Here is a 57,671-nt window from a genome sequence, read left to right as displayed (position 1 = left end):
GTACAGGGCTGTAATAGGGAATGTAGAGCGAAGACTATACAATCTCTATCATGTTCATGGTTCTGTTATTGAAGACATGATACTTGGCATAAATGATGAAAATCAGTTAGAAAATCTAGATTTTCGAGATATCCCTGAAATTAGGTCTGATTTCATTAAGCCAGAAAGTAACCTTGCTCAAGGTCACGGGGTAGAAGAGGTATGCAAAGAGCAAATACGAAAGGCTTCAGTCATCTGCATCTTTGGTTCTTCATTAGGTAAAACAGATCAACTTTGGTGGGAACTAATTGCTGAACAATTGCGTGAAAGAGAGTGCAGGCTAGTAATCTTTGACTATAAACCGCATTTTTTACAGCTGAATTCATCTAGGAGTTTTAGATTCAAGCAAGAAATCATTAGGATAATCTTTGGCAACGATGTGCCTTCAGATGCAAACGACAAGGTTTATGTGAATTTTAACAGTGACCTATTTAATAGTGAACTGTTTAAAATAGAGTTCGCATAAATAATGCTTTATCTGTTTATAGATTTGAGATAGGAAGAAAGGATGGATACATCATCATGGAAGGACAAGTATGTAGATCAATTAAGTATTCTAGAGTTGGCATATGCCCATTTAGGAAACGCTGGCTCTTACACTGTAAAGGGTGGAATATTAAAATCAATATTACCCATTACATTGCAGGAAATTAACCACGCAAGGTATATGGAGTATTCAAAGAACTTTGTGCCTGTTGTTAGTGCATTTGGAGTTGTTGAGCAAATAGGCTTCACTTATAAGCGCACTGACATGATTGAATTCTCAAACCCAAAGGCTAGTAGCATAAATAAAGCTTTGTATTACTTTGCGGGATTTGAGGAAGGAAATGAAGATGTTAAAGCGTTATACGCACTAAGGAATTCCTTTTTACACAATGCAAGCTTATTGGCTAAGGCGCTTCACCAGAACAAGCCAAGTTACTATTTCCAGTTTGATCGACAAATTGACGCGCTAGTTAAATATCCTGATGTTGCGTGGAATGGAGATATTTCAACTTTCAAGCCCCAATATACAACTCTAATTAATCCTGAAAAAGTTATAGACTTAGCCAAAATTATTGTCGACTCAGCGCTTGGATGTTTGCAATCTGGTGTGCTTGAGGTTGATTTGGAGTTTGGAGAAAAAGAACTATTTTATCGTTTCCTAAAACTCTATACAGATTAGATGTTTCCCAGACAAAAGGCATATCCTACCCATTACTAGATTGTAGAGGCGCTTACAAAGCTAATTAAACTTTGTTTAATATTACGTTGAGATTTAGTGAAAGTTTGTATGTGAGGTTCGTTGTTTATTAGCTTACCGAGGATATAGTAATGTCACAATTTAGATGGAAAGAATTTCAAGGTAATTAAATGAGTCAAGCCAGTGGGAGCCATAGAGAAATCCGTAAGCTAATAAGGGCATTTGTAATAGCTACTGATAGTTTCAATAAAGAACTAGGCGATGATGCACCTCAAGCATCCGCTGTTTATCACTTCCCACCAGTTTTTGAACATCCAGATGGGTCTTGCATTCACATTGGTGATAAAGCTGAACAGATACTCACTCAAGCAGTTGAAGAATCTCTAACATTCCTACAATTGACCTCTACGGTAACCTATGGTGATTTCAATGCTTTATTTCGTACATACCTCAGTAAATACCTTAGCGAGTCTTCTAACTCTAAAATCGACATGAAAGTATTTTTGGACGAATTGGTTGAAGCGGTTAAAAGAGGTTCTTCAGATCTGAAAGTCCTCGTACCATTCATTGGGAGTCCTCTGCAAGAAACGGAGCAATCAATCGATATAGGTAGTGTAAGAGTTTTCAGTAAAGATATTCTAGAGCGAGAGTACACTGAACGTGTTCGTCTGGCTGAGAGAGACGGGGATGAACTTGCGATTAATGGAGAAGAAGCCTCCGCTCATTACGAGAATTTTAACTGGTTTATTGAAGTGCCTATATCAGGAGTTTATTCCGCGCGACTCACAGAAGAGCATGCCTTAAATATTGCGACGCTAGTAATGAATCTTTTTCATTTGTGCTATGGGGCGGACAATACTCGTGATTTAGAGGTTACATTTAATCTTCCCGTTTATAATGATACAAGAATGCTTGCAATGAGAGCTGATGGTAGTGTTGAGACAAGAAGCACGATGACATGGGGTTCGCTAACGGGTCTGCAAGGAGGTTTTCTAAAAGGCTTTGAGAAATTCTATGGAGAGCAGCTATCAGTCTACGCAGAGGTTGTGGCATTACAGCTAGAGCATCAAAAAATTTACCCATTCAATCAGCGTTTTGTTGATTCCCTCTACTGGTATGGTGATGCGATTAGAGAAGAAAGCCCTACAGTAGCAATAGTAAAGTTTATTACTTCATTAGAGCGCCTATTTACATTCGACGAAAATGAAGAAATAAGTAAATCGCTGAGGGAGAGAGCCATAGTGTTTCTGTACCACACAGGATTTATATCTGATTGCAACGTTGATACATTTACAAGAGCCATTAAAGACGCTTACGACGCAAGGTCTAAAGTGGTACATGGCGTGTTATCACCAACAGTGAGCCTAAAGAAGGCTTTGTTGATGAACATTTCTCTGATTTGTAAAAAGACGCTTCTCGCTTATGCATCTTATATGTCTAAACACTTAAATCACTCTGGAAAGGAAGACTTCCTAAAAGAGCACCTGAAAGACTTAGTGAGTCGATACAAGTTTGCTTAGCTAGGAATGAGTACAAAGCGCTATTAATTGAAGCTCTTAATTTGTTGATTTAAATTAATATGTTAATCTAGTGATAACCGTCGAGTATTCGAACAGCCTTTTTTGTTACATGAAATGGTCTGGGTGAATTTGAGAAACTTTCCACATACCATCTTCTTTAATAAGATCTAAACTGCGCAAGTCTTCAATTTTATCGTCATCGTACATACCACTTAAAAATACGGTAACCGTTGCCTTTTCTGAAAACTCAGAGCGCCCAACACTGTTGCCACTTTGTGGTGTAATAATCACAGTGTCGTATTTTAAATTTAATAGGTGACGCTGTACGTTTCTATTACTGTGGTAATTGGTCAGAATTCTAGCCAATCGATCGGACGACAGACTAATTGCCACATCAAGATTATCATCTTCATACACACTTTTTAGAAACGTAACTGCCGAATATTCTGGCGTACTGTCGGCTAGCATACCGTAGCGACCCATTCCTTCTTCTTTTTCTCCACATGCCGCTAAACAAAGCACGCTAAACATAACGGCATAAAAACGTAAACGAAAAGAACGCATTAATAAAAACCCTAAACAAGTCAAAGGAAAATGATCGCCAACATTATCGATACTCATCCGATGAGACGCAAGTCAATACGTCTAAACCTTTCGAATAATATTCACTTACCTGTTAAACGAAGCTTGAAAATAACTGCCTTTATTTAAAGATAGTTGAGATGAAAGGGTTTGAGCCTTTTTTTTAAAAACAAAAAACGAGGCCGAAGCCTCGTTTTGTTATTTACACTCGTTACCGTTTAACGGGTTGGTAAGCGTGATTATTGTGTTTCTTCTTGGTCGCCAAATGCGCCCGCAAATAATGGGCTGCTTAGGTAACGCTCAGTACCACTGGCTAGCAGTACAACAACAATTTTGTCTTTGTTCTCTGGGCGTTCAGCAAAACGTTTTGCTGCTACCACTGCTGCACCAGAAGAAATACCCGCAAGAATACCTTCTTCGGTCATCAAGCGGTGCGCCATTTCCATACATTCATCGTTGGTGACTTGCTCAACTTCGTCAATCAAGCTTAAGTCCAAGTTACCTGGAATGAAGCCTGCACCAATACCTTGAATTTTGTGTGGCCCTGGTGTGAGTTCTTCACCGTTCATCGCTTGAGTGATAACAGGCGAGTCAGTAGGCTCTACAGCAATAGAGGTAATAGCTTTACCTTGCGTGTTTTTAAGGTAACGGCTCACACCAGTAATGGTTCCGCCTGTACCTACGCCTGCTACGAATGCATCAACTTTGCCGTCAGTGTCATTCCAAATTTCAGGACCTGTGGTCTTTTCATGGATAGCAGGGTTAGCAGGGTTATCGAACTGCTGAAGTAAAACGTACTTTTCAGGATCAGAGGCCACAATCTCTTGTGCGGCGGCAACTGCGCCTTTCATGCCTTTTGGTGCTTCAGTTAATACTAAGCTAGCACCAAGGGCTTTTAATAGCTTTCTGCGCTCTAAGCTCATGCTGCTAGGCATGGTAAGCGTTAGTTTGTAACCACGTGATGCTGCAACAAACGCAAGGGCAATACCTGTGTTACCACTGGTAGGCTCTACAATTTCCTTACCTTGGGTAAGCACGCCACGTTTTTCTGCATCCCAAATCATATTGGCGCCAATACGACACTTAACGCTGAAGCTAGGGTTACGAGACTCAACCTTTGCGTAAACGTTACCAGAAGTAACGCGGTTTAATTTAACTAGAGGCGTGCGGCCAATAGAAAGAGAGTTGTCGTCAAATACTTGCATTATTAATCCTTACCTAGTTAGGAAATCCCAGCAGTCGTGTTCGGTACGACCTTTATAATAGTTAATAATTCATAGCCTGAATTTGGGGATTTCGTCATACCCCTATATCATTGGTCCCAAACGTGAAAATGCAAAGTGCTTTTTCGCTATATGTTATTGTTATTTTACATGACGAATCAGAACGAAAGAGGTAAAACCATAATGGCTTTTAGTGGAACGTCGAATTATATCGCTACAAAAGATTTGCAACTTGCCGTGAATGCCGCCATTACACTAGAGCGTCCACTGCTTATCAAAGGTGAGCCGGGCACAGGTAAAACCATGTTGGCTGAAGAGTTAGCCGCCAGTCTTGGAACCGATTTAATTCAGTGGCACATCAAATCTACTACAAAGGCACAACAAGGCTTGTACGAATACGATGCAGTATCTCGTCTTCGTGATTCACAGCTGGGTGACGATCGCGTTCACGATATTGGCAATTACATTGTTAAAGGAAAACTATGGCAGGCATTTGAAGCAGGCAACCGTCCTATTTTATTAATTGATGAAATAGACAAAGCGGATATTGAGTTTCCAAACGATTTATTGCTAGAGCTCGATAAGATGGAATTCTTTGTATATGAAACTCAAGAGCGTGTGGTGGCCAAAGTACGCCCCATAGTAATCATCACGTCAAATAACGAAAAAGAGCTGCCTGACGCCTTCCTACGTCGTTGTTTTTTCCATTATATTCAATTTCCTACGCCTGAAGAAATGCAGCAAATCGTTGATGTGCATTTCCCCGACTTAAAGAAAAAGCTGCTTGATGAAGCATTAAAAGCCTTCTTTGAGATTCGTGATGTTCCAGGGCTTAAGAAAAAACCGTCTACGTCAGAGCTTATCGATTGGTTGAAACTGCTGGTGGCCGAAGACATTCCACCTGAAGCGTTGCAGTCGAAAGACGGTAAAGCCGCCATTCCACCGCTATATGGTGCACTACTTAAAAACGAGCAAGATATTCACTTGTTCGAAAAATTGGTATTTATGGCGCGCCGCTAATGCTTATTCAATTCTTTTTCACGCTGCGAAAATATCAAGTAAAAGTGAGCTTGCGAGAGCTACTTGATTTACTCCACGCCTTGGAAAAGCATATTGTTTATGCAGATTTGGAAGGCTTCTATAGTTTGTCTCGAACCATCATGGTGAAGGATGAGTCTCAATACGATAAATTCGACAGAGCATTTGCCGATTATTTTGAGGGGGTAGAATCTATCGATTTATTCGGTAAAGACATCCCCGAAGAATGGTTACGTAAACAAATCGAGAAAACCCTGAGTGCAGAAGAGCGTGAAGCGCTACGGCAGTCTGGCGGCTTAGAAGCTTTAATGGATACCCTTAAAAAACGCCTTGAAGAGCAAGAAAAGCGACATCAAGGTGGTAACAAATGGGTGGGTACGGGTGGAACATCTCCCTTTGGCGCTTATGGCGACAACCCTGAAGGTATTCGTATTGGGCAGAAAGGCAATCGTCGTAATTCAGCGGTAAAAGTGTGGGATAAGCGCGAGTTTAAAAACTTATCTGCCGACGTTGAGCTAGGCACACGAAACATTAAAGTCGCCTTGCGTAAATTACGTAAGTTCGCCAGAACCGGTGCCAGTGAAGAGCTTGATGTAGCCACCACTATTGGTGAAACGGCCAAAAAAGGCGGTATGCTAGATATACACATGTCGCCAGAGCGTCACAACGCGGTTAAGGTGCTAATGTTTTTTGATGTGGGCGGCTCTATGGATCCTCACGTTAAAACCACGCAAGAACTTTTCTCTGCAGTGCAGAGTGAGTTTAAATACCTTGAGTACTTCTACTTTCACAACTGTGTATATGAAGAGGTTTGGAAAGATAACCTGCGACGGGAAAAAGAGCGGGTATCGGTTCACGATATTATTCACCGGTATGGTAAAGACTATAAAGTCATCTTTGTTGGCGATGCCACTATGGGGCCTTATGAAATTACCTATCCTGGAGGAAGCGTTGAACACTGGAACGAAGAACCGGGTAGTGCGTGGCTGGGCCGTATACTGAATCATTTTAATAAAGCGGTATGGTTAAACCCACAAGCTGAGAATTATTGGCCTTACTATTCGTCTATTTCTATTATAAAAGAAATTGTTGAAGATAGAATGTACGGGCTAACCCTTGAAGGCTTAACCCAAGCCATTAAAGAGCTCAGCCGTTCACGCTAGGCATTGTTTGTATGGCCATTTTTCATAAGCCGTTCTCTCAGTGTGTTAGAGAGTGAGTTAGACGCTGAGAGTTATATAAAATGAGTAAAGTCGCAAGCATACTGTTGGCGGGTGGGGAAAGTAAGCGTTATGGCAGTAACAAGCTACTTTCCCCGCATTACAATGGGTTGCCGTTAATCCAAAATTCTTTGCAGCAGTTACACGGGCTTAATCTTGCCGGTACTTATGTAGTTACTGGGCGTTGGCACAGCGATGTTGTTGATGTTGTCGGTATGATTAAGGCAAACGCAGCTCAAGGTAGCAATAGCACTAAGGTGTGTTACAACCCGTTGTGGCGTGAAGGCATTGCGTCGAGTATTCGTTGTGGTCTGCAGGCTCTTATGCTGGAAAAGAGTCTTATGCTGGAAAAGAGCCTTATGCTGGAAAAAAGCCTCAAGCAGGCTACCGACAATGAGTACACCCATTTGTTAGTACACTTAGCCGACTTAGCCAGTGTTACTACCGCTACACTGCAAGCATTGCTTAACGAAATTCCATCAAACCCCAATCACATCATTTACAGTCAGTGGCATAAACGCGATCTTGAAGAGAAAGTGAAAATAAAAGCGACAGTGCCTGCTATATTCCCCAAAGCGGCATTTGACAGCTTACTTGCGCTAAGGGGCGATAAAGGTGCTAAAAAAGTAATAGAAGACTGGAAAGACAAAGGGCAGGCGATTGGTGTCAATCACCCCGAATCTGCATTTGATATTGATGCGCCTAGTGATTGGAACGCCTATCGGAGCCAGAAGGTGTAACCGATAGGCAGGTCATCAATGAAATTACGTGGCGTAGCGGTAGCTAGGGCGTTGAATATAATAAAGTCTAGCGCCTAGCATAATGGCAGCCGCACTTAATCCTACAATAAATCCAATCCAAAAGCCGCCAGCAGACATCGGCTCTGCCGTTATCCAATTGGTACGGCCTAATATTACGCCGGTGGGCAAACCAATTAACCAGTAAGACACAAACGTAATGATAAACATGGCGGTAGTGTCTTTGTAGCCACGAAGCGCATTGGCTGATATTACTTGTATAGCGTCTGAAAGTTGAAAAATGGCCGCATAAATAAGTAGGGCATTCGCCATTTGGTAAACCGCCTCATCGCTGGTATAAAGCCCAATGATGAATGCTTTGGCACTTAGCGTGAACGTTGCAGTACAAGCCGCGGTAACAAAGCCGATTAAAATCGAGCACTTTGCGGCAATTTTAGCTTGCCGTCTATTATTTTGGCCAATGCGATAACCTATACGAATAGACGCCGCCATACCAATACTCATGGGTACCATAAACATGAGTGCCGAGAAATTAAGGGCTACTTGGTGGGCGGCAACTGTGGTGGATCCAAAAGGCGCAAGCAATAGTGCCACTACCGCAAATAAGGTTACTTCAAACAATAACGTCATGGCGATAGGAAGGCCAAGCTTGAAGGTACGCTTTATGGCAACCACAGACGGCTTGTAGTACGTATCGAAAAGCTGATATTTTTTTAGTGCCGGGCTAAAACGTACGTAAATGAAGGTAGCAATTAGCATGGTGTAAATAACAATAGCTGTTGCTACACCACAACCCGCGCCACCAAAAGCAGGAATAGGGCCAATACCGTAAATGAAAAGGTAGTTACCGAGTATATTGGCCATTAAACCAATCACGGTAATTAACATGGTAGGTTTGGTTTTACCTAGCCCTTCACAGTAGTTTCTTAGCCATTGATAAAGCGCGAATCCCGGCATGGCACACAGCACGTAAACCACATAATCCACGGTGATGGTATGAAGCTCATCTGCCATGGGGAATAGCGATACGATGTTACCAGCAAAGGGAATAAGCGCGGCCATCGCTACACCAACGAAACACACTAAGTAGCCTGCTTGTTGACTGGCATTGGCAATACCGGTGATGTCTTTTGTACCTTGAAGCCTTGAAATAATGGGCGGTAAAGCTAGCGCAATACCTTGTATAAAACACAACAAAGGTACGGTAATACTAAAACCAAGGGCCACCGCAGCCATATCAGTCGCACTATAACGGCCAGCCATAATGGTATCGCTCACGCCCATTAGCATTTGGGTAATTTGCGCAATTAATAGTGGCCAAGCCAGCTTTATAATATCTCTACCTTCAAGTAGATAACGTTTGTTCTTCAAGGCTACAGATCCGATTCAGGTGAAAGTAAATCAAAAGGAATAACAGGCAGGGTTGTGCCTTTTTCAACATGACTGATGTCTTCGTGAATTATCATTAAACAATTTGCTGCGGTAATAGACGTCATGACACCAGAACTTTGTGTGCGAAACGGCGTTACCAGAAGGTTGAAGTTTTCATCGTAGGTTATCGTGGCACGCTGAAAATCCCGACGGCCAGCACGACGTTTAATGTCGCATGTTACCGTGGCATTAACGGTTAGCGGCTTACGAACTTGCTGTTCACCCTGCATTTTTCTGATTAACGGGGTAACAAGAAGTTTAGCGGTTACAAAGGCAGAAACAGGGTTACCAGGCAAACCACAAAACAAGGTATTGCCAATATGGCCTAAGGCAAAAGGTTTACCCGGTTTAATTGCCACTTTCCAAAAGTCGATACTACCTAAAGCGTCTATTACGTCTTTCACATAATCGGCATCGCCAACCGACACGCCACCACTACTTACCATCACATCTACCCGTTCGCTTGCTTCTTTGAACAGGGCGGTAAGTGATTGTTCATCGTCTTTTACTATGCCGAAGTCGATAATCTCTACGCCCAACTCTGAAAGTAGGGCACTCACACCAATACGATTCGACTCATATATTTGGGTAGGTAAGCAGGGTTCGCCAGGTTGAGCTAGTTCAGAGCCTGTGGCGACAACACCCACCTTAACTTGTTTTACTACGTCTACCGTAGTGAGCCCCTGTGAAGACAACAACATAAGGTGCTGTGGCTGTAATCGAATACCTTGATTTACCAGTGACTGTCCAATTTTAATATCCGCTTCTTTCTTGCGAATGTTTTCGCCACTAGACGGCAACTTATTAATAGTTACGCTATTGCCTTTGGTATGGGTATTTTCGACCATCACTACGGCATCGGCGCCTGGAGGTACTGGTGCGCCCGTCATGATTTTTATCGCGTGACCGGGTTTTAAAGGTTCGTCTTCGGCCATGCCAGCGGTAATGGTACCCTGAATAGGCATAAGCGTGTCTTCTCGACTATCAGCCGCATTAATAGCAAAGCCATCCATTGCCGAGTTATCCCACGGCGGCACAGATAAAGAAGCATGAACTTCAGAGGCGGTAATTCTTCCTAAGGCGCGACTTAACTCAATGGTTTCAGATTCACCCAAGATGCTCGTTGCATCAATTGCTTTTTCTAATGCGTGTTCTAACGATAACCATTTTGAAGACATGAAAACCACTCCCTAATTTGAGGGTGGTGATTATCACCTAAATGCGCCAATAAACCAATGTATTAGGCAATGACGATAAGGAAATTATAACAAAAACGGCGCTATAAGCGCCGTTTAGAAAAGGGTAATGAAGAGCTCAAGAATGTGAGGTTACTCAAAGTCTTGGTTGCTTATCCAAAGTACCTGGTAGGGCTTCAATTGCAAAAAGGCATCCGACAAGGCAATTTGCTGGCGAGTCACAAGATCTATCCAGTTATCAGTACCAATCAAATTGATATCTGACAGTAGAATAGTTTGCTCTTCATCCGACACATTACTAATGCAGAAGATACTTTGCTTTCTGTCTAAGCTTTGTCGCCAATAACCGAAAATACTTTCGTTAAGCTGCAACGTGAATTGCGTAGCATTCGGGTGGAATGCTGGCTGAGCTTTACGAATTCGAATTAACTGAGACAATCGCGTCAATACTTTGTGATGCTGAGAATAGGGCGAATCAAGCAAGGCTTCTAGCTCTTTGAAATCCCAACGTCTACGGTTGATTGAACGGTTTTGACCTGTATTAGCCACTTTTTCATAGTCGTTAGACGTACCTAATAAACTATGAATATAAATGCCTGGAATACCTTCCATTCCCAGCATAATGGCGTGCGCACAGATAAAGCGGTCTATCTGCCATTTATCCGGGCCTTTTGTTGTTCCCTGTAACGCATCAAATAACGTAATGTTTATTTCATAAGGCTTTTGTTGCCCATGATCAGACGCGCGCCACGAAATTTTGCCACCAAAGTTTTGCATGGTATGCACAAGTTCTGAAATTTCTTCATCGTCTAGCAACCCTTCGGCAGGGCGAAGGCCAATACCATCGTGCGATGCAATGAAGTTAAAGTATGCCGTACCGTTTTGCGCAGGTGGCATGCTCATCATCCAACTCTTTAAGTACTTACAATTACCCGTTACCAAGGTGTTGACCAATAGTGGTGGCAATGAAAAGTTATAAATAGCATGGGCTTCATTGGCATTACCGAAATAGGTCAAATTTTCCCTGTTGGGGATATTGGTCTCAGTAATGATAATAATAGACGGGTCGACATGTTCAATCAGCGTGCGAATTAACCTAATAACCTCATGAGTTTGAGGAAGGTTAATGCAGTTAGTGCCAACAATTTTCCACAAAAACGCCACCGCGTCTAAGCGGAATATTTTTGCGCCCTTGTCGATATACAAACGAATGATATCAATGAACGTAAGAAGTACCTTAGGGTTCCTGAAATCAAAATCGACTTGGTCATGACTGAAAGTACACCAAACATGTTTAGTGCCATCTTTGGTTTCTGTTTCACGCAATAAAGGCGAAACCCTAGGGCGGGTAACGATAGACAAATCGTCCGCGGGATCCCCAGTAAAGAAGAAATCTGAACCTGGACCTTCACCTTTGATGAAGTTATCGAACCATACACTGCGTGCAGAACAGTGGTTAATCACAAGATCAGTCATTAACCCGTAGTCTTTTGCAATGGCTTCAATATCGTCCCAGCTGCCCAAGGCTTCATTCACACTTGAATAGTCGATAACCGAAAAGCCATCGTCTGAACTGTATGGAAAGAAAGGCAGAATGTGCACATTATTGATAGTGTTCTTACTATAGCGATTTAAAAAGCGATTGAGGGTAACGAGCGGTCGTTCGTCGCCATCAATAACACTATCGCCATAGGTGATCATGATGATGTCATCCTCGTCCCAATAATTAGAATGGGATTGAGGAAGTGAAACATCTTCATCAGGCTTAATACCCATTGTCTCCATCAACGACATGGTTAAGCTTTCTAATGAATGCTCAAGGGGCACGTCAGCATAGATATATTCTAGATGGTGCTTCACTTTGTCATGGAGTACTTGCCATGTCATTGTCTATTACTCCATAAATTCTGCGGTGTCAGCTTCAACGGCCTCCAGCAAGCGCTCGAGAATATCTGGCACAGCGCTGGTTACTCGGTTCCAACTTGGAATGAAAGGGGTTTCCATTGGGTTTTCTAAAAAGTTCTGTCCAGCTTTCATGATGTTACTGGCGAACATTTCAACTGCTTTTTCTTCACTGTGAATATCAAGCGTAAGACCGTTCATGACTGCGTCGTTGTGATAGGTCTCAATAAAGTCTAGCGCAATTCTGAAATACGTAGCCTTGATAGAGCGGAACATCTCGTTACTAAAGGTATAACCTTGGGTAGCCAACTTTCTAAAGATGGCCTTAGTAATGTCGATAGACATTTTAGATAAGCCACCATGTTCATCATTAAGCGACAAATCTTGGTGCTTGTGATCGTAAATGTCGCAAATGTCGGCTTGGCAAAGGCGATTGTGCGAATAATTGCGATGCATTTCAGATAGTACGCCAATTTCTAAGCCCCAATCACTTGGAATGCGAATATCGTTTAGCACATCGCGGCGGAACGAAAATTCTCCGGCTAATGGATAGCGGAAGCTGTCCATAAACTCAAGGTATTCGTTGTCACCCATAATACGCTTAAGTGCGCGTAATAACGGCGTCACTAATAATCGAGATACGCGGCCGTTAATTTTACCGTTCGCTACACGGGCATAGTAGCCCTTACAGAACTCGTAGTTAAAATTCGGGTTTGCGACAGGGTAAATAAGCTTAGCCAACAAGTCTTTGTTGTACGTCACAATATCGCAATCATGCAGAGCAACAGACTCAGCACGGTTTGATGCTAAAACATAACCCATGCAATACCAAACATTACGGCCTTTACCCAACTCTTTCGGTGCAAGACCTTTTGATTGTAGTTCTTCATCAAGGGCTTTCAAGCGAGGACCGTCGTTCCAAAGCACGCGATGATGCTGAGGCAGTTTGTCGAAAAACTTAAGCGCATGTTTATATTGCGCCATATCAGCGCGATCTAGCCCTATCACGATTTCCGATAAGTAAGGTACGCCCGTTAATTCATCAACAATATGAGGTAAGGCATCACCTTCTAGTTCTGAAAAAAGTGATGGCAAGATAAGTGCCATGGGGCGTTTCTGTGAAAAGCGGAGTAACTCGGCTTCTAGTTCCTCTGTTGGTCTACGAGAAAGATTATGTAAAGTTGTAACCACACCGTTTTGATAAAAATCAGCCATGTGTCCTCCTGATTATAGGGAAAGCAATTGAGTTAGCATTTCGTTCCAGCCTTCTGGGCCAGGTAACGTGCTGGTATAAACCTCGTCTTTTTTAACAGAAGGCGGAGGATTTACCGGAGATAAAATTCGTATAGCGATATGTGCTGCTTCAAGCATAGCAATATCGTTTTTTCCATCGCCAAGGGCAACGGTTTTAACATGACTTTCATGTTGTCTTTGGTATTCAGCCGCTAGCCATTTAAGGGCTTGGCCTTTGTCGCAATTGCCAGATACATGGATAAATCGCCCGCCTTCTAGAGGATAGGCGCCACGGTCTTTAACTGCCGCAATAAATTTTTGTTTGTTTTCATCAGAACCAGTCCAAAGTACAGGTTCTCCAAATTGACGTTTAGCTGCTAGGGCAGCAGACGCTTCGTCTAAGCCTGTGCTGCTTTGAATTTCTTCTAAACTCATTTGCGAAAACTGTTTAAACTCACCTTCAAAATCTGCTTTGATTTTATCGAGAAGTTTAATCCAGTAATTTTTATTGGATATAAACGATTTACACCAGTAACCATCTACCCATACGGTTCCGCTAGGCTTCTTTTTGAAAAAACCATGTGGAATGAATATGGCAGCGCCGTTTTCAATGATGAATGGCCCAGTAAGGCCAATTTGCTCTCGCAAAGGCTGTAGCTCAGCAAAGGTTTTACTGGTGGTTGGAATAACCGGTATATCTCGTGACTCCAACGCTGTTAAAGCAGGTTTCGCCGCCTCAAAGGAGTAGGTATGGTGGTCTAACAGCGTGCCGTCCATATCGGTGAAAACTAGCGTTCTTGTCATTACTTTACTTCCTCGCCGGTTATAGTTCTTGTTTCATCTAGCGAATACACAGTGTCACACTTTGTAGGCAATGTTTTAAGTGCATGTTCGGTTAGTCGTTGGTAATTCTGAATAAACTGTGCAACTTGTTCATCGGACATTACCCCTGTAGAAGCGCCTTTGGTTGCTACAGCAAGTTTATGCTCTTGCTCTAACCGCCAGCGGTAAACACATTCAAACGAGGGGGCTTTTAACATAACCCGATAATCGATTTGATCAAACAAGCTTTGATAGTCGTTTGATAATTCAGTATTAACAAACGAACGCCAAATACCAAGTGGATCTTGGTTTTCTTCTAAACTATTTATGGGTTGCTTTATATCGGCAGCGTTTTGCGGTGTTACCCCAACACACCATCCTTCTAAAATAATGATATCTGGTGGCGCCGTCACTACAGGCCACTGATTAACGGGGAAGGGGTCGTCTATCGCTTTATTGAAACGGGGAAGGGCCACTTGGCCGCTGCCTTTAAGCTGCTTAAACGTATCAAGGGCAAGAGGCATATTGTGTGTACCGGGTACACCTCTGGTTGCAAGCAGCGGATGGACTTTTATCGATAGCGCATTTCGTTGCGATTTATCTAAATAAAAGTCATCAATAGAAAGGCAAACCACTTTTTTAGCGTAAATGCTGGTTAAATACGCGCTAACAAAATCAGTAAGCGTAGATTTTCCTGAGCCTTGGCAGCCGTTAATTCCGACCACCAATGGGGCTTTGATTGAATTTGCCGCACCGTCTTGGTGCTTAACTAACCGTTCGCATAATGGGATGAACCATTTTTGTGCAGTGTCCGCATACGTACTTGGTAGCTGATGTGTCTTTAAAAACCCATGTATGTCCATGTTGCAACCCTATTAAATGCAGAATACGTACATCATGGGGAATATAGGTTACAACATTTATGCCAACATAACGATTGCATTACATAGGGGTGAACTTATTTACGATTCGCGACAATCACGGCTCGTTGTGGTGCAGGATACCCCTCAATGGTGCGAGTAATATCTTCAGGGTCGAGAAAATCTTTCAATGACTGGCCTTCAATCCACTCAGTGGCCCGTTGTTCATCCAGCGTTGTGAAGTTCTTATCAACCACGCGGATGTTTTCAAACCCAAGACGCGCTAGCCAAACCGTTAAGGCGTCTGTACTAGGTAGAAACCATACATTGCGCATTTGAGCATAACGTTCTCCGGCCATTAATACGGTTTGCGCATCGCCATCTACCACTAAGGTTTCCAATACCAGCTCTCCACCTTTTCGCAGTTGATGCTTAAGTTGGGTGAGAAACTGAATAGGATCTTTTCGGTGATACAGTACGCCCATTGAAAAAACGGTATCAAACGCGTTCAATGGCTGCATTTCTTCAATACCTAGCGGTAAGAAGTGAATGCGATTATCAGCAATAAAGTGTTTGATAGCTTGAAACTGAATGAGAAAAAGCTGGGTGGGGTCGATGCCTACTACGCGAGATGCATCACACCCAAGCATACGCCACATGTGATAACCGCTACCGCAACCTACATCTAGCACGGTTCTGTCTTTAAGTGGCGATATATGCGGGGCAACCCTGTCCCATTTCCAATCTGAACGCCATTCGGTATTAACGTGAATACCGTGCATATGGAAAGGCCCTTTGCGCCACGGCATAAATTGTTGCAGCAACCCTAATATCTTCTTCTGGGTATATTGGTCTATATCATCCGCTGAACCAATTCGAACCTCATCAACAAGGGTAGTGGACGAAGGTGTCGTGGTTGGAATTTTTGCAAGTAGACGACACCACTTATCGAATTCACCGTGTTTCTGACTCTTTTGCCATTCATTCATTTGCGCAGGTAGGGTTTGTAGCCAATGCGCTAAAGGCGTATCTAAAATAGATTTGTAGCAGTCGTTAAACCACGCTGATTCTGGTTTCGTCATATTCTTCTCGGTATTCTTAATTGTGAATCTTAGTGTTCAAAATGATTCACAGTATTATGATTCACAGTATTTTTAATGCTAAATCACAGGTTGCTGGCTAGAAGTGCATTGGGCGTAGCTGCTCACTTAACCGCATTGCATTCTTGACTGTGATGCTCCGCGATGCCAACTACTTTATTGCAACCAGCGACGTAAAGTTAAAGCACTTAAACCACATCACCACATCTTTAAAACCAACGGACTTTAATCGCGTTTCGTGTTCGCTGAAGGTATCGGTTAGCATAACTTTCTCGATGGCGGCGCGTTTTTGACTTACTTCTAATTCACTGTAGCCATTGTCACGCTTAAATTGGTGGTGCAAATCTATCAGTAGTTCGTTGCCAGCCACGGTCGGGTGTTTAATTTTCTCTGAAAGAATTAAAACACCACCTTCATTTAAACCATCGTAAATTTGTTTTAATAGCGCTTCTCTATCAGCAGGTGGAATGAATTGTAATGTGAAATTCATGACTACCATAGAGGCGTTTTCTATTTGGGTATCTTGAGCGTTTTGCTGAATGATGGAAATTGGGTTTGGCAAATTGAAGGCTTGAACCATGCGTCGACAACGGTCAACCATGGCATCGGAACTATCTATACCAATTATTTCACAGGGCACATCTTGTGTAGCGCGAGCAACAGAAAAACTTGCTGCCCCCAAGGAACAACCAAGGTCATACACCCTAGTATTGGGTTGTACTTTTGTTTTCGCTAATTCGCCAATGGTATGAACAATAGTTTCATAACCCGGCACCGAGCGTTGGATCATATCGGGAAAAACGTCAACTACTGACTCATCGAAGGAAAAATCTGCTACCTTTTTAAGAGGGTTGGCATAAAGCCTGTCGTGTTTTTGCACAAAATGTACTCAGCTAGCGGGAATTTGGTCGGCAATTTTACCCTCACAAATTTAAATGCCAATGGAAAACAGTAAAAAAATCAAATAAAGCGGTGATTTTTAACGAATAGGGCTTTTAGAATTAAATCGGAAGTATTAACCTAGAGATATAAGAACTAAAGGAAGTAACAACGCTAATGACAAGAATTCTTGTAGCAGATGATCACCCATTGTTTCGTGAAGCACTCAGCGGAGCGTTAGGACCTTATTTTGAAAACGCGCAGATTCTTGAAGCCGGAAGCCTTGATGCTGCGCTGGCCGTTTTAAATGAATACGACGGCATTGAGTTGGTCTTACTCGACTTAAACATGCCAGGCGGTGAATATTTTAATGGCATTATTACCTTGCGTGAACAATATCCTAATATTCCTATCGGCGTAGTGTCTGGTAGCGATGCGGTAGAAGTGGTAGCACAGGTAATGAGCTTAGGCGCTCAAGGCTTTATTCCTAAGGTGTCAGCAACACGTGAAATGGCGCAGGCTATTGTGGACATCATTGCGGGTAAAAAATGGCTTCCTGAAGGTATGGAAGACGAACTTGAGAAAGTAGACGACGAATTGAAGTTGTTGCTTCAACGTTTCAGAGAGCTAACGCCTAAACAAATTCAAGTATTATCATTCCTACGTGCAGGCTTGATGAACAAGCAAATTGCCCACGAAATGAATGTAACTGAAGCGACGATAAAGGCGCACACCAGCGCAATTCTACGTAAGCTTGAAATCAATACGCGTACGCAAGCAGTATTGTTGATGGACAAGCTTCAACTAAGCTAGTCGTACAAGCAAGCGTTACACATTAAAAAAGCCGGTGTTGTTATTAACACCGGCTTTTTTGTTTCTGCAGTCATTACCGCAATTTTTAAGGGTAATAGTTCGCTATTGCATTGGGGTAATTTCACCATTTTCGGTAACAATGCCTAGCCCCTTATCGGGTACTTCACTAAATGGTTTCTGTTGTGCATCGCCACTTAGTTTAGTGATATAAATTACCCAGTATTCTACATGTGGCGTTTTATAATCTTTAATGAAGGCGATCCCAATTTCATTTTGTTCAGCATAAAAAGGAATTTCACCCAGCAAATGCTGTTTGTGGGAGAACGAACTTTTTAGTGCGTGCCACACCTTTTTCGCGGTTTGATAGCCGCCAGCCAACGCCTCAACCTGATTACTCATGGCATCGCCGTAATAGGAAGGAAGGGTTAACCCTGCGTCTCGCAAACGGCTATTAGGGCTGCCACCTAAGAAATGCGACACTAAGCCTTCTTCTGCCATGTCTTTTGCCTTTTGCTCAGCAATGGCAACCAGGGTGGGGTTACAGTGCATTTGGGGGCGCGCTTGGTTTTTATCATTCACAATAAGCCGAGCAAGTTTTTGGGCTTGTTCTGAATTACCACATTGAAAGGTGTCAGAAGGTAATGTAACCATTGGGTACTGCGATTCAGCATGAGCATGAGCATGAGCAGGGGCAGCCAGTAACAAAGCTAACCATAAAATAGCAGTGGATTTGATGCATAAAAAAAGGCCGCCGAAGCGGCCCTTTTTAGGGAGGATTAAGCTAAGCAGCTTTGCCTCCTCGTTTTTTTATTTCGCTAGAAGAGTTCACTTTAGCCACTAATTCTTCGTGGTCGAAATCGTCCACGTTAATGGTTCTCAGTCTTCCTGCTTCTGTACGACGAAGTAGGTCAGCTTCTTCTTCATTAATGATGTCTTCACTAAGCGCTTCATCTGCTAACGCCGCTAAACGTGTGAAAGGCAGTTTCGCTTTCTTATGTTTGCAAATGCGTTCGAAGATTGGCTCGGCTGCTAACACGTCATCAAGGGTTTGTTCTAAGTCACCGAACAAGTTACCTTCTTCACGAGATAGGTACTGACCATAACCTAAACGGCTACGTGCGCTACAAGGGGTTTGTAGCATTTGTGCAATAGTATGCTCGGTTTTGTCAGAAGGCTTACCAACGCGACGTCCAAACGGAATAACAAGACCACGAAGTACAACACCAATGGCTTTGTTAGGGAAGTTCGCTAAGAAGTCGTCAATCGCTGTTTCAATGTCATGCAAGGTGTTTTGCATTGCCCAATGAAGTAGCGGTAAGTCTTCTTTTAAGCGACCATCTTCGTCAAAACGCTTCAAGGTAGTACTACCTAGGTACAAGCCGCTTAAAATGTCACCTAAGCGTGCAGATAAGCGCTCACGACGTTTTAAATCGCCGCCTAACACACCCATAGAAACATCAGTAAGCAACGCTAGGTTTGCACTGTAGCCTTGTAACAGCTTGTAGTAGTGAGCGGTTTCGTCAGTGAAAGGCGCACTGCTGAATACGCCACTGGTTAGTGAGAACCAAACACTGCGAACCGTATTTGAAATGGCAAAACCAATATGCCCAAATACCGCTTTATCAAATGCGCTAATGCTTTCTTTTTTGTCTTCAATTGACGCGGCTTGAATTTCTTTCAATACGAAAGGGTGACAGCGCATTGCGCCTTGGCCGAAAATCATCATGTTACGAGTAAGGATGTTCGCGCCTTCAACCGTGATTGAAACTGGAACACCTTGGTAACCACGGCCCAAATAGTTATTTGGCCCAAGCATTACGCCCTTACCGCCATGAACGTCCATTGAATCGTTAATCACTTGACGCATTTTTTCGGTAAGGTGGTATTTACAGATTGCCGATATAACAGACGGCTTCTCACCCAAATCTACACCAACTGTTGAAAAGCGTGTTACGCCATCCATCAAGTAAGCATTACCACCAATACGGGCTAGCATTTCTTCTACGCCTTCCATATGGCCAACAGGCATACGGAACTGACGGCGAATACGTGCATACGCACCTGTAGCCAATGATACAGATTTAGCGCCACCAGCAGCAGAAGACGGTAGGGTAATACAACGGCCTACTGACAAACATTCAACCAGCATACGCCAGCCTCTACCAGCCATTGCTGGGCCACCGATGATGTAATCGATTGGAACAAAAATGTCGTTACCGCGAATAGGGCCGTTTTGGAACGGGGTATTCAGCGGGAAGTGACGACGACCAATTTCTAGGCCTTTTGTATCGCGAGGAATAAGTGCACAAGTGATACCTGGCTCTTTATTCTCACTTAACAAACCGTCTGGATCTTGAAGTTTAAACGCTAGACCGATAACTGTCGCCACTGGCGCAAGGGTAATATAACGTTTGTCGAAGGTTAGGCGCATACCTAGCACTTCTTCACCGTTCCATTCGCCTTTACATACCACACCAACATCAGGAATAGCGCCAGCATCAGAACCCGCTTCAGGGCCCGTTAATGCAAAACAAGGCACTTCTTGACCTGCCGCTAGGCGAGGTAAGTAATGATCTTGTTGTTCTTTTGTTCCATAGTGCTGAAGTAGCTCACCGGGGCCTAACGAGTTAGGAACACCAACCGTACTTGAAAGTACTGCGCTAACGCCAGCAAGCTTTTGAAGAACACGAGACTGTGCGAACGCTGAGAACGCTAGGCCGCCGTATTCTTTTTTAATGATCATGGCAAAGAACTTATGTTCTTTAAGGAATGCCCAAATTTCAGGAGATAAATCGGCATCTTTATGGTTAATTTGCCATTCATCTACCATTGAGCACACTTCTTCAACCGGTCCGTCTAGGAACGCTTGTTCCTCAGCCGTTAAACGACCTTTAGGAATGCGGTGAAGTTTTTCCCAATCAGGCTTACCACTGAAAATATCACCGTCCCACCAAACTGTTCCTGCATCGATTGCTTCTTGCTCGGTGCTAGACATTTCTGGCATTACCTTTCGGTAAAACGATAATAATTTTTTAGTGATGTGTTGCTGACGAATATTAGAAAGGGTAAACGGCAGCGTAAATGCTAGGAATACAATCCAACCAAGTAAACCAATATCACCAAATAGAGTCCCTAAAATCATGACCCCACCAGCGATACACACTGCTGTTACTAAGCTGGTACGTTGATAGCTGGCAACTGCCAAAGCTAACACTACCAGTAAAAACCAAATAAAATCTGCCATACTTCGCTCCTGAAAAGGCGTTAGATGTAACGCTAATCGTTCCACTCATTTTGGCTCATTACGCATGATTGTGCGCAACTATCAAATTGAGGTCAGACCAGCATGGGTTAAACCTATTATTTAATGACCCAAAGATCAAGATTTTTACATGAATTTTGCATTAAAAGTAATGGTTATAGTGCAAGTTAGAACACGGTATATAGGGGGTGCCCAGCTAACTTGTTGTCAACCACGCGGCATGATGAAGATTTAAAGAAAAGAGATAACAGGTGGGGCTCATCCATCGATGATGTCCCCACCTACAAATAGTGTAAGCAACGTTTACTGAGTAACGTAAGACTTCAATTTAATATCGCCTTGTTCTTCACCATCTTTAAATTGCTGCAAACGCACCAAGGTATAGTTTAATGATGGAGCAAACCACGCAAAGGTTTCACGGGTTTTAGAGTCGCGAATAAGCTTTACTTTCACCGTCTCGAATTCGCCATAGGGTAATGACAGGCTTTCCTTAGCCACCACTTCTACACCGTAGGTACGTAACTCACCACGATAGTTAACAAAGTCGTAGGAAAGGTTAGTTTCGCCAGAGGCTAATTGGTTTGCCAAGTCTACGCGGTATATTTGGTTGTCGAACTGACCGTTCCAAACAAATTCTTCGCCATTTTCAACCGCAATTTTGCCGCCATTGTCGGTATTGAAATTAACGGTAAGCTTTTTATCTGGCCCTGTGCCCGTGCGAGTATAATGATACTCAATGGGTAACACAGTACTGTCTTCTACTTTAAAAATAGAATGCTCATAGCGTTTGTCAGATAAAAAGAACTTCGAGACTTTAGAAGAGTAGGTGAGGGAGTATTGTGTGTTGCTTAACGCTTCAAGCTTAATGCGAGCTTCGCCCACATCATCGCCCCACTTGTAAGCCGTATAAACTGCCTCGTAGGGTTGAAGTTTATTCTCTGTTGTATCGGCTGCGTGGGCGTTAGCGCCCACAAAAGCCAAAAGAAACGCTGCTACAAAGCTGCGTTTACTCGTTTGCATAACCCGATTCTGGGAGTTCTTGCTCATCTAGGATAGCCTTATTATTTACCATCTTAAGTCGCCCCGCACTGAACCAAGAAAGCACTAATGGGTAAATGCGACGCTCCTGTTCTTGAACACGATCTGCTAAGTCTACCGCAGTGTCATCTTCGAAAACCGGCACGCGGCTTTGAATAATGACTGGGCCGCCATCTAACTCAGGTGTAACAAAGTGCACGCTTACGCCGTGTTCTTCGTCGCCATTGACGATAGCTTGCTGATGCGTATTCAACCCTTTGTATTTAGGCAACAAAGATGGATGAATGTTCACTAATTTTCCAGAAAAAGTATTTACAAACTCAGGCGTTAAAATACGCATGAAGCCTGCAAGCACAATATAGTCTGGGTTTAATGATTCAATTTCAGCTTGCAATGCCTTGTCGTAGCTTTCCCGACTGTCATGCTGCATGTGGTCTAGGCTAATGGCGGTAATACCGGCTTCTTGCGCACGGGTTAAACCGTACGCATTAGGGCGGTTACTAATAACACCACATATTTCAGCATCAAGCTTTTCAGCGCTGATGTTATCAATAATGGCCTGTAAGTTACTGCCGTTACCTGAAATTAAAACGCAAAGTCTGGTTGATGGAGTGCTCACGCGTTTATCTCAACTTGCTGTTCACCGTCTTTGGCTTGAATGTCACCAATTAACCAGGCGTTTTCACCGTGCTCTTTCAAGGTTGCAATAGTGGTATCTACATCGGCTTCATCAACAACAATCACTAAGCCAACACCACAGTTGAACGTACGGTACATTTCGTGACGAGTAACGTTGCCGTTCTCTTGTAGCCAGCTAAACACTGAAGGCCACTGCCAGCTCTTTTCGTCAATGACTACTTTTGCATCATCAGGTAAAACGCGCGGGATGTTTTCCCAAAAGCCGCCGCCAGTAATGTGTGAAATGGCGCTAACTTCTACTTTCTCAAGCAATGCCAATACAGATTTCACATAAATACGGGTAGGTTCAAGTAAATGCTCGATAAGCGGCTTGCCGTCTAAATCTTGATTTACGTCGGCGTTGCTCACTTCCAAAATCTTACGAACCAGTGAGTAACCGTTAGAGTGAGGACCTGATGATCCCAATGCGATAAGTTTCTGGCCAGCCTTCACTTTAGTGCCGTCAATAACTTTTTCGGCTTCAACTACGCCTACGCAGAAACCTGCAATGTCGTAATCGCCGCCATGGTACATTCCCGGCATTTCTGCGGTTTCACCACCAATTAGGGCACAACCCGCTTGCTCACAACCATTACCAATACCGGTTACTACCGATGCAGCAACATCAACATCTAGTTTTCCAGTAGCGTAATAATCTAAGAAAAACAGCGGTTCTGCGCCTTGTACAATAAGGTCGTTAACACACATGGCAACTAAGTCGATACCCACACCATCGTGACGGTTTGCATCCATAGCAACACGAAGCTTAGTGCCTACACCATCGGTTCCAGAAACCAGCAACGGGTTCTTATATTTTGTTGGAAGCGAACATAATGCGCCAAACCCACCAAGGTTTCCTTTTACTTCCGGACGGTGAGTCCTTTTAGTAACGGATTTAATACGGTCGACAAGTTGGTTTCCCGCATCAATATCGACACCAGCATCTTTATAACTAAGAGAGGTTTTATTTTCGCTCACGTTTGCGCCCTAGAACTAAGAGTAAGAGGTAGAAAAACGCGGATTCTACCAGTAAGTCACCACAAGTCCAATTGACTAGGGCGGATAAGGGTCAGATCATGTGAAAAAAGTGTAATTTGAGTATGAATTCCCTTTTTTGGTGGCTTCAAACTTCGTTTTTTATATTTATAGATGAAATAAACATAAATATGACAGAGAATAGCGGGCAACGATCTTTTGGCGTTGTAGTGGAGTAGTGAAGAAATTGATTTCTTATCGGAACAGGAAAATTAGGCGTATGTTTCAGCAACAATTAATTCGCGGTGTAGGGGTGGCAATAGCGGTGTGCACGATGAGTGCCCATGCTACGCAGCACGTGGTGGTTAATGAAGCACAGATACCTGTTAGTGATCAGAGTCAAAAAACACAAGCCAATGCAGTAAAAAAAGCCCTAACTGAGGTAATGGTGAAGGTATCGGGAAATACCGAGGTGTTGCAGAACCCTGGTGTAAGGGCTGCACTTAGAACGCCTGAGGCGTACCTTCGCTCGTACCGTTTTTCTTATTCGGGCAACGACACCTTTTATGTTGCTGAGTTTGATAAAACGAAACTGACCGATTTAATGAAACGTGAAGGCCTGCCTTTATGGGGCGAGCGTAGACCAGAAACTATTGTGTGGTTAGCCACAGAAACTGACGACAACGAACGCATCATTTTAGATGAAAGTACACCAACACCTGTTGGGGAAATGTTGGTTAACACCGCGAAAACCCGTGGTGTGCCGGTAAGTTTACCGTTAATGGATTTAACCGACTCAGCCAGTATTTCCATTTACGATGTGTGGGGTAGGTTTGTTCAGTCTTTAACAGCATCATCACAGCGTTATGGTGTTGATAATATTATTGGCGCTCGTTTGTATAAAAATACCGCGGGTGAAATGCCGTCTATTCCTGAAGGCTTACCTGCTTCATCCGGCGCTTTTCAAGATACTAATTCCCCATACAATACCTACACTGATAATCAAAGCCAAAACGCTATTGCAGGTACAGAGCAACCATTAAGTGGTCAACTCGATTTAAGTGACGTTGACAACATGGTTGATGGCGCGAACCTGCAGGTAAACGAAGAGCAACAAGCTAGCCTTGCAGGTGATGAAGTGACCGCCACGGCGGCTTTGGTGAATGAAGCGCAAGAAATGCCGCCTTTCACGATGGATGAATTTACTCAACACGCCCAAAAAGCGCAAGAAGGTGAATATGCGCTTGATTGGGTGTTTGTGGGTAATGGCAAGGTAAGCTACGGGTCTATTTTTGCCGACGAACCTACCTCACTTACTCAGCAGTTGGTTGATGCCTATGCCAACTACTTATCTTCACAATACGCGGTGATCCCAGGTGCGGTAGATGCAGAAAGAGTGCAAATATCTGTGTCGGTTGCCAATATAGACTCATTAAAAAAATACGCTAACGCTAATGCGTATTTGAAGAGCTTAAGCGTGATAGAAGAAGCGATGTTAACTGGGCAAACTGGTTCAGTAGCCACCTACAATTTAACCTTGCTTGGTACCCCGGAAGATTTACTTAATACCGTAAGGCTTGAATCTAAACTTCGGCCTGTAACGGATTCTTTCGGTCAAGTGGTAGAAGGATATACCTTTTACTGGAATGAATGACCCTTTTGCTATGCAGCTAACTCTCCCTGTAACGCTACCCACAGATGAAACCTTTGACAGTTTTGTTGATACGGGAAACCAAGAAGTGGTGGCGTTGCTGAAGGGTATTCCAAGTGCTATGCCTGCCTGGCAGGATGCGCCGTCTTTAGCGTCGCTTTCTGCGTTACACTTACCATTAGTGACATTGCTAGGTGGGCAAGGATTGGGTAAAAGCCATTTACTGTATGCATTGTGTCATCAACTGGCGCAGCAGAACGTAAACCACCTTTATTTAAATTTGAACCATCATGCCCAGTGGTCTTTCGATATTTTTGATGGGTTAGAAAACCTCTCGGTTATCTGCTTAGATAATATACATGCCATTGCGGGTCATGCACGATGGGAAGAAGCCTTATTCGACCTTTTCAATCGGGTGATAGAAAACCCTCACGCACTTATTGTGGGTAGCAGTCAGCATGGGCCTTCACACCCTGCATTTCAATTGCCAGATTTAAGTTCTAGGCTTGCGTGGGGCGTAATTTATCATTTAACGGCGCTGAATGATGAATCGCGTAAGGAAGTGGTTCGATTGCGGGCTAATCAACGGGGATTGCGGTTGTCAGAACAGGCATTGCAGTTTTTGTTGCACCACAGCGACCGAGATTTGCGAAGCTTATTAAACTTACTAGCCAGGCTTGATACCCGCTCATTGCAAGAACAAAAAAAGCTCTCTGTCGCTATGGTTAAGCGAGAACTCGGGCTTAATTAACGAAGCTTTATTCCTGCCGCTATTGCTCTGCCATAATATCTCTGCCTTAATATCAGTACCGCGTTTCTCGCCTAATGTTTCTCGCCTAATATTGACGTTTCTCAAGCTTCTTTTGTGCTTCTATAATCGCATTCTTTTCATCGCCAGTTAGCTCGACACTTTCTTCATTGTCTAAATTCACCGTATTAAACCACGTGCTGCCGTCAGGAAATAAAGTCGGTGATGGCATGGCAGCTTGAATAGCCGGAATGTCGAGCAAGGGTAATACGCGGCTAACCGCATAATCTACCCGTAATTGAAGGTTGTCGTCGTTAATACGATCGCGTTGCCCCCAAGTGACATTATAAGAACCATCGTCTACTGCATCACCCGAAAATATACCCACATCGGCACTGGCGCCCATTCGATAAAGCATCATGAAGCGCTCGACCAAATTAGCAAAGTCTTCTCTTTCGGTATAATAGGAATAAAAGGTCACTGCACCGTCGTTAGCTAACCAATTAGCTACTTGAGCCGCAGAATAAGCACGTTGTGTACTGTTAGCCGCATCGCCCCCGTAGCGTACCTGCGCCAGCGCATGCAGTTGCGATGAAGTCAGTGGCAAGGTGTTTTCAAGGCCTGTAGATAAAGGAGAGTTGTTGTTAACGTAATTTAAAGGGGTATTGCTGTTAGATAAGGACGACCAAGTTGTATAGTCGAAGAAATCATTCGCGTGGGCGAGTTCGTGGTACATCAACCATGTTAGTGCGGCATCGACACCTTGTTGAGTGCGGGTTGCCCTTGTTGACGCTGCTAAGCCAGTTTGTGGGTAGTAGTATTCACCCTCTTTTACATATCGCCAAAAGATAGAAAAATCTAAATCACTACCAAAGCCGCTTCGATAGTCGGGCTGAGTATTAATGGTGTCTCGTTCTTCAGGGCTGCGCCAAAAATTATTCGCGTCCAGATAAATAGCACCCGTTACGGCCCAATAAAATGAGGGGCGAATATCGTAAGAAATTACAACCGCACTGGTTGCTCTTAGCATTTGTAGCAAATCTTCGCTGCTGTCAGATGTTTGTAAGAATTGCTCGAAGGCTTCACCCATCCAAGGGTGTGACACATAGGTTCTATCTAAAATATCATCAATAGTAGGCGATTCTGTTTGCTGCCCAATAAGAGGAAGTTGGGCAAAGGTGCAGCTTGATGTTAGTTCATTATTGTATACACAAGCTTCTAACGCAGAGACATAGGGGCTATTCGGACGGTACGCTTGCATGTGTGAAGTAACGGTTTCTGGAATACTGCCTGAGTCGTCAACGAAATACGCATCCGAATTTATATCAATATTTTTTATCACTACCTGAACGGTATCGGTTGCAACAGAACCATCATCGAAAGCTAGCGTAGCTTGAATTTCTGCAATGCTGTCGGCGCTGACTTGTGGTGCTTGAAAATAAAGGTTGTAGGATAAATCGTCGTCATCAAAGGTAAATGCGGGTATGGATGCCCCCGATAGCTGTTCCCAGGTAATGTCCGTTACGGTTTTTAAACTGTTGTTATCTACGTGCAGTGAAACGCGGCCACCTTCGCTGGCTTCGTGACCTAAGCGTAAAATGGCTTCAGGAGGCTGACCTTCAATAACGGTAAGGCTAAGCTCTTGGGTCAAGGTTTCGTGGGTAGAGGTTTCTTGGGTAGAGGTTTCGCCGGCTGAAAACGATGCGGTAACCGAAACAAGGTATTCGCCGGCCGCCGTAACATCAAAGCCTATGGCTTGGGTGTGAGAGGCAAGAGGGACAATACTGCCTGCTTCAGTGCTTGCACCACTCACCGCATTAACGGTCCAATTTACGCTGGTGATTGATGTGCCCGATGGGGCAATAACGGCAAAATCAGCAGAGTCGCCAGCAATGAGTTCGCTGGCGCCCTGTATGGTTAAACTGGGTGGCGAAGATGGGGTGGGTGTTGTGACACTACTATCTCCTCCTGAACCGCCGCATCCATATAATGTCAGCAGTGAAATAGGTAGTAGCCTCTTCATCATTATTCCCCTTGTTCGAAATGCGCCTTTTCTTCTTGCATTACTTGTTTAAGTTTTTTCAATCCAAGGCCAAGTTCACGTCCACGTTTACGCGCAAACGCACTGCAACCAACGAACATTCCCACACATAGTAGAATTTCAATTGCTGCATACCAGCGCTCTTCAGGTACAGCGTAAGCCACCGTACAGCCGTGCATTAAATAAAACAGTACCACGAAATTTGCCCAAGCGTGAGTATACGGCTTACCTTGTATAACGCCTTTGTAAGGTAAAAGTAATGGCACTAAATAAACTAGCGTAATAAATATTGGTGAGTACGTTAGCGTTTTATTAAGAAAAAACTGCCACGCAATAATCCACACAATTAATAAGGTATGACAACCCAGTGCCAAATAACGATAAAAACGCGTGTTAGGCGCCATGTGTTGTCTCCTGGTTATTTGCATGCCACAAAGCACTGGCTAAGTTTGCCAGACGTTTACCTTGAGCAATACATAAAGATTTTTCATCTTCGGTAAGTGTGACCGCATTATCTAGGGCCACATGGCTCACACCGTAAGGGCTGCCACCACTTCGCGTGTGATGCAGTGCAGGCTCGCTGTAGGGCAGGCCGCACATCACCATACCGTGGTGAAATAGTGGAAGCATCATAGACAGCAGCGTTGATTCTTGGCCGCCATGCATAGAAGAACTTGATGTAAATACACACGCTGGCTTATTAATTAGCGAGCCTTTTAACCACTGGCTACTGGTGCTGTCTAAAAAGTGCTTCACTGGTGCAGCCATGTTACCAAATCGCGTAGGGCTTCCTAGGGCAAGCGCGCTGCACTGCTCGAGTTCTTGTAAGGTCACCGTGGGGGCTGCGTTAGGGTTTGCCTCTTTTAAACTGGCGTCTGCATTTTCTTCGCCTGAGCCTTGCTCACTTGAACTATTCGAGTTAATGTTTAGGCTTGCCACGCTGCGCACTACTACTTCAGGTCGCACAAATGATGCAGAAGCTGCTTTTGCTTCCATGCTTGATAGTTCAGCCATTGCACCTTGTGCTATAGCATCGGCTAACCTTTTGGTACTGCCATGGCGGCTGTAATAAAGAATTAAAATAGGGTCCATTATACGATTTCCAGTACGGCCTCTGGCGGTCTTCCAATACGGGCTGCATTGTTGTTAATCACCACAGGGCGCTCAATTAACTTAGGGTGTTCTACCATAGCGGCAAAAAGCTGTTCATCGGTAATATCTGCACCACCTAATGCATTCGCTTTATAGGCTTCTTCTTTGGTACGCATCATGTCTCGCACATTTTCTATGTTAAGTTGCCCAAACAAGGTTTTAAGTTCAGCGATACTCAGCGGCGTTTTTAAATATTCTACTACGGTAGGCGAGATACCTTTTTCTTCAAGTAGTGCTAAGGTTTGGCGGCTTTTAGAGCAGCGCGGGTTATGTAAAATAGTAACCGAAGACATAATGTCGCCTCATCGTTAAATCATTGCCAAATTTTGGCGCTGACTATTGCTTGTTTGAAGTTATTTTTCAAGGTGCTAAGGCCTTATTAGTGACAAAAGCGCAATAATATTGGTGTGTAGGCCCCATAAATGAAAGGTGATGCTAAGCAATTAACCCTGCTTGTGCAAACTACGTGGTTAATCTGGCGTAAATACCAAGGTAATCTCATTCTCAAACACATGAAAATACTTGCTATTAAATACGCAGCAAGGCATGTTTGCACACCGTTGTTATCTATATTGTTGTTTATATTATTTATAAATAATAACGCTGCTCTTTTGGTAAAGAAGTATGGCAAAGAAGTACGGTAAAGAAGTACGGCAAAAAAGGTGCGCTAAAAATGACGAACGCTGTGAAGCAAGGGCTGTTGATTATATTGGTGATGTTACTTTCAGCAACCGCTGGAGTATGGTTTTACCATTACCATCAAACCGACTTTGAAACCCTTCAGGGCGACACATATAAATGGCGTGATTTAGAAGGTAATTGGGTGATCATTAATTACTTTGCACCCTGGTGTGCGCCGTGTTTAAGAGAAATGCCTGAGTTACATCATTTAAGCGAAAACCTACCGCCAAACACTTTGTTATTCGCCATTAATTACGACGTGCTACCGGAAGATGATTTACAGGCCATGGCAAACAAGTTTGATATTACGCTAAATTTGATTGTGGCTAATGAAGAAACCCAGCTTCCCATTACTAAGCCGCCGTATTTACCGGCGACTTATATTGTGGGTCCGAAAGGGCAGGTTCAAGCCAAAATTTTAGGTGAGGTAACCGCCGACATCTTAAAAGACAAAATTGCAGCGTTGCAGGCTCGGGCACTATAAACGCTGTAACCGCTCTTCTTGATCTCTAAATTGCTTTATTCTTGCCCTAATGCGCTGCTTTTGAAGATGATCGTCATCTTTCGCAAAGTTATAAGCGTACTGTAATTCATCTACGGCGCGGGTATAAGCGCCATACAGGGCGTACACTTCTGCCTTACTTTGATGCATTTGCGAAAAGCGCTTCGCTTTTTGATACGCTTCTGACATCAACTGGTGCGCAATTTGGTATTCGTCGTTCACTAATAAAAAGTCTTTCAATAAGCTAATGGCATCATCGTAACGACTGGCACTTATCATGGCATTCGCTTGGTTAAGCGCCAGTACTTGATTGCGTGGGCTGTTCTCTACAAAAGGTGACAGCATTTCCACTGCCTTCAAAGGCTCGCCTTTAGCAATGTAAATATCTGTCGCGGCGTCTAGGTAAAACAGGTTGCCGCTATCTTTGGTTAACAATTCACCCATAATGATTTCTTGGGCTTTGTCGTACTCTTCCGTTCGCATATACGCCAATGCTAAGGCGTAAAGCGAAGCTTCTCTTACGCGATAAGCCTTTTTATCTACCTGTGCGGTGAAATACTCTACCGCGTAATCAGGTTCAAATGAGTACCTGGCCATGATTCTTGCTTTAGCAAGTTCAAACTGTTTGCTTACCGGAACAAAGCGAGAAGGATAGTCGTCTGCACGCGAACGGGCATCGGCAATACGAGATTCAGTTAATGGGTGAGTTAACAAACGCGCCGGCGGGCGAGAAACGTTTCGATACTCTTCAGCCATAATTGAAAAGAAGTCGGCAGCGCCATTGGCGTCAAAACCTGCTCGAGACAGCATGGCAATACCGATGCGGTCGGCTTCTTGTTCATTAGAGCGGGTGTAGTCAATTTGCATTTGCACAGAAGCCGCTTGGCCAGCTTGCATTGCCGCCATACCCGCCTGAGGGTTTGCCATGGCAATTAATACGCCACCAATAAGTGAAGCAATCGCTAAGGGCGACGAACGTTGTTGCGCTTGCATGCTTCGAGCGATATGCCGTTGTGTAACGTGAGAAATTTCGTGAGCCAGTACCGAGGCCAATTCACTTTCAGTATTTGCCCGTCGCATAAGGCCAGTATGAACGCCTATATGCCCACCAAAGAAAGCGAAAGCGTTAATCGCATCGTTATCTACCCAGAAAAAACGGAAGGGAAATTTAGCATTTTCGGCATGAATAACTAAGCGGTTACCTAAATCTTGTAAGTATTCGTCTAAAACTGGATCGGCTATTAGCGGGCTTTGCCCGCGCATTTGACGCATAACGGCATCGCCAACAATCATTTCTTTGTCTAAAGAAATAGCGTCAGACGCCACTACGCCAATTTCAGGCAGCGCATTTTTATTCGTGTAACTCACGCTTTGCGCAATACTCGACAAGCTTGCTGTAATAAGGAAAGACAGCACCAAGAGTTTTTGAGATAACCTTTTCTTCATGTACCTGTGATTTACTGAACAATACTGGAATACGTATTAGAGCACCAAAGTACCGTTTCAGTTTCAATTATTTATTATGAATTTTATCATTCTGCCTAGATAAGTAGGTTTATGCCAGTTTTAGTGCAATTTACCCTTATCAATTATTTAGGCATTTGACCTGAATATTGCTTGTTAAATCGTCTTACCAGATTGATTTAAATAGAAAGTGTATTGCCCGATGCTAAGTCTTTACACTATGATGCGTATCCTATTCTTCAAATTTCTCAGGAAGCTTTTATGATCAGTGTGTTTGGTCGCTGGTACCGACGCAAATTTTCCGATCCTGATGCAGCTATGCTGCTTATACTCATACTTATTACAACCGCCGCGCTGCTTTTGTGGGGCGAGCTTATCATGCCTGTTTTAGTAGCAGCCATTGTGGCTTATTTACTTGATTGGCCGGTTACCCACCTTGTTAGATTCGGCGTAAGCCGTGCTATAGCTTGCGGCATCGTATTGATGGGGTTCATTACCCTCGTCATTTTCATGTTGATTGGTTTAGTGCCCATTGTCACTCGGCAAAGCATTAATCTTATTCAAGAAACCCCTTTAATATGGCAAAAGGCCCAAGATTGGATCTTAACCTTGCCGGAAAAATACCCAGACTACGTGCAGGTTTACCAGATTCATCAAATGATGGAGGGGCTAAACGACAAACTTGTTGGTGTAGGCGAGACATTAATATCAGCTTCTTTTAGCAACATTGCCAATGTGGCTGCGCTATTAGTTTATGCGGTGCTTGTGCCTTTAATGGTGTTTTTCATGCTGAAAGACAAAATGTATTTCTTAGAAAGCATTTCTAACTTGTTGCCTAAAGAGCGCCGGTTGATTACGCAAGTTGGCCATGAAATGAATTCACAAATTGCCAATTACATTCGCGGCAAAGTAATAGAAATTGTGATTGTTAGCTTAGTGTCGTGCGTGACCTTTGCCTTCATGGATTTACGTTATGCTATTTTGCTTGGCGTATTGGTAGGTATTTCTGTACTAATTCCTTACATAGGCGCAGCGGTAGTTACCATTCCTGTTGCTATAGTTGCATTGTTTCAATGGGGCTTAACGCCTGATTTCTGGTATTTGTTTATTGCCTATTCGATTATTCAGGCATTAGATGGAAACTTGTTGGTGCCTTTGCTTTTCTCTGAAGCAGTAAGCTTGCACCCACTGTATATCATTATTGCTGTGCTGGTATTTGGCGGCCTTTGGGGCTTCTGGGGCGTTTTCTTTGCCATACCGTTGGCAACACTGGTAAAAGCAGTAATAACAGCGTGGTCGAGTAACCCTGCTGGATTACCGGTGGCTGAAAGCAAATAGGGCCTTAATAACAAAGCCAATAGAAACGAAAAAGGCGGTAGTGTGAACTACCGCCTTTTTTGTCAGCTTTGCATCAATCTTTTTATCAATATTAACTCGATATCAAACCGCTAACGAAATACGTTTATAAAGAGTTACTTGTTATCGGCCAAGTAATCTAACACCACTGTGTGATGCTCTTTGGTTTTAAACTTATTAAAAACGTGTTCAATAACGCCGTTTTCGTCTACTAAAAAGCTCATGCGGTGAATGCCGTCATACTCTTTACCCATGAATTTTTTCAAGCCCCATACGCCAAAAGCGTCTGCTACGGCGTGGTCTTCGTCAGACAACAAAGTAAAGTTTAGGCTTTCCTTTTCAGCGAATTTTGGCAAGCGTTTAACCGCATCAGGGCTAATACCCATTACTTCCACATTCAATCCGTCTAACGCCTCTTTACTGTCGCGTAAGCCTTGTGCTTGCACGGTGCAACCTGGTGTCATCGCCTTAGGGTAAAAGTAAACCAGTACTTTTTTACCTAGGTAATCTGATAACGTAATGGTTTCATCATTTTGGTTTTGAAGTGAAAACTGTGGTGCTTTATCACCAGCTTGAAGCGTGTTCATTAGATTCCTTAATATGTTTGTCTACAACTTTACCGGTTACATTGAGTTCTTCAAACAATGCGGTTAGTTCTGATTCTAGAGCAGCAAAATCTTCCGAGGCGGGCATGTTCACAACAAACTTGCATCGCATACATTCGTTTTTACACTCGGCCGCTTTGTATGTGGCTTGTCTAAATGCACTGATTGATGCGTTACGTTTTGCGAAAAAGCCCGTCACTGCCTCAATAAGGCCAGCGGTATCTTCGCCGCTGAATTCAACGTGAAATAAGTGATCGAGATTTTGCTTTTCGTGGTGACTGGTACGTTTCATCATGGAAAGCAGATCGAGACGCTGACAAAGGGGAGGCACAGTACACTCAGCGCGAGTAATGGCTGACTGCGAGCCTTCTAAAATCATAGTGAGTGAAAATTCTTGGCCATAAATAGCTTGCCGACTATCTAAAATGTTGCACTGGGCTTCTGATACCGTGGATGCAATTTCACTTAATATACCCGTTTTATCTGAACCTAAAATGGTCACAATCAGTTGTTGCTGAGACATTAAAACCTACATCACAAGAAACGTATTGCGTGATGGTAGCATAGAGTTTTTTTTTAGTACCAGCGGCTTTTTGTAGTATTGATACAGATTATTGTCAAATTCTTGGCATTTAGGCGTGAGATAGCTTGTGTTTAGCTACCGACATATTTACCATGTGCGCTCATATTTTGCGGAGAGATTATGTTTACTGGTAGTTACGTAGCACTCGTCACGCCGATGTTTGAAAACGGCGACATCGATTACAAGTCACTTGAGAAGCTAGTGCGCTTTCATGTTGAACAAGGCACACATGGTATTGTGTCTGTTGGCACCACTGGCGAGTCGGCCACCTTACCGTTTGATGAACACGTAAACGTAGTTAAAGAGACCGTTGCTATGGTGTCTGGCGCTATTCCTGTTATTGCAGGTAGTGGCGCAAACTCAACTGCCGAAGCGATTTTTCTTACCCAACAATTGGGTGCGGCCGGTATCGACGGCTTCTTAAGTGTAGTTCCTTACTACAACAAGCCTCAACAAGCAGGCATGGTGGCACACTTCAACGCCATTGCTGATGCCAGCGATTTACCGGTGTTGTTATACAATGTACCGGGTAGAACCGTTGCTGACATGCTGCCTGAAACCGTTGCCGAACTTTCATCTCACAAAAACATTGTTGGATTAAAAGACGCAACCGGTGATATTGCTCGCCTTAAAGCAACGCAAGCACTTGTTCCTTCAGACTTCGTTTTACTAAGTGGTGATGACGGCACAAGTTGTGAGTTTATGTGTGAAGGCGGTCATGGTGTTATTTCTGTGACAGCAAACGTGGTACCTAAGGCTATTGCACAAATGTGCGAAGCCGCTTTAGCAAAAGATTTTGATAAATGTCGCACTATAGATGAAAGCATCGAATTGCTTCACAGCGCGCTATTTATCGAGCCTAATCCAGTTATTCCAAAGTGGGCTTTATACAAAATGGGCATGATGGAAAGTGCACAAATGCGATTACCTATGGTTTTACCGGAACTTGTAAGCCAAAAACATATCGAAGAACTATTACAAAAATACGCATTGATTTCGGGTTAATAAGGAACACAGATGAATAGAACGCTGGCTATAGTGAGTTCGATGGTAGTAATCGCACTTGCAGGTTGTTCAAGCCAAACAGATAGAAAGACGGCTTCAGGAACGTACAAGTACTTAGAAACAAAAGAACAAACCCCAGTACGTGTTCCAGCCGACTTAGATGCGCCCACTTTTTCTAGAGAGTTTGCAGTACCTGAATTAGACGAAAGCGTAGATGAAAGTCTTGTTGGAAAGAAACTACTTGTGCAGTCTCCTGCATTGGTATTGCCGCTTGTTACTGGTTCACACGTTGAAGAAGGCAAAAGCACAGCAACAATTTGGTTTGACCAAGTTGATGATAGCCAGCCGTTAAGCCAAGCCGTGTGGAATTCTTTGTTAAGCTTCCTAGAAGAACAAGGCATTGGCGTAGATTTCTTCGATCCTGAACAGCAAGTGTTAAACACTGACTGGATGATCATCAAAAAAGAAGTGGATAGCCCGTGGTACAGCTGGACCAGCACGGAAAGTGAAGTGGGTCGCCGCTTTGAATTCGTTCTAGACGTAAAACCTCACGGTAGAACGGCAGCGCTTTCTGTTGATTTAAAAGACTACATGGCCACTACTGGTGACGATGTTGTTGCAGAAATTTCTAGCATGCAAGAGCGCCGCGAAGAAGTAGACGTACTGAACCAAGTGATTGGTCATTACGAATACCAAATTCAGTTACAAGAAACCCGCCGAATTGCACGTATTCGCCAAGGCTTAAATACCGAAATGGGCTTTAACGATGACGGCAACCCCGCATTTATGGTGGATGCACAGTACGACGTGGTATGGCCACGTATGTTGTTAGTATTGCGTAAACTAGGTTTCGACGTAAAAGATTTAGACAAATCAAACGGCTTACTGTTTGTTACCTATAATGGTAGTGAAACGGGTTGGTGGGGCGGCTTGTTCTCTAGCGACAACGAGTTACTTGAAAAAGGTGACTACCGTTTAAAAGTTTCACGTGCCGGTGAGAAACGCAGTTCAGTGACTTTCATGAATAATGAAAGCGAACCTTTTGAAGCCAATCAGGTTTCAGACCTTTACGGCGCATTTGCCGAGGTCATGTCAGAAGATAACCTTGATATATAATTGAGACTGAGAATGGAAAAACGTGACGAGCTTTACCGCGGTAAAGCAAAAACTGTGTATTTTACCGATGACAGCGATAAGTTAATTCTGCATTTCAGAAACGACACATCAGCTTTCGATGGTGAAAAAATTGAACAGCTAGACCGTAAAGGCGAAGTGAATAACAAGTTTAACCATTTTATTATGACTAAACTTGAAGAAGCGGGTATTGCTACGCAAGTAGAAGCCTTGCTTTCTGACACTGAATCTTTAGTTAAAAAGCTAGACATGATCCCAGTGGAATGTGTTGTTCGTAACCTAGCGGCTGGCTCTTTGGTTCGTCGTCTTGGTGTAGAAGAAGGGCAAACGTTGGCACCGCCTGTGTTTGAATTCTTCCTTAAAAACGACGCACTGCACGACCCTATGATTAACGATTATCATATTGTGTCATTTGGTTGGGCGACTGAGGCGCAAATTGCTGAAATGAAGTCGTTAACGTTTAAAGTAAATGCCGTACTTAAATCGCTGTTTGATGAAGCAGGCATGTTGCTAGTAGATTACAAACTTGAATTTGGTGTTGATCCTGATGGCAACATTGTTTTAGGTGATGAATTTACTCCTGACGGTTGTCGCTTGTGGGACAAAGAAACCCGTAAGAAAATGGATAAAGACCGTTTCAGACAAGGCCTAGGCTCAGTGGTTGAAACTTACATTGAAGTTGCAGAACGCTTAGGTGTTTCACTGTAACGGCTTAGTAATGTAAAGATTGAACGAAAAAAGGACCCATTGCGGTCCTTTTCTTTTGCCTGTAAAAAGGTAAATTAAGCAACGCTTTGATTAACAGAGCCTTGATTAACATAGCTTTGATTAAACAATGCTTTATTTAAAATAGCTTTGTTCAAAAAGAGCTTTGTGCATTTTATATAATGCTAAATACACAACTAAACGCTATAAAATTATCATCATTATAAAAAGGGCTTTTATGTATACGCTGCTGGAGAAAACGAATGGGTAACCCGTACGGATTAGTGTGTATTGCCATGCTGGCGTTTGCGGCCAATTCGTTATTATGCCGAATGGCATTGGCTAATACCGATATCGACCCGGGCCTTTTCACCACAATACGCTTAGCCAGTGGCGCATTGTGCTTAGCCCTTTTAGTGGCCTTTACTGCCCGCCGTTCATCAAAAAACATCAGCCCAATAGCAGCAATTAAACAACAAGCATCAATAGCAGGGGCGTTAAGCTTATTTATTTACGCTATTGCATTTTCTTATGCGTATATCTCGATGTCGACAGGCACAGGCGCGTTGCTATTGTTTGGGGCGGTGCAGCTCACTATGATTTCAGTGGGCTTATTAAAAGGCGAACGCTTTGCTTCGTTTCAGTGGCTAGGGTTTTTACTGGCTTTTGCAGGCTTAGTTATCTTGCTGCTTCCAGGGGCTAGTGCGCCACCATTGTTTTCAGCTTTATTAATGATAAGCGCCGGTATTGCATGGGGTTTTTATTCTTTACTAGGTAAAAAGAGTAATGCGCCCTTATTGCTAACGGCGGGTAATTTTTTATATGCCACGCTACTTTCCCTGCCTTTGATTGTTTGGTTATGGGTAACCGATACTTGGCAATGGAGCAACGATGGGGTGTTATTTGCGCTGGCATCTGGAATAGTGGCATCTGGTTGTGGCTATGCCATTTGGTACAAGGCATTACCTTTAATTCAATCGACAACGGCTGCCACCGTTCAGTTAAGTGTTCCGGTTATTGCTACGCTCATGGGCTGGGCGTTTCTTGCCGAAGCCATTAGCGTACAAATTATGGTTGCCTCTTTAATGACATTAGGCGGTATTTGGTTGGTTATTAAAATGCGCAAAGCTTAGTTAAACGAAGCTGTGTTAAACGAAGCCTAATTTAGGGAAGCCTAATTTAAGAGAGAAGTACGCCCGCTGGACACTACTAATAAACGGCAAAGTGGCGGTAATTGGCAAAGCATGTTAAAAAGTAGTTAAATGTAGATGTCGATGAACTGGGTTGTTATCCCATTAGCCGCAGCGCCTATAATGAGCCGCAGCGCTGATATGAGCGGCAGCTCAGACTAAAAACCGCAGCTTCGACCATTACTATAAAGGATTAACGTGGGCTTATTGACTAACATTCGGCGTGCACTAATTGCTTCTAAATTCCAGCGTAAAGACTTAAAAATTATTGAGGCTATCCCAGGCGAAAGGTTTGCCACCATTGTTTTCGACTTTAAAGATAAAGGCTGGGAATTAACTGATGCTAGAGGCGACCTAGATGTAAGCCATGACAGTTGGCAGGGCAAGCTTCGAAAAGGCACCAGCACGCTTACTTGCACATGGAGTAAGGATGACCAAGGCGAGATAGTGGGTTTAACCCGCATTGTTGAAGGCATAGCGAAAGACTACAACTTAAAAGTGCAATCTACGCCTAGTCGATAACCTAAGTCGTTAACCCAATCCGATAAGCTGAGCTTTTGGTTTTCAACACATAAAAAAATGACGTAAATAAGCATAAGGGAAACAAAGCTAATCTACGTCATTTATCAACTGATGGTGCTGTAATGAGAGCGGTTACGTTATAGCGGTTGAGTGAACAATACGCTATTACCATTTTCCATTGCAGCCATCTTTTCTCGCTTTTACTACAAAGCTTTTAACTATAAAGCCTAGAAACGATAAGACGCCGATACTCTAAAGCGGCGCGGTGCACCTGGCTCAACCCATACATCGGCAAAAGAGTTGGTGTAGTGCTCTTTATCGAAAAGATTGTCTACTTCTGCACGTACCACTAAGTTTTCAACCGGTTCAATTTGCGCAAACGCTCGCACGGTAGTGTAGCTAGGCAAATAGAAGTCTGTAGCTGTTTGGCCTAAGCGCTCATCTACGTACAACAAACCAGTACCTAAGCGAACCGGCATATCTGAAACCGTAAGGCTTTTGCCTACTTGAACGCTTAGTTGATTTTCAGGCACGTTAATTAGCGGATCGCCCGCTTCAATAGAGGCCACAAAGTTAGCGTCAGCCGCATCGTTGGTACTTTCTGCATCGATATACGCATAAGATACCCACAAGCTAATGCCGTTGCTAAATTCAGCGTTTACATCTAGTTCAACACCACGACTACGGGCTTCGCCGCCAGGGGTTAAAAAGAAACCGTCAGACGCTTCATCACTACTATCGAACACTAAAATATTGCTTTGATCGATATTAAAGATAGACAGGGTGATGTCGCCGCGAACGTTGTTAAAGAACGACGTTAGGTCGGTTTTAACACCCACTTCGGTAGACTCAGATTGGTTTGGTTCAAACGGATTACCTGCATAATCAGAACCCGTAAGTTGGCGGAAGCCTTCACCGTACGTGGCGTAAAAACTAATGCTGTCATCAAGTAAATACACTGCACCTAACTGAGGTGAAAATTGGGTGTCATCTTGCGAGGTAATGGCTACCGGATCGCTTAAGCGGTTTTGAATTTCTTGTTCAAATTTGTCAATTCGACCACCAAAGCGCACTTGAAACTTATCGGTAATGTTCACTTGGTCTTGAATGTACATTCCCCATGCTTCTTGGGTTTCTAGGCGGTTTAGGTTGTCTGACAACTCAACATCAGCCACAGGCGAGTAATCTGGGTTAAGAATATCTACCACAAGATATTGGCTTAAATCCAAATCGTTAATGTCTGTGTCGCCAGAAAAATAAGATGGGCGGTAGCGCAAGATAACCTGATCGTTTTCGAACTTATCGTAATCACCACCAATAATAACGCGATGGCTAATTGAACCCGTATCAAACTCACCGGCAATTTCGCCGCGCAGTACTACATAATCGGTTTCAAAGTCGCGGTAGCGTTTAAAGCGTGAAAGCAAGGTTTGATCTGGGTCGATAAACAAGGTTTGACGCCCTGCAAAGTTAGTTTCTAGTGCATTACCTTCAAAGGTAGTGTCACGCAGGCCAGCGCCGATAAGTAGGTTCCAGTCATCGTTGAGTTCGTGAGAAATCTCAAGCTGGTGACCAACCACGTCGGTAGTAATTCTATCTCCAGATGGGTCGCCCACGAAGGTTTCAATAGGCTGTATACCTAACTTACCATCCACCGCAATAACACCACGGTCGAAGGGGATTTTTTGATTTGTGTATTCAAGCTCGTAGGTAATACGGGTATCTTCAGAAAACTCCCAGGTAACAGAAGGGTAAAAGCCTAACTTTTCGGTTTCTACCGTATCTCTGAAGCTTTCAGCGTCTTCGTAAAAGCCCACTAAGCGAACGCCAACATCTTCTTTTGCGCCCGCTACCGTTTGCACGTCGGCTTCAATGCGCATTTGATCCCAACTGCCATAAGTGGCTTTTACTTCGCCACCTGAAACAAATTGTGGGCGCTTGGTCACTAAGTTAACTGCACCGCCAGGTTCACCACGGCCAAATAAAGCCGCTTTAGGGCCTTTTAATACTTCCACATGGTCGATACCCGCCAAATCACGAGGGCCACCAAAGCCACGGCCAGCATTAAACCCATTTACCAAGAAACCACTTGGTAGGTTTTCATCACCAGAAAAACCACGAATGGCAAAACTATTCCACAACCCACCAAAGTTATTCTGCCTGGCTACCGAAGCAGAAAGATCTAATGCATCATTTAAGTTAATGGCACCTGCATCACCAATTAAGCCTAAGTCGATATCTTGCGCGGCGGCAGGCACTTCTTTGTATTCAAATGCACCTTGATAAGCGCGGTGCATGCCGTGTACCGTAATTTTCTCGACCTTTGCTTCTTCGTTTTTTTGAGACGCGCCTTGGGCATTTGTTTGACCGTCATTTGTTTGAGCAAAAGCAGGGGCATTGAAAAATGCAGCAATACTGATGGCGAGTGTAGATTTCACCCAGTTATTTTTCATTGGTGTTTTCCTGTGTGTTCATTTTTGTTGTAGTAAATGTTGTAGTAAATTGTGAAGTTGTAGTGAATTGTGGAAGCTGCTTAAGGCTGGCTTCTGTAAACTCAGGCGCAGCAAAAAGTTGTTGGTAATAAAACTCGCGCAACGATGCGTGAAACGCGCGCACCTTATTTTCATAATCAATCATAGATTGCACGTTGGTGTTAGCGGTGTTCGATAGCAAACGCTGGGTTAGTAACGAAGGCGATAACAAAGACACATAACCTGCCAGCTGGTTTTTTCTGAGGGTAGCTTGTTGATAAGCGTTAGAAAGTTCGCTTGCCCGTTCATCGCCAACTTGTTGAAAAGCGTAATACCATTTCCAGTTAAACGAACCATCACGTTCAGGATCGTACGCCGTGTAATTAGCCCACTGTGGGTGAGTTTCAATGAACTTTTCCCACGTGGCTTCTATCGGCTTATCCCAGGCACCGTTTACTGCTTCACGTTGTGTAAGCACAATGTCGCCACCTTCCGGTGTATTAACAACCGCATTAATAACGTTATGACCGGTAACTGGAACTATTACGGTGGTAATAAGCCATACACCCAACATTAACGAGGCAAGGTGGGTGGCACTGTATTTAGCAAACCGTTGCGCCGCGCCAATGGCCAATACAATGGCAGACCACACGCTTATAGTACCCAGTACAATAACGCAGGCTAGCAAGACAGAACGTAGCGATGCGCCATTTACAATGGCAAAGGCAATAAAAGGAATAAGTGTAACTAAGGCTAACGGCACCAGCGTAACTAGCGTACGAGAGGTCCATACCGCATGGCTATTGCGCGCCGTTACATTAAGTAAGTCGAAACGTCTGGCTTCACGCTCTTTTGCTTTTAAGTCGTACAGCAACAAAATAATAAATAGCGGTAATAACACGCTTACCACAAAGGCAAAATCGAAACGCCCTAAAAAGGCTAATTCTGGGTTGTCGGTGTCGCTTTCGTATATTTGGCCTTCAAGGGCTAACATACGTATACGATGCTTCCACGGAAACACATCACGTTCACCCACAACAGCAAAGGCGAGGGGCGACGGCGGCGCATAGGTAAGGTGAAAGGCGTAATACGCCACCATGCCATAGCTATTTTGATGGGAAAGCACCGCTTCACGCTCTACAGTGTCTTTTTCTAATAAGCGTTCAATAGTAGCTTGTTGCGCCTGCATTTCAGCATGACCCGACCACAAGGCTACCGTGCTTAATAGAAATACCACCAACAAGGTTATTTTAAATTGGCGGTGTGCAAACACAAACCCCGCTTCGCGCTTAATATCGTTAAACCGCATCATGGGTTTAGCCTCCTTACTGCAAGATTAAGAAGTAGTACAGCAACACCCACCCAAAGAAGAAGTTGTAAACAGTACATGGCAGCACTGCTTAAACGCGCTACGGGGGCTTCGGGCTGGAAACTAAACTCAGACAATACTGCCCAGTTACTGGCCTGTACTACCGCTTTGTCTGCGGCTTCTTCGCTATCGTTGCGGCTCATATCCAGTTTGTAATCAAGCTTTTCTACGTGCACTTTGTTTAAGCCTTGCACAAACTGCATACGTAGCATTTCGGCTTCACGCAAAAAACGGTGGTGAGTTTCAATACTGGTGCCCGCAAGCAGGGTAGAGAACGAACGCAGTGCCACGGTAGGGGAAAGCCAGCCAAATTGCCTTGCAATACGCGCTTGGGCTAGTTCTTCTTGCATGCGGCTTTCAGCAAATTCATTAATGACAACCGCTTGGCGCTGCTCTGAATATTGCGCCACTATGCCTCGAAAGTTCACAGGAAGGTCGTCTACCGAATCGACATTGTATTTCTCGAGAAGGTCTTGTTTAAGAGTCACAAATGCCGGATCGTTAACATCGTGACCATCACCTAAGCTGCGAAGCTTTTCTTCTACTTTAAAGTCGGCTTCTAACTTACCAATAGAGGGCTCTAAACTGGTCGCCACACTGCTGCCCATTCTAGGTAACAATATGCAAGCGCTCATCCATATAACGATAAGCACGGTAAAGCTGGCACTGCTTTTTTCAAATAACGTAGAGCAGGCAGTAACCACTACAGCCCACAACATGAAGTAAAGCATATAACCTAAGCAGAAAAGGGTTACCACTAAGGCGCTTTCATTGGAAAAGGCGACATACACGCAAGCCAATAACAAGGGCAGTAAAAAAATACCGCTAGCCAGCATTAAGGCCACCAGTTTTCCCAACACCAACTGCCAACGGCTAGCGCCTTGGGTAAGTAATAAAGTGAGTGTGCCTGCTTCACGTTCCCGTGAAACGCTGCCGTAGCCAATAAGAATAATAAACAGCGGCGCTAACACTAATGCTAAAAAGCTTGGCGTTAAGCTACTAAAACGGGTAAGCCCTGCAGACTGACGCTGCTCGGCAAACATGGCACTGTTTTGCCTGTGGCCTTCTAAGAAAATTGCGTTACCTGTGTACGTGTCTACACCCGGTTCTATTACGCTAAGCGGGGTAGGCGTACGAAACACATAATGCCCGTAATGCACCATGCGGTGCGGATGTTTGTCGGGCTGCGATAAAAAGCGTTCTTCAGCTTCATGTTGAAGGTGTTCTCTGGCGTGCGCTGCCTCTTCAATATGAAAGCTATTTACCACAAGTGCAGCTAGGGTGAGTACACTGCCCAAAATTAACACCGTGGTAGCAACTTTGGTTCGCAGCCAATAACGCCACTGTTCGGCGCAAATTGTTTTTACTGTTTTGCTTACCATCAGTTGCGCCCTGCAAAGGCTGCGTGAACGGCTTCGGTATCGATAGGCGTATCGCCCGAGCGTTCAAACGACCCCGTAAGCTTGCCGTTACTTAGCAACACAATACGGTGCGCAACCTGACAAGCTCCATACACATCATGGGTTACCATAAATATGGTGGCACCATTGTTGGCTAACTCCGACACTAGCGAGTTAAATTCATCAATAGCAGCAGGGTCGAGGCCAGAAGTAGGTTCATCTAAAAACAGCACTGGGGCATTACGAAGAATGGCTAATGCAATGGCGGTTTTCTGCCTCATCCCTTTTGAATAGTTCGACAACGTGTTGTGCCAAGCATTTTCTTGAAGGGCTACTTTTTTAAGGGCTTCATGAATAGCATCGTCCGTTTTTTCGACACCGGCAACCGACAAAAAATAGCGAATGTTTTCATATCCTGAAAGGTGACCATAAAGCGTGACCGACTCCGGTAAATAAGCCACCGACTTTTGCACTTCGTTGGTATTGTCTGCTACCGACATGCCCATAACAGACGCTGTGCCAGCGCTAGGTTTCATTAACCCTAAAAAGGTTTTAAGGGTTGTGGATTTACCCGCACCGTTTCCACCAAGAAGGGCAAACACTTCACCATTGCCTACTTCAAAATTAAGGTTATCAAGAATAGTACGTTGGCCTATACGTACCGATAATTCACTAGCACTGATTACAGATTTTGATGTCATTGATTTTCGGTATAAAGTCGAAATTTGGTGATATGTTATATTGTAACAATTGCGATGTGAAATATTTTTTGCATTTTTCGTTTATATGGCTACTAAGCGGTTGGGAAATGAATACTTGTTGGTGCTTAGATGGCTAATTACTGGTGCGTAGCTGGGTAGTAAGTAAAGAGTCGATGGCTAATAAGTAAAGAGTAGAGGCTAGTAAATAGCCATCCTTATGGTGCTGTATCATTGAACAAAATAGGCATTTCATAGACGTGAACATAACTTACTATTATCTTGTTGTTATTTAGCGTTTAAGAGTATGTTGTAGTGTATATTTTGTATGGTTCTGAAGTGTCTTTGTATACGGGTAAAATTCGCGCCTACCTTAACTATAAGCAACTGCCTTTTACCGAAGTGCTGTCTACCGTATCGGTATACAAAAAAATAATTCGCCCGAAAACCGGTGTTACCTTTATTCCGGTGGTTAAGACCCCTTCAGATGAATATTTACAAGATACCGCCCGCATTATTGATTACTTTGAAGCGCAGGCTCGGGCTAATACACAGGCAGATACCAACACCAATCATCTATCAGTAGTACCCACCACACCCGCACAGCACCTTGTAAGCGAACTTTTCGCCCTGTGGGGTGATGAATGGCTGGTTATTCCCGCCATGCATTACCGCTGGAACAAAGATAACTTCCCTTTTATATATGAAGAGTTTGGGCAAGTAGTTACCCCCAAAGCACCAAAATTTGTTAAAGCGTATTTTGGGAAGAAACTAGCCAAAAAGTTTCAAGGGTTTGTGCCACTGTTAGGCATTACCAAGAAAAGCATTCCCTATATTGAAGACTGGTACGAAAACACCGTTCTGCATTATTTAAACGAACATTTTGCTACACATAAATATTTGCTGGGCGATAAACCCTGCACTGGCGACTTTGGTTTATTAGGGCCATTGTATGCCCACTTATACCGCGACCCTGCACCAAAACAATTAATGGATGAAATAGCACCCAATGTAGCCGCCTGGGTTAAGCGAATGAATAACCCAAGCGCTGAAAAGCATACAAGTGATGCTGCCCGTAACGATAACAACCCTGCCAGCAACCCCGCCTTTTTAGAAAACGACGAAATACCTGCAACCTTATTGCCATTATTAACGAACGTGTTTGCCCAGCAATGGCCGGTGTTGAAAAACACTTCAGAAGCGTTAAGTAATTGGCGAGAGAAGAATGCGAGTAATGAAAATACTGCGCGCTTTATTCCAAGAACAATAGGGCAGCACACGTTCAAAATAGGGCGGGGCGAAGCTGAAAATGTAGAAAAGCAACGTTTTATATCGAGCTTTCATCAATACAAATTACAACGTGTATTAGATGTGTTTAATAGCATTGAACAGCCGAGTCCTGAGTTGATGAGTTTGCTGGAAGAGGTAGGGGGTCTGGAATATATGCAACTGGACGTGAATGAGCGGGTTGCTTTTGAGGGTAATAGGTTGGTGTTTGAGTGAGGTTGTTGTGAATATCGGTGGGCTGTTTTTTTATACAGTTGGTTGCGTTTTTGGCGTTGTTGGAAATAAAAAGGAATCATTCCGGAATGTGGCGGCGGCTTTGAAAGCTTGGATCATAATCTATTGATAATAGGTTGTTTTCGTGCGAAAGTTTGTTGATTAGGGAAATCATGTACGGAAACTTTCCATCTTGTATAAAGGATTTTTTCCATATAATAAGTTGTTATGCTCCCATCTAACATCGTCATCGATTTTAGATATGGTTTTTTTAAAAAAAGGATTATTTAATATGTGCCGCTTTTTACTTTTAGGTTTTACTCCACTAATTGTGTTTTATTGTATACCCAGCAACGCTGATCTGTCATTGACGCTGAATACTGATGAAATGGAAAAGGCGGATGCTATGTATCAGCAGTATTGCTCACTTTGCCATGGAAAAGACCGCGAGGGATATAAAGCAGATCATGCGCCTTCATTAAAATCAAAATCGATGCTGAGTACAGCGTATCCACAGTTACTGTTCGATTCTATTTCTTGGGGAAGAGTAAATTCGGCGATGGATGGCTACAGTCACGAGGCCGGAGGCCCTCTTACAGATTCAGATATCATATTACTGATAAGGTGGCTTGCTCAGAAAGAGAACGTCTCACCTGTAGAATTAGAGCAAGTTTCAATAAAAGGAGATTCTTCCAAAGGAAAAGCACTCTATGCTTCAAACTGTTCAAGTTGTCACGGCCAGCAAGGCCAAGGTGTCACAGCGCCTGCTATAGCTGACCAATTGTTCCTCTCTAGCGCAACAGATAGTTATATTAAGCACGCGATTGTACATGGTCGCGAAGATACACCGATGCAGAGTTTTAAACATCTTCTTGGAGACGAAGAGATTAATGATTTGGTCGCATATTTAAGAAGTCAAGCATCAGGTTGGAAGCCAGCACCGGTTGAACTTGCCGAATGGCCTAGTCCGGATGAGTACGTAGTGAATTCTAGAGGAGACGGACCGGCTTTCAATCTCAGGGAAGGTCGGTATGTACCTGCCATGGAGGTAGTAAAGGCGATAGAAGAGAAAAAAAGAATGATTGTTTTAGATACTCGCCCAGGGTCCGCGTGGCAACGTATTCATATTCCTGGGGCTGTCCCTATGCCGTATTATCGAGACAAATCTAGGATTGCAGAAAACTTACCCAATGACGGCACTTGGATAGTAGCTTACTGCGCTTGTCCACATGCAGCTTCTGATTCAGTTGTAGATCATTTACGCAGCCTTGGTTATGAAAATACAGCTGTCATAGATGAAGGTATTTTAAAGTGGATCGAAATGGGCTTACCTGTTGTCGCTGGAAAAGATAAAACTGACAATGTTAAGAGACAGAGTAATTAAGGTCGAATGTGGGGAGCATAACAAGGCGCTAAACTCGTTCCCTTCGGTCACTGGGACACAAATGCAGCGCGGCTTCGCCATTATAGCGCTGCATTTGTGCCCGTTAGCTTAGCGTTAGCCCCCATTCGTTAATTGTTGCAAAAATAAAAGATCGGGGCAGTGTTAACGCCGGTATCTCAACTTGTTTTAGCGTCCCACCGCTATTGGTTGTTTTTTGTGTCCAGGGCTATCAACCAACCATGGTAATTTCTTCCCGTGGTTTGCGCGGCGCGGGCAATCTTTCGCTGTAAGCAAGGATTGCTTTTATCAGCAATCGTACCGTGCAATTCTCAGCTTAATTGGCAGCGCAGATTTTTCAGTACCGGCAAATGGCTAATGTAAAAATCAGTTGTTGTTTTTCTGGTGGTTGTTTAAGGTAAAAGCATATCAGGGAAGGGCAATTATTATATGCAAACATCTTGGTGCAGGGCAGCAAAGCTGCGAACGTTCAGTGTTAGGGCTAACAAGGCGCTGTTGTGGACACAAACACGTGGGCTGCTTCGCAGTATAGCCCACGCGTTTGTGCCCAAAGCTTAGCGTTATAAGGCGTCAGCCTAAACTTCGTTTGCCTTAGTAAAAAAAGTGGTGCAACTACCCTTACCTGTTTTCATTAGCATCGCTTTGGCTTGTGGTAGGTTTTATTCCGCCGCATTCACTTTGAAGGTGGTGTAATAGGCGCTTTATCGACAAGCTCTTATTTAAAGTCAGTAAGCGCCATTACACTTGTTAGTTCAAATGGCAGCTAGCTGCTGCCAAATCAAAACCATCACTGCACAGTCGTTTTGCTTGTTTGTGTTAACAATCAATCGTATGCTGGCTTCAACAGTTTTTAAAAAGATCAAAGGAACTGGCTCTGCTTACAACAAGGCGCTTAAGACCACTCCCTTCGGTCGCTCGGACGCATTTACGCGGGGCGGCTTCGCCATTATGCCCCACGCAACTGCGCCGCTTAGCTTAATGTTAAGTGTTCAAGGAGGAAACATGATCGAAGCAAAATGTCATTGCGGAAATATAGTAATAACAGCTGATAAACGATTAGATTCGATTACTAGCTGTAATTGCTCAATGTGTTTCCGTGTAGGCGCTCTTTGGGCTTATTACACGGCTGATCAAGTCGAGATTAAAACAACATCAAATACCACAGTTTATTTGTGGGGTAACAAACTACGTTCATATCACTCATGCTCTCTTTGTGGTTGTACAACTCACTACACGCAGATAAGAGATGATGGTACAAATAGGGTCGCAATCAACATCAGAATGGCAAACCCTGAACTATTTAAATCGGTCAATGTCAGGCATTTTGATGGTGCGGATACTTTTAAATATGTTCAGCAATAAATCACTTAACAAGTTTAGCCTGCCTCGCCCAAGGGAACCTTGGGCTGGACTCGCTAACGCTCGCCGCAGCTAAAGGCGTTATGTGAACAAAGGAATCGTATGGATATAACGATCACAGTAATTTCATCACTTCTCTCAGGCATTATTGGTGTTGGTATATCCACTTGGTATTACCGAAGATATGAGAGTAGAAAGCAGAAGATTGAACTATTGCGTAAGATTGTGGGTTTTCGATTCGCTTTAACTGAGAAAACCTCACCTGAGGCGAAGGCACAGTTTTTTAGTGCTCTTAGTGAAATCGTTATTTTATTTCACGACTGCCCAGCCATAATTCAGGCTCTAAATAATATGCATAGAGAGTTGGCCGTGCCAAATAGGATGCACGATAATCTTGTTTCACTGTTCAAGGCTATATGTAAAGAAATGGGTATTAGCCATGCGGGCCTAAATGATGATTTTTTTCTACGTCCTTTTACACCAATTCAGTAAAGCACATAACAAGGTTATCAAATTGACCCGCATTGCTACGCTCCTTTTTGCGGTGGCTGCGCCACTTTACCGCAAAAATCCACTCCGCAATGCGGGCAATTTATAACGGCGTTAGGTGCTATGAAGGAAAAACTATATCCGGTTGTCGTATTGCTATTGATTGGAGCTTTGCTGGTTTTCGCTTTCTTTAATAACGGTCGCAGCTATTTTATTCTTGAACTTCACGGCATGGATGATTTAGAGATTAGCAATATCATTGTGGAGGGCCCTGACTTTACTACTGGCTTTTACATGACTGCACAAGTTAAAAAAGAAATGAGTGTATTCAAAATTAATGTGGATAGTCCGATCAATGAAGGGACCGCTACAATTACCATAAATATAGATAACAGTTCCCCTCTCGTCTTATCGAACATGCCATTTAAAAATGGCAAAACAATCTATATCAGCCTAAGTGGTGGCAACTTAAACTATGTTAAAGCACACTGGTAATTTTAAAACGCACCTAACAAACAAATGTTGGGGACACAAACACGCGGGCTCTGCTTCGCAGTATAGCCCACGCGTTTGTGCCACCAAATTAGGGCGTTATGGCTCTTCATAGGTAATGGGTATTCATGAGAACTAGATTAAGTAATACACCTGTTGGTAAAAGATTAACCTACTCAAGTGACATCTCTTTAGCTGAATGTGAAAATTTCATATTAGAGAGTGCAATAGAGGACAATTCATTTCGTCAATGGCTTGCACATTTAATTCATTTTAGGCTTCAGATTACAAATGAGCCTGATCCATACTCGGTTGGAGATGAACCTGGTGAATTTGATAGGCTTAAAGATCTAGTTGTAACTTCTCTACACAATTCTGGATATGAAATGCAATCATCAGAATTATCTTTAGCACAAAATGAAATCGAAATTAATAAAGCTATAATCGCCCAATATACAGATGAACAAGGCTTGTATAATGAGGTTAATAATTTGTTGAGAGATGGTCATCAAGGAGAAGATATTGGAAAAGAAACTCTTGTACCTTGGATTCTTCAACTCAATGCCGCTATTCGAAGAGAGGATGAGTATACGAAATTATCTTATCGTGGGGCTAGTTTTTCTGACGAAGATATTAGCAAGTATAATATTGGAGATATGTTTATATGGGCACCATTTACTTCAGCGTCAAAATCCAAGGAAAACTGCCTAGAGGGTAATGTCTTGTTCGAGTTTAAACCTGTAAGCGCGTTGTCTGAATATGGAAAAAGAGCACCGAGAGATATTTCGAAGTATTCTTTTTTTCCAGAAGAAGAGGAAGTGCTTTTTCCAATTTGTTGTGCTTTTAGAATTACAGCGATAGAGATTTTACCAAGTAACAAAACACTTATTAGAATGGACGTTCTAGATCATAACTAGCCCTAACAAGGTAATTAAAACGGAACTAAACCAGTGGGTTACGTTCCGCTTCGCTCCACAGTATAACCCACTGGTTTAGTCCGCTTATTGCGGCGTTATACGGCACCGAAGACGCGCAGGATTTCTAACCAAAGTAGATATTCCCCTTTCCTTTGGTGTAGTTTTTATAAGGATTGTTAATTTCAATGTGGTCAGATAAAGAATCAAAAGTTGACTTCTTAAATTTTAATGAAATTGCTGAATCAATCAGGGACCTCATAACAGAAAGAGAATTAATGCCAATATCTGTTGGTGTATTCGGTGATTGGGGAGCTGGTAAGTCAACAATTCTAGAGTTGACAGCTAACGCGCTTGAAAATGAAGAACAAGAGTACATTCAGATTCATTTTGACGCATGGACGTTTCAAGGATATGACGATGCAAAAGCTGCACTTTTAGAAACCATTGCAGCGCAGCTCGTCGAAGCTGCTGCTGGCGATGAAGAGCTACTTGCAAAAGCTCTCGATTTTGCCAAACGTATAGACAAAGTAAGATTTATGGGGCTTATGGCTGAAGGCGCTGCTGCTATTTCTGGAGTGCCAACATTTGGGGCAATTCAGAGCTTTTTCGGATGGGCTAGTGATGCTACTGATGGAGAAGATGACGATTTTGACCTTGAAGATCTTCAGAAAGATGCCAAAGAGATTGGCAAGGTAGGTAAAAAAGCTAAAGGGCTTGTAAAGCCTAAGCAAAAATTTTCGCCTCCAAAAGAGATAAGAGAGTTCAGGAAGTCGTACATTTCTTTATTAGAAGCTTTTGAAAAACCCGTTATCGTCTATGTTGATAACTTAGACAGATGTTTACCAGAAAATACAATATCTACGCTTGAAGCTATAAGATTGTTCCTATTTATGCCTAACACGGCATTTGTCGTTGCGGCTGACCCAGACATGATCCGCTTAGCAATTCCACATTTTCATAAGGGTGCGTCAGCACGTCATCAAACCGACTATTTGGATAAGCTTATACAAATCCCAGTGCATGTCCCAAAACCAGGTGTTGCTGAGGTTAGGGCTTATTTGATCATGCTGATTGCCCAAGATCGAAAAATCCCCGAACAAGAGTTTGACCGTTTAAGACAAAGTCTAGAAAACTCACTTAAGTTTTCTTGGAAGCAAGAGCAGGTGTCGGTAGATGACTTGCTGGATGGGTGTGATCTTGATTATGTTGCTGAACTGAGAGAAGAGTTCAGGATTGCAGAGCAAATGGCCTCAATACTTGCGGAGTCGGCAAATATTAACGGTAATCCTAGAATTGTTAAGCGGTTACTTAATCAAGTTAGAATGAGGAAAAAAACAGCTCTTCGCAGAGGTATGCAGCTCGATGAAAAAACAATAACTAAGTTAGTGATTTTTGAGCGCTGCATGGGTATCCAGGCAACGAATAGATTGTATGAGCTTATCGATACAGAGAATGGCGAGCCAGCTGTAATTACTGAGTTAGAAAATACAGATAAAGAATTCGACGTAAATAAGTTGCCCGATGAATGGAAGAAAGAATTACGCTTTTTAAATAAATGGTCTCGGTTAAAACCTAAGTTCACAGGTGTTAATTTAACTGCGGCAGCTTATCTAAGTAGACAAAACATTCCGATGGGTTCAGTTAATACTGTTATGTCTGGTACAGCACAAAGAATGTTAGAAGGATTAATAAAGCAAAAAGTTTCTTCCAGTAAAGCTAGTACTGAGCTAATAGAACTTACAGTGAGTGAAGAATACATCTCAGTGATGGATAGCCTCATCGAAGAGCTTCGCAAAGTTGAGGACTTGCAGCTAAAAACACCGGGATTATATGGTGCGAGACAGCTAGCAATGAGTGATGAGAGGTGTAAGGCTAATTTCCTAGCCTTCGTGAAGAAATCCCCCCCAAAACCATGGTTATCATCGATAATAAAAGAATTAGAAGGAACTAAATAATGGGAACTTCAGCATCAAGTACTGGACCGAATAATAGGAGCCCACTTTTGCCTCCATGGGCAGAGCAAGGCGATCCTGTTGAAGTGGGTGTTGGCGAAGGAGGAGATGCTCAACAAGAGCCAGATGGTGATAATGGTAAAGAGCCATCGCAGGAAATCGATAATGGAACGGTACAAGAACAGATTCCGGGACCAGTTCCAAATATTCCATCACCAAACCGCCTGACAGGAGCAAGAAGAGCATTTGGAGATTATGCAAAATCAGATGGCGATAGGGCTAATTTAAGAGGTTCTCTTAAGAAATACTCGAGAAGCTCAGGTGGGGGTTCTGGAACAAGCCGCAGATTAGCAAGCGGTATCACTGCAGGTTCCGGCTTATTAGGAATAATGCAAGGTGATAGCGTTAGAGTTAATGATAAAACTCTTTCTCTATCTGACCTTAACGGACTATCTACAGACCAAGCGATAGATCGCATAAGCGAGCATCTAACACCTGAAAATGGTGATGCAGATTCTGTACGTTTAGCACTAGATTTTGCCCTAGCGGAAGTATTGCCAGAGGAAGACACATTTGATGAGTCAATGTTTACGGATGAAGTCGTGCAAGAAGCTATCTCTTGCTACTTAACAGATCTTATTTTTCAAGATGTAGTAAATGGTATGGGGAAAGCTTGGTTTCATGCCGAACACCCAAGTAAACATCACAGAATGGAAGAAGAGTTAAGGGATTTAATAAAAGTGATAACTCAATCTAAAGTAGAAAAAGTGACGAGGGGCAATGGAGGGGATATATCTCAAGACAATATCACTAGGATACAAATCGACGCTATATCTCAGACTGTAGATGAATGGGAGTCTTTCAATGATTAATTTCTATTTTAATAATGATCCTTCTCTGCTCCCTGCGTACTCGGAGAATTGTCACCCCGTTCAGCTCTTTAACACGCATCCTCATGATAATACCAAGCACAGCCGAGCTTCCGGCAGCTTACTAAAACGAGTACGTGAACTTGGCATTAGTGTCGATGCAGATGCCATAGATTTGATAACAATAGCCAGTGCAGTCACCGCTGCTGATACATTTGAGCGTAGAGATGATGCGGCTGATGCGTGGTCACGGGTAATGCATCTACATATCCCGGTAATTGCCGAAAACTTGTGGAATATGTTGTCGGACCGATTGAGCTCTATTTTGAACTTCTTGACTGGCGATCAGTGGAAATTTACGTTCACTAAAACATCGCTTCAAATGCCAAAACCTATAGTGAGCAATAAATCCAAAGCAAGGCTAGATAGCCTTAGAGGACTAAACTCAGTTTGTCTTTTCTCTGGTGGATTAGATAGTGCAGTTGGTGCAATAGACACACTTAACGGTAAATCCAAATATAAGCCTCTGCTGCTAAGCCATGCTTACCGTGGCGATGGTGTTAAGCAAGAGAATATAAAGAAGCTTTTAAAATCTCACTATGGCGAGCTTTCTTATAGTATTTCGCCTAGTTTAATATCACGGTTGAAAGGTAAAACTGATGTCACGATGCGTGGGAGAAGTTTTAACTTTTTGGCTATGGCTGTATTGGGTATATCAGCTCTTAGAAACGCTAATAATGATAGTAGTATTTCAACAATTATTGTACCGGAGAATGGGTATATTTCTATCAATCCCCCACTCACAAGACGAAGAATTGGTAGTCACAGCACACGTACTACTCATCCGTATTTTTTGAGTCGTCTTGAAGAACTCTTAAAAGACGCAGGTTTCCGTGTGAAATTTGTAAACCCATACCAATTCAAAACTAAAGGTGAAATGTTAGCAAAATGTGTTGACCAAGCGGCAATTGTCAAAGCAGTACCGTTAAGCGTGTCCTGTAGTCATTGGCACCGAAAGCATATGCAATGCGGTCACTGCGTTCCTTGCTTAATAAGAAGGTCTTCGGTTCATCATGCGAGGTTCACGGAAGATGCACCATACGCCAGTCAAAATCTAAAATTTGTCCATAAAGAGAAAGAGACTAGGGATGATCTACACGCGGTGCAGACGGCAATCATCAGGCTTAAAGATACCAAAGATTATAAGGGATGGATTAGACAAAGTGGATCATTACCTGACGATGATGTCACGAGGAAAAAGCTTGAATCTACAATCAAACGTGGATTGAAAGAAGTAGAAACTTTTCTCAAGGCGGAAAGAGTGTAATGATGGATTTGCATTGTCATGTTGATCTATATCCTGATCATAGCGAAATTCTGAGTGACATTGAAAATTCTGGTTATTACGTGCTTTCTGTAACAACAGTGCCCTCTGCGTTCAATGGCACTGCCCATCTTACAAAAAATCTCTCTAACTGTAGGACAGCATTAGGGTTGCATCCTCAGTTAGCCCATCAAAGGGTTAATGAGCTCTCTTTATTTGATTCTCTGTGTGGTGTTACACGATATATTGGTGAAGTTGGGCTAGACGGTTCTAGAGGCTATGCAGAACACATTGAAATTCAAAAGTTAGTGTTTGAACATATTTTGAGTAAATGTTGTGAATTTGACGATAAAATTCTAACTATTCACAGCCTCAATGCGGTTGATGAAGTTTTAGCGTTGTTAAGGAAGTATCCAAATTGTGGAACTTCAATTTTACACTGGCTTTTAGCAACAAAAAAACAAGTTAACCGTGCAGCGGGACTTGGATGCTACTTCTCGGTTGGTCCAGCAATGATTAATTCAGCTAGAGCAAGGAAAGTTATTTCATGGTTGCCAAAAAATAGAGTCTTATTAGAGACTGACGGACCATTTGCAAAAACGGACGGAAAGCCAGCTTTACCATCAGATGTAGTACTTGTAATTGAGTTTCTCTCGGAGTTGTGGGGGGAAACAATTGACCAAGTACAAGATGATCTAAAATTAACTTTGAAAAACTTGCTTTCAAACAAGAATGCATAAAATCAGCAATGGCGGTAGGTTTACTTTCAAAGTGCCGTATAACAAGCGCATGAATTTCGTTTCAGCCACTGCGTGGCTTCCACCGGACTCGCCTTCGGCTCGCCGATTATGCGAGCGTTAAGTGTTTTTGGAAGTTTATGGAAGAAATTAAATTAAAAGCACAATGCAACAAGTGCCTTGGAGAAACGAACCACCTATTGTTACACAAGGAAGATCAACCTTGGGATGAGGAGATTGAGCACTACACAATACATGGAAGCGAAACATTTAATATGGTCAAATGTTGCGGCTGCGATAGTGTAAAACTTATGCATTCAAGTTGGTTCTCTGAGATATGCGATGAATATGGCAGACCAATTATTGAAATTAGCTACTACCCTCCTGCAATTTCTCGGGCAGAACCCAAATGGCTTTCAGAAATTGGCGGTCTTCTTCCCAATAATGAAATGCGCTTTGTTCGAGGCCTTATTAAGGAAATATATTCAGCGCTACATAATGATTCTCGCAGACTGGCAGCTATGGGTATTCGCGCGTTAATTGAACATATGATGATCTTAGAAGTAACAGACAATGGAAGTTTCAAGAAAAACCTAGAAGCTTTTCAAAAAGCTGGTTACCTATCTGATAAACAGAGAACTATCATCGAGCCTATTTTGGAAGCAGGTCATGCTGCCATTCATAGAGGCTATGAACCCAGTTCTGAAGATGTAATAACGGTAATTGAAATAACAGAAAGTTTAGTTGAAACGATCTATGTTCATTCGAAAAAAGCCGAAAAGCTAAAAGAGCGGGTTCCTCAGAGGGGCAACACTTAACAATCACATTAAGTCGCTCGCAGGCTAGCTGGGACAGAGCGAATTATGCCTGTCATGTTTAGTTCATACACCACATGAATTGCCGCGCTCGGATATTTCGATTCAAACTGACGGATAAGCTTTTTGACACTGACTTTTGAAGAAGGAATGCGGCCATAGTGCACCGCACTTGCTCCACGCTGCTCTTAACAATAGGCAACCTCGTGAAACTCTTTATACGTATCCAATCCGATAAAAATCATGCTATGTTTGTTCATGCTATCCTCCAAATTGATTTAGTATTGGACAAACTAATTATGGCTCTGGCTGAAAAGTTAACCCACGAAAATGCGGAGGCTAGCATTTCTCAGGGAGTCATTGTGTCTAAGTTACCTAGGGAGAAATCATGGCAGATGGAAGCTCAATTATTAATTTGGGTGATTTAGCAAAACCCGCAACTGTACTCATTGAGAAGATTTCAAATGCAGTAGGCGTACTTTATGAACCTCGAAGGGTAATAAAAAAAGCACATGCGGAAGCTGAAGCTGAAAAAATTAAGGCACTAGCAGGAATAGAACTAAGTGATATAGAACAAAGAGCAATCGAGCGACATGTAAAACAAGAAAGCAAGAAGCAAGAAAATATTGAAAAAATCACTGCTCAAGCTGCTGTTAATTTACCACCTAATGCTAAACCTGAAGATATTGAAGATGACTGGCTTACACACTTTTTTGATAAGTGCGACAAAATATCTAATGATCAAATGCAATCTCTATGGTCAAACTTGCTAAGTGGTGAAGCGAC

Annotated in this window: 55 protein-coding genes and 1 pseudogene (2 of these 56 only partly in view); 29 read left to right on the top strand and 27 right to left on the bottom strand. The window is 43.2% G+C overall.

The window, feature by feature from the left end:
• From AMBT_RS08800 to AMBT_RS08790, 3 genes are all read left to right on the top strand, one after another.
• Window positions 1-505, top strand: partial view of an AbiH family protein gene (locus tag AMBT_RS08800; RefSeq protein ID WP_013784266.1) — the 3' end only. The gene continues 512 nt to the left of window position 1, outside the view; only the last 505 of its 1,017 coding nucleotides appear in the window; the start codon falls outside the window, past its left edge; the stop codon is at window positions 503-505.
• Between the two features lie 42 nt (window positions 506-547).
• Window positions 548-1,204 carry a hypothetical protein gene (locus AMBT_RS08795; protein WP_013784265.1) on the top strand — a complete coding sequence of 219 codons (657 nt, stop codon included), beginning with the start codon at window positions 548-550 and terminating at the stop codon, window positions 1,202-1,204.
• A gap of 188 nt (window positions 1,205-1,392) precedes the next feature.
• Window positions 1,393-2,742, top strand: a complete 1,350-nt coding sequence (locus AMBT_RS08790; RefSeq protein ID WP_013784264.1) for a HEPN domain-containing protein — start codon at window positions 1,393-1,395, stop codon at window positions 2,740-2,742.
• Between the two features lie 105 nt (window positions 2,743-2,847).
• Here AMBT_RS08790 and AMBT_RS08785 read toward each other — a convergent pair whose 3' ends face one another.
• Window positions 2,848-3,306: a nuclear transport factor 2 family protein gene (locus tag AMBT_RS08785; protein WP_013784263.1), complete on the bottom strand. Its 459-nt coding sequence runs from the start codon at window positions 3,304-3,306 to the stop codon at window positions 2,848-2,850.
• Between the two features lie 257 nt (window positions 3,307-3,563).
• A complete protein-coding gene (cysK, locus tag AMBT_RS08780; protein ID WP_013784262.1) occupies window positions 3,564-4,529 on the bottom strand; it encodes a cysteine synthase A in 966 nt (321 codons plus the stop codon).
• A gap of 201 nt (window positions 4,530-4,730) precedes the next feature.
• Between cysK and AMBT_RS08775 the strand changes: the two genes are divergently transcribed.
• From AMBT_RS08775 to AMBT_RS08765, 3 genes are all read left to right on the top strand, one after another.
• Window positions 4,731-5,567 carry an AAA family ATPase gene (locus tag AMBT_RS08775; RefSeq protein WP_013784261.1) on the top strand — a complete coding sequence of 279 codons (837 nt, stop codon included), beginning with the start codon at window positions 4,731-4,733 and terminating at the stop codon, window positions 5,565-5,567.
• Entirely contained in the window at window positions 5,567-6,748 is a 1,182-nt protein-coding gene (locus AMBT_RS08770; RefSeq protein ID WP_013784260.1) for a vWA domain-containing protein, read from the top strand. Before AMBT_RS08775 ends, AMBT_RS08770 begins: the two co-directional genes overlap by 1 nt.
• An 80-nt stretch (window positions 6,749-6,828) precedes the next feature.
• Complete coding sequence (locus tag AMBT_RS08765) at window positions 6,829-7,545, top strand: nucleotidyltransferase family protein (protein ID WP_013784259.1); 717 nt, start codon at window positions 6,829-6,831, stop codon at window positions 7,543-7,545.
• A 24-nt stretch (window positions 7,546-7,569) separates the two neighbouring features.
• Here AMBT_RS08765 and AMBT_RS08760 read toward each other — a convergent pair whose 3' ends face one another.
• From AMBT_RS08760 to cmoA, 8 genes are all read right to left on the bottom strand, one after another.
• The gene (locus AMBT_RS08760; RefSeq protein ID WP_013784258.1) at window positions 7,570-8,934 is read right to left on the bottom strand and encodes an MATE family efflux transporter; all 1,365 of its coding nucleotides are present in this window, start codon (window positions 8,932-8,934) and stop codon (window positions 7,570-7,572) included.
• Window positions 8,935-8,936: 2 nt separating this feature from the next.
• Entirely contained in the window at window positions 8,937-10,172 is a 1,236-nt protein-coding gene (gene moeA / locus AMBT_RS08755) for a molybdopterin molybdotransferase MoeA (protein ID WP_013784257.1), read from the bottom strand.
• A 150-nt stretch (window positions 10,173-10,322) separates the two neighbouring features.
• Window positions 10,323-12,077 carry a sugar phosphorylase gene (locus AMBT_RS08750; RefSeq protein ID WP_013784256.1) on the bottom strand — a complete coding sequence of 585 codons (1,755 nt, stop codon included), beginning with the start codon at window positions 12,075-12,077 and terminating at the stop codon, window positions 10,323-10,325.
• Between the two features lie 6 nt (window positions 12,078-12,083).
• Window positions 12,084-13,307 carry a glycosyltransferase family protein gene (locus AMBT_RS08745; RefSeq protein ID WP_013784255.1) on the bottom strand — a complete coding sequence of 408 codons (1,224 nt, stop codon included), beginning with the start codon at window positions 13,305-13,307 and terminating at the stop codon, window positions 12,084-12,086.
• 12 nt (window positions 13,308-13,319) lie between these two features.
• Window positions 13,320-14,129: an HAD-IIB family hydrolase gene (locus AMBT_RS08740; RefSeq protein WP_013784254.1), complete on the bottom strand. Its 810-nt coding sequence runs from the start codon at window positions 14,127-14,129 to the stop codon at window positions 13,320-13,322.
• Window positions 14,129-15,010 (bottom strand): kinase, encoded by an 882-nt coding sequence (locus tag AMBT_RS08735; protein WP_013784253.1) that lies wholly within the window; start codon window positions 15,008-15,010, stop codon window positions 14,129-14,131. The genes AMBT_RS08740 and AMBT_RS08735 overlap by 1 nt, the downstream gene beginning before the upstream one ends.
• 95 nt (window positions 15,011-15,105) lie before the next feature.
• Window positions 15,106-16,089 (bottom strand): tRNA 5-methoxyuridine(34)/uridine 5-oxyacetic acid(34) synthase CmoB, encoded by a 984-nt coding sequence (gene cmoB, locus AMBT_RS08730; protein ID WP_013784252.1) that lies wholly within the window; start codon window positions 16,087-16,089, stop codon window positions 15,106-15,108.
• Between the two features lie 169 nt (window positions 16,090-16,258).
• Window positions 16,259-16,987 carry a carboxy-S-adenosyl-L-methionine synthase CmoA gene (gene cmoA, locus AMBT_RS08725; RefSeq protein ID WP_013784251.1) on the bottom strand — a complete coding sequence of 243 codons (729 nt, stop codon included), beginning with the start codon at window positions 16,985-16,987 and terminating at the stop codon, window positions 16,259-16,261.
• 176 nt (window positions 16,988-17,163) lie between these two features.
• On the opposite strand from cmoA, the gene AMBT_RS08720 reads away from it, so the two are divergent.
• Window positions 17,164-17,799 carry a response regulator transcription factor gene (locus tag AMBT_RS08720; RefSeq protein WP_013784250.1) on the top strand — a complete coding sequence of 212 codons (636 nt, stop codon included), beginning with the start codon at window positions 17,164-17,166 and terminating at the stop codon, window positions 17,797-17,799.
• Window positions 17,800-17,901: 102 nt separating this feature from the next.
• On the opposite strand, the gene AMBT_RS08715 is transcribed toward AMBT_RS08720, so the two are convergent.
• The 5 genes from AMBT_RS08715 to purM all read right to left on the bottom strand — a co-directional run bounded on the left by AMBT_RS08715 (window position 17,902) and on the right by purM (window position 23,755).
• Window positions 17,902-18,450, bottom strand: coding sequence for a CAP domain-containing protein (locus AMBT_RS08715; protein ID WP_013784249.1), 549 nt, complete (start codon window positions 18,448-18,450; stop codon window positions 17,902-17,904).
• A 130-nt stretch (window positions 18,451-18,580) separates the two neighbouring features.
• Window positions 18,581-21,043, bottom strand: coding sequence for an acyl-CoA dehydrogenase FadE (fadE, locus tag AMBT_RS08710; RefSeq protein ID WP_013784248.1), 2,463 nt, complete (start codon window positions 21,041-21,043; stop codon window positions 18,581-18,583).
• Between the two features lie 321 nt (window positions 21,044-21,364).
• The gene (locus AMBT_RS08705) at window positions 21,365-22,108 is read right to left on the bottom strand and encodes a DUF3108 domain-containing protein (protein WP_129738140.1); all 744 of its coding nucleotides are present in this window, start codon (window positions 22,106-22,108) and stop codon (window positions 21,365-21,367) included.
• On the bottom strand, window positions 22,068-22,718 hold the full coding sequence (gene purN, locus AMBT_RS08700) for a phosphoribosylglycinamide formyltransferase (RefSeq protein ID WP_013784246.1): 651 nt from the start codon (window positions 22,716-22,718) through the stop codon (window positions 22,068-22,070). The genes AMBT_RS08705 and purN overlap by 41 nt, the downstream gene beginning before the upstream one ends.
• Window positions 22,715-23,755, bottom strand: coding sequence for a phosphoribosylformylglycinamidine cyclo-ligase (gene purM, locus AMBT_RS08695; RefSeq protein WP_013784245.1), 1,041 nt, complete (start codon window positions 23,753-23,755; stop codon window positions 22,715-22,717). Before purM ends, purN begins: the two co-directional genes overlap by 4 nt.
• 277 nt (window positions 23,756-24,032) lie before the next feature.
• Between purM and AMBT_RS08690 the strand changes: the two genes are divergently transcribed.
• Entirely contained in the window at window positions 24,033-25,406 is a 1,374-nt protein-coding gene (locus AMBT_RS08690) for a DUF2066 domain-containing protein (protein WP_013784244.1), read from the top strand.
• A 10-nt stretch (window positions 25,407-25,416) separates the two neighbouring features.
• Entirely contained in the window at window positions 25,417-26,154 is a 738-nt protein-coding gene (gene hda, locus AMBT_RS08685) for a DnaA regulatory inactivator Hda (protein WP_041452882.1), read from the top strand.
• 85 nt (window positions 26,155-26,239) lie between these two features.
• Here the strand turns inward: hda and AMBT_RS08680 are convergent, their stop codons facing one another.
• Genes AMBT_RS08680 through arsC form a run of 4 tightly spaced genes read right to left on the bottom strand, consistent with a single transcriptional unit; the run spans window position 26,240 to window position 29,637 of the window.
• Window positions 26,240-28,177 (bottom strand): hypothetical protein, encoded by a 1,938-nt coding sequence (locus AMBT_RS08680; RefSeq protein WP_148259093.1) that lies wholly within the window; start codon window positions 28,175-28,177, stop codon window positions 26,240-26,242.
• Window positions 28,177-28,596, bottom strand: coding sequence for a DUF2069 domain-containing protein (locus AMBT_RS08675; protein ID WP_013784241.1), 420 nt, complete (start codon window positions 28,594-28,596; stop codon window positions 28,177-28,179). The genes AMBT_RS08680 and AMBT_RS08675 overlap by 1 nt, the downstream gene beginning before the upstream one ends.
• Window positions 28,586-29,284: an NAD(P)H:quinone oxidoreductase gene (gene wrbA / locus AMBT_RS08670; protein ID WP_013784240.1), complete on the bottom strand. Its 699-nt coding sequence runs from the start codon at window positions 29,282-29,284 to the stop codon at window positions 28,586-28,588. The genes AMBT_RS08675 and wrbA overlap by 11 nt, the downstream gene beginning before the upstream one ends.
• The gene (gene arsC / locus AMBT_RS08665; RefSeq protein ID WP_013784239.1) at window positions 29,284-29,637 is read right to left on the bottom strand and encodes an arsenate reductase (glutaredoxin); all 354 of its coding nucleotides are present in this window, start codon (window positions 29,635-29,637) and stop codon (window positions 29,284-29,286) included. Before arsC ends, wrbA begins: the two co-directional genes overlap by 1 nt.
• 129 nt (window positions 29,638-29,766) lie before the next feature.
• On the opposite strand from arsC, the gene AMBT_RS08660 reads away from it, so the two are divergent.
• The gene (locus AMBT_RS08660) at window positions 29,767-29,988 is read left to right on the top strand and encodes a hypothetical protein (RefSeq protein ID WP_013784238.1); all 222 of its coding nucleotides are present in this window, start codon (window positions 29,767-29,769) and stop codon (window positions 29,986-29,988) included.
• Window positions 29,989-30,017: 29 nt separating this feature from the next.
• A complete protein-coding gene (locus AMBT_RS08655) occupies window positions 30,018-30,509 on the top strand; it encodes a TlpA family protein disulfide reductase (RefSeq protein ID WP_013784237.1) in 492 nt (163 codons plus the stop codon).
• Here the strand turns inward: AMBT_RS08655 and bepA are convergent.
• Window positions 30,504-31,973: a beta-barrel assembly-enhancing protease gene (gene bepA, locus AMBT_RS08650; protein ID WP_013784236.1), complete on the bottom strand. Its 1,470-nt coding sequence runs from the start codon at window positions 31,971-31,973 to the stop codon at window positions 30,504-30,506. The genes AMBT_RS08655 and bepA overlap by 6 nt on opposite strands.
• Window positions 31,974-32,252: 279 nt before the next feature.
• On the opposite strand from bepA, the gene AMBT_RS08645 reads away from it, so the two are divergent.
• Window positions 32,253-33,329, top strand: a complete 1,077-nt coding sequence (locus AMBT_RS08645; protein ID WP_013784235.1) for an AI-2E family transporter — start codon at window positions 32,253-32,255, stop codon at window positions 33,327-33,329.
• Window positions 33,330-33,463: 134 nt separating this feature from the next.
• Here AMBT_RS08645 and bcp read toward each other — a convergent pair whose 3' ends face one another.
• Together bcp and AMBT_RS08635 are read right to left on the bottom strand one after the other, a co-directional pair.
• Complete coding sequence (gene bcp / locus AMBT_RS08640) at window positions 33,464-33,934, bottom strand: thioredoxin-dependent thiol peroxidase (protein ID WP_013784234.1); 471 nt, start codon at window positions 33,932-33,934, stop codon at window positions 33,464-33,466.
• Window positions 33,912-34,475, bottom strand: coding sequence for a glycine cleavage system transcriptional repressor (locus tag AMBT_RS08635; RefSeq protein ID WP_013784233.1), 564 nt, complete (start codon window positions 34,473-34,475; stop codon window positions 33,912-33,914). Before AMBT_RS08635 ends, bcp begins: the two co-directional genes overlap by 23 nt.
• A gap of 180 nt (window positions 34,476-34,655) precedes the next feature.
• On the opposite strand from AMBT_RS08635, the gene dapA reads away from it, so the two are divergent.
• The 5 genes from dapA to AMBT_RS08610 all read left to right on the top strand — a co-directional run bounded on the left by dapA (window position 34,656) and on the right by AMBT_RS08610 (window position 39,091).
• Window positions 34,656-35,540, top strand: coding sequence for a 4-hydroxy-tetrahydrodipicolinate synthase (gene dapA / locus AMBT_RS08630; protein ID WP_013784232.1), 885 nt, complete (start codon window positions 34,656-34,658; stop codon window positions 35,538-35,540).
• 12 nt (window positions 35,541-35,552) lie between these two features.
• Entirely contained in the window at window positions 35,553-36,656 is a 1,104-nt protein-coding gene (gene bamC / locus AMBT_RS08625; RefSeq protein WP_013784231.1) for an NlpB/DapX family lipoprotein, read from the top strand.
• A gap of 12 nt (window positions 36,657-36,668) precedes the next feature.
• Window positions 36,669-37,382, top strand: a complete 714-nt coding sequence (purC, locus tag AMBT_RS08620) for a phosphoribosylaminoimidazolesuccinocarboxamide synthase (RefSeq protein ID WP_013784230.1) — start codon at window positions 36,669-36,671, stop codon at window positions 37,380-37,382.
• A gap of 260 nt (window positions 37,383-37,642) precedes the next feature.
• Entirely contained in the window at window positions 37,643-38,512 is an 870-nt protein-coding gene (locus tag AMBT_RS08615; RefSeq protein ID WP_013784229.1) for a DMT family transporter, read from the top strand.
• A gap of 264 nt (window positions 38,513-38,776) precedes the next feature.
• Window positions 38,777-39,091: a hypothetical protein gene (locus AMBT_RS08610; RefSeq protein ID WP_148259092.1), complete on the top strand. Its 315-nt coding sequence runs from the start codon at window positions 38,777-38,779 to the stop codon at window positions 39,089-39,091.
• 227 nt (window positions 39,092-39,318) lie between these two features.
• Here the strand turns inward: AMBT_RS08610 and AMBT_RS08605 are convergent, their stop codons facing one another.
• From AMBT_RS08605 to AMBT_RS08590, 4 genes are read right to left on the bottom strand one after another with little or no spacing between them, the layout of a single operon-like run.
• Window positions 39,319-41,544: a TonB-dependent siderophore receptor gene (locus AMBT_RS08605; RefSeq protein WP_013784227.1), complete on the bottom strand. Its 2,226-nt coding sequence runs from the start codon at window positions 41,542-41,544 to the stop codon at window positions 39,319-39,321.
• Entirely contained in the window at window positions 41,534-42,874 is a 1,341-nt protein-coding gene (locus AMBT_RS08600; protein ID WP_013784226.1) for a DUF3526 domain-containing protein, read from the bottom strand. The genes AMBT_RS08605 and AMBT_RS08600 overlap by 11 nt, the downstream gene beginning before the upstream one ends.
• Entirely contained in the window at window positions 42,871-44,313 is a 1,443-nt protein-coding gene (locus tag AMBT_RS08595; protein ID WP_013784225.1) for an ABC transporter permease, read from the bottom strand. The genes AMBT_RS08600 and AMBT_RS08595 overlap by 4 nt, the downstream gene beginning before the upstream one ends.
• Window positions 44,313-45,032 carry an ABC transporter ATP-binding protein gene (locus AMBT_RS08590; protein ID WP_013784224.1) on the bottom strand — a complete coding sequence of 240 codons (720 nt, stop codon included), beginning with the start codon at window positions 45,030-45,032 and terminating at the stop codon, window positions 44,313-44,315. Before AMBT_RS08590 ends, AMBT_RS08595 begins: the two co-directional genes overlap by 1 nt.
• A 312-nt stretch (window positions 45,033-45,344) precedes the next feature.
• Between AMBT_RS08590 and AMBT_RS08585 the strand changes: the two genes are divergently transcribed.
• The 11 genes from AMBT_RS08585 to AMBT_RS21905 all read left to right on the top strand — a co-directional run bounded on the left by AMBT_RS08585 (window position 45,345) and on the right by AMBT_RS21905 (window position 56,888).
• A complete protein-coding gene (locus AMBT_RS08585) occupies window positions 45,345-46,532 on the top strand; it encodes a glutathione S-transferase family protein (protein ID WP_013784223.1) in 1,188 nt (395 codons plus the stop codon).
• Window positions 46,533-46,722: 190 nt separating this feature from the next.
• Window positions 46,723-47,913 (top strand): c-type cytochrome, encoded by a 1,191-nt coding sequence (locus AMBT_RS08580; RefSeq protein WP_148259091.1) that lies wholly within the window; start codon window positions 46,723-46,725, stop codon window positions 47,911-47,913.
• A gap of 762 nt (window positions 47,914-48,675) precedes the next feature.
• On the top strand, window positions 48,676-49,293 hold the full coding sequence (locus tag AMBT_RS22930; RefSeq protein WP_193352899.1) for a GFA family protein: 618 nt from the start codon (window positions 48,676-48,678) through the stop codon (window positions 49,291-49,293).
• A 99-nt stretch (window positions 49,294-49,392) separates the two neighbouring features.
• On the top strand, window positions 49,393-49,782 hold the full coding sequence (locus tag AMBT_RS08570; protein ID WP_013784220.1) for a DUF6680 family protein: 390 nt from the start codon (window positions 49,393-49,395) through the stop codon (window positions 49,780-49,782).
• A gap of 120 nt (window positions 49,783-49,902) precedes the next feature.
• Complete coding sequence (locus tag AMBT_RS08565) at window positions 49,903-50,274, top strand: hypothetical protein (RefSeq protein WP_013784219.1); 372 nt, start codon at window positions 49,903-49,905, stop codon at window positions 50,272-50,274.
• A gap of 125 nt (window positions 50,275-50,399) precedes the next feature.
• A complete protein-coding gene (locus AMBT_RS08560) occupies window positions 50,400-51,188 on the top strand; it encodes an ADP-ribosyltransferase family protein (protein ID WP_013784218.1) in 789 nt (262 codons plus the stop codon).
• A 185-nt stretch (window positions 51,189-51,373) separates the two neighbouring features.
• Complete coding sequence (locus AMBT_RS08555; RefSeq protein WP_013784217.1) at window positions 51,374-53,143, top strand: KAP family P-loop NTPase fold protein; 1,770 nt, start codon at window positions 51,374-51,376, stop codon at window positions 53,141-53,143.
• Window positions 53,143-54,012, top strand: a complete 870-nt coding sequence (locus AMBT_RS08550) for a Qat anti-phage system associated protein QatB (protein WP_013784216.1) — start codon at window positions 53,143-53,145, stop codon at window positions 54,010-54,012. Before AMBT_RS08555 ends, AMBT_RS08550 begins: the two co-directional genes overlap by 1 nt.
• Window positions 54,005-55,336 carry a Qat anti-phage system QueC-like protein QatC gene (gene qatC / locus AMBT_RS08545; protein WP_013784215.1) on the top strand — a complete coding sequence of 444 codons (1,332 nt, stop codon included), beginning with the start codon at window positions 54,005-54,007 and terminating at the stop codon, window positions 55,334-55,336. Before AMBT_RS08550 ends, qatC begins: the two co-directional genes overlap by 8 nt.
• Window positions 55,336-56,073 (top strand): Qat anti-phage system TatD family nuclease QatD, encoded by a 738-nt coding sequence (gene qatD / locus AMBT_RS08540; protein ID WP_013784214.1) that lies wholly within the window; start codon window positions 55,336-55,338, stop codon window positions 56,071-56,073. Before qatC ends, qatD begins: the two co-directional genes overlap by 1 nt.
• Before the next feature lie 137 nt (window positions 56,074-56,210).
• A complete protein-coding gene (locus tag AMBT_RS21905; RefSeq protein ID WP_013784213.1) occupies window positions 56,211-56,888 on the top strand; it encodes a DUF4145 domain-containing protein in 678 nt (225 codons plus the stop codon).
• A gap of 47 nt (window positions 56,889-56,935) precedes the next feature.
• Here the strand turns inward: AMBT_RS21905 and AMBT_RS22925 are convergent.
• Window positions 56,936-57,145 (bottom strand): annotated as a pseudogene (locus AMBT_RS22925) (IS110 family transposase); the annotation flags it as partial.
• Between the two features lie 128 nt (window positions 57,146-57,273).
• Here AMBT_RS22925 and AMBT_RS08525 point away from each other — a divergent pair.
• Window positions 57,274-57,671, top strand: partial view of a DUF2806 domain-containing protein gene (locus AMBT_RS08525; protein WP_013784211.1) — the 5' end (the start) only. Its footprint extends 457 nt past the window's final position; 398 of the gene's 855 nt are visible here — the first part of the coding sequence; the start codon lies at window positions 57,274-57,276; its stop codon lies off the right edge, out of view.

This window comes from Alteromonas naphthalenivorans (genome assembly GCF_000213655.1).
Lineage (GTDB): Bacteria > Pseudomonadota > Gammaproteobacteria > Enterobacterales > Alteromonadaceae > Alteromonas > Alteromonas naphthalenivorans.
Note: the sequence above shows the minus strand (reverse complement) of the source record. Positions and strands in the feature narration are given on the sequence as shown.

What these genes read in the sequence shown, in the direction of transcription:
- AMBT_RS08720 (WP_013784250.1), top strand. Translation starts at nt 17,164, where the DNA reads ATGACAAGAATTCTTGTAGCAGATGATCACCCATTGTTTCGTGAAGCA.
- AMBT_RS08675 (WP_013784241.1), bottom strand. Translation starts at nt 28,596, where the DNA reads ATGGCGCCTAACACGCGTTTTTATCGTTATTTGGCACTGGGTTGTCAT.
- AMBT_RS21905 (WP_013784213.1), top strand. Translation starts at nt 56,211, where the DNA reads ATGGAAGAAATTAAATTAAAAGCACAATGCAACAAGTGCCTTGGAGAA.
- purC (WP_013784230.1), top strand. Translation starts at nt 36,669, where the DNA reads ATGGAAAAACGTGACGAGCTTTACCGCGGTAAAGCAAAAACTGTGTAT.
- dapA (WP_013784232.1), top strand. Translation starts at nt 34,656, where the DNA reads ATGTTTACTGGTAGTTACGTAGCACTCGTCACGCCGATGTTTGAAAAC.
- AMBT_RS08600 (WP_013784226.1), bottom strand. Translation starts at nt 42,874, where the DNA reads ATGATGCGGTTTAACGATATTAAGCGCGAAGCGGGGTTTGTGTTTGCA.
- AMBT_RS08690 (WP_013784244.1), top strand. Translation starts at nt 24,033, where the DNA reads ATGTTTCAGCAACAATTAATTCGCGGTGTAGGGGTGGCAATAGCGGTG.
- AMBT_RS08785 (WP_013784263.1), bottom strand. Translation starts at nt 3,306, where the DNA reads ATGCGTTCTTTTCGTTTACGTTTTTATGCCGTTATGTTTAGCGTGCTT.
- AMBT_RS08740 (WP_013784254.1), bottom strand. Translation starts at nt 14,129, where the DNA reads ATGACAAGAACGCTAGTTTTCACCGATATGGACGGCACGCTGTTAGAC.
- fadE (WP_013784248.1), bottom strand. Translation starts at nt 21,043, where the DNA reads ATGGCAGATTTTATTTGGTTTTTACTGGTAGTGTTAGCTTTGGCAGTT.
- bamC (WP_013784231.1), top strand. Translation starts at nt 35,553, where the DNA reads ATGAATAGAACGCTGGCTATAGTGAGTTCGATGGTAGTAATCGCACTT.
- AMBT_RS08745 (WP_013784255.1), bottom strand. Translation starts at nt 13,307, where the DNA reads ATGGCTGATTTTTATCAAAACGGTGTGGTTACAACTTTACATAATCTT.
- AMBT_RS08645 (WP_013784235.1), top strand. Translation starts at nt 32,253, where the DNA reads ATGATCAGTGTGTTTGGTCGCTGGTACCGACGCAAATTTTCCGATCCT.
- AMBT_RS08605 (WP_013784227.1), bottom strand. Translation starts at nt 41,544, where the DNA reads ATGAAAAATAACTGGGTGAAATCTACACTCGCCATCAGTATTGCTGCA.
- AMBT_RS08590 (WP_013784224.1), bottom strand. Translation starts at nt 45,032, where the DNA reads ATGACATCAAAATCTGTAATCAGTGCTAGTGAATTATCGGTACGTATA.
- AMBT_RS08615 (WP_013784229.1), top strand. Translation starts at nt 37,643, where the DNA reads ATGGGTAACCCGTACGGATTAGTGTGTATTGCCATGCTGGCGTTTGCG.
- AMBT_RS08765 (WP_013784259.1), top strand. Translation starts at nt 6,829, where the DNA reads ATGAGTAAAGTCGCAAGCATACTGTTGGCGGGTGGGGAAAGTAAGCGT.
- AMBT_RS08795 (WP_013784265.1), top strand. Translation starts at nt 548, where the DNA reads ATGGATACATCATCATGGAAGGACAAGTATGTAGATCAATTAAGTATT.
- qatD (WP_013784214.1), top strand. Translation starts at nt 55,336, where the DNA reads ATGATGGATTTGCATTGTCATGTTGATCTATATCCTGATCATAGCGAA.
- qatC (WP_013784215.1), top strand. Translation starts at nt 54,005, where the DNA reads ATGATTAATTTCTATTTTAATAATGATCCTTCTCTGCTCCCTGCGTAC.
- AMBT_RS08635 (WP_013784233.1), bottom strand. Translation starts at nt 34,475, where the DNA reads ATGTCTCAGCAACAACTGATTGTGACCATTTTAGGTTCAGATAAAACG.
- cysK (WP_013784262.1), bottom strand. Translation starts at nt 4,529, where the DNA reads ATGCAAGTATTTGACGACAACTCTCTTTCTATTGGCCGCACGCCTCTA.
- AMBT_RS08750 (WP_013784256.1), bottom strand. Translation starts at nt 12,077, where the DNA reads ATGACATGGCAAGTACTCCATGACAAAGTGAAGCACCATCTAGAATAT.
- AMBT_RS08595 (WP_013784225.1), bottom strand. Translation starts at nt 44,313, where the DNA reads ATGGTAAGCAAAACAGTAAAAACAATTTGCGCCGAACAGTGGCGTTAT.
- AMBT_RS08790 (WP_013784264.1), top strand. Translation starts at nt 1,393, where the DNA reads ATGAGTCAAGCCAGTGGGAGCCATAGAGAAATCCGTAAGCTAATAAGG.
- AMBT_RS08570 (WP_013784220.1), top strand. Translation starts at nt 49,393, where the DNA reads ATGGATATAACGATCACAGTAATTTCATCACTTCTCTCAGGCATTATT.
- moeA (WP_013784257.1), bottom strand. Translation starts at nt 10,172, where the DNA reads ATGTCTTCAAAATGGTTATCGTTAGAACACGCATTAGAAAAAGCAATT.
- AMBT_RS08735 (WP_013784253.1), bottom strand. Translation starts at nt 15,010, where the DNA reads ATGGACATACATGGGTTTTTAAAGACACATCAGCTACCAAGTACGTAT.
- AMBT_RS08680 (WP_148259093.1), bottom strand. Translation starts at nt 28,177, where the DNA reads ATGATGAAGAGGCTACTACCTATTTCACTGCTGACATTATATGGATGC.
- AMBT_RS08560 (WP_013784218.1), top strand. Translation starts at nt 50,400, where the DNA reads ATGAGAACTAGATTAAGTAATACACCTGTTGGTAAAAGATTAACCTAC.
- cmoB (WP_013784252.1), bottom strand. Translation starts at nt 16,089, where the DNA reads ATGACGAAACCAGAATCAGCGTGGTTTAACGACTGCTACAAATCTATT.
- bcp (WP_013784234.1), bottom strand. Translation starts at nt 33,934, where the DNA reads ATGAACACGCTTCAAGCTGGTGATAAAGCACCACAGTTTTCACTTCAA.
- wrbA (WP_013784240.1), bottom strand. Translation starts at nt 29,284, where the DNA reads ATGGACCCTATTTTAATTCTTTATTACAGCCGCCATGGCAGTACCAAA.
- hda (WP_041452882.1), top strand. Translation starts at nt 25,417, where the DNA reads ATGCAGCTAACTCTCCCTGTAACGCTACCCACAGATGAAACCTTTGAC.
- AMBT_RS08715 (WP_013784249.1), bottom strand. Translation starts at nt 18,450, where the DNA reads ATGGTTACATTACCTTCTGACACCTTTCAATGTGGTAATTCAGAACAA.
- arsC (WP_013784239.1), bottom strand. Translation starts at nt 29,637, where the DNA reads ATGTCTTCGGTTACTATTTTACATAACCCGCGCTGCTCTAAAAGCCGC.
- AMBT_RS08555 (WP_013784217.1), top strand. Translation starts at nt 51,374, where the DNA reads ATGTGGTCAGATAAAGAATCAAAAGTTGACTTCTTAAATTTTAATGAA.
- AMBT_RS08565 (WP_013784219.1), top strand. Translation starts at nt 49,903, where the DNA reads ATGAAGGAAAAACTATATCCGGTTGTCGTATTGCTATTGATTGGAGCT.
- AMBT_RS08705 (WP_129738140.1), bottom strand. Translation starts at nt 22,108, where the DNA reads ATGAGCAAGAACTCCCAGAATCGGGTTATGCAAACGAGTAAACGCAGC.
- AMBT_RS08660 (WP_013784238.1), top strand. Translation starts at nt 29,767, where the DNA reads ATGAAAGGTGATGCTAAGCAATTAACCCTGCTTGTGCAAACTACGTGG.
- AMBT_RS08655 (WP_013784237.1), top strand. Translation starts at nt 30,018, where the DNA reads ATGACGAACGCTGTGAAGCAAGGGCTGTTGATTATATTGGTGATGTTA.
- bepA (WP_013784236.1), bottom strand. Translation starts at nt 31,973, where the DNA reads ATGAAGAAAAGGTTATCTCAAAAACTCTTGGTGCTGTCTTTCCTTATT.
- AMBT_RS08775 (WP_013784261.1), top strand. Translation starts at nt 4,731, where the DNA reads ATGGCTTTTAGTGGAACGTCGAATTATATCGCTACAAAAGATTTGCAA.
- AMBT_RS08770 (WP_013784260.1), top strand. Translation starts at nt 5,567, where the DNA reads ATGCTTATTCAATTCTTTTTCACGCTGCGAAAATATCAAGTAAAAGTG.
- AMBT_RS08550 (WP_013784216.1), top strand. Translation starts at nt 53,143, where the DNA reads ATGGGAACTTCAGCATCAAGTACTGGACCGAATAATAGGAGCCCACTT.